A 41,014-nucleotide genomic window follows, 5' to 3' on the forward strand; every position below is an offset into this window, starting at 1 on the left:
CGGTACTATCACCGCACGGGGTGGACAATTCAGCGGCAACGGTGGCTTTGTGGAAACCTCCGGTCGAGAATTACTCAGCGTTCGAGGAAGAGTAGATACCAGTGCAGTTAATGGTCAGCCCGGTACATGGCTCCTTGACCCACGCAACGTCACCATCTCCACCTCGCCGACGAATGGTGGTAGCTTCTCCGGCGATAATCCTGATGTCTTTACCCCCACCACTGATGATGCCTTTGTTGAAAATACCGCCATTGAAGCTGCCCTCAATCTTGGCACTAGCGTCACAATCACAACAGGCGAGACTGGCACTCAAGCAGGTGATATTTCTGTGCTTGCCCCGATTACCAAAACAGCCGGTGGCGATGCTTCCCTCACCTTGCAAGCGGCAAATAACATTTTTGTTTCTAACAGCATTACTTCCCAAGCAGGCCGACTGAATATCATTCTCCATGCCGATACCGATAATAGCGGCGCAGGCGCCATTCGATTAAACTCAGTTCAACTCATTTCTAACAGTGGGGATATTATTCTCGGGGGTGGTTCTGATCCCTTCACCAGTCCAGCGATCGGTGTCAACACTGCTGGGGTTAATATCGAAAACTCTACGCTCAATGCAGATGGTGGCCATATTAGGATTCATGGCAGCAGTGCAACAACTGATGGCAAAGAAGGGGTGTTGATCCGTGGGAGTTCAATCCTCACCTCAGAGTCTGGGGAGATCACCATTCTGGGGACAGGTGGTTCTAGTGTTTATAGCGCTGTGGATGGTATCTCGGTTCAGAACTCCTTCATCAGGGCCGAGGCTGGCAATCTTACCTTAACGGGTACCGGGGGCCACAGCGCTGAAGGTTCTTCGAATGTTGGCATCGGTCTTGAAAATTCAGGAATCCAAACCACTACAGGCAATATTACCCTTACGGGTACTGGCGGTACGGGCTTTGCCTTCAGCATAGAAGGCATCCAGAGCAGATTCACCAGCATCACCAGTCAAGGTGGCAACATCACCCTCAGTGGCACAGGGGGAGAATCAAGCGCTGGGATTCGTTTCATCGCTGTTTCTGACACAGATTACCCTGCTGAAGTCAAAACGACTGGGAATGGGAACATTCTTATCGAAGGTCGCGGCACTGATGGTAATCCCGGCCTGGTCATGGAAGTCTTTAGCCCCCTCACGTTTGTTGTTCAGGATGGCGTACTGACATTGGCAGCCCAAGGGGGGATTGAAGTCTTTGGCGATCCTCGCTCTCTGCTGGATATTAATAGTACCGGGGCAGGCCGCCTTGTCTTTCAACCCATTGATGCGGATACTCCCGTCGGCATTGGTGACGCACCGGGTGACTTAATCGTTGATCAATTTCTCCTCAATCAAATTACAGGGGGATTTTCCTTGGTTACGATTGGTCACCCTAGTGGTACTGGTCTCATTGATGTTCGCCCCTTCAGCCTCAACTACCATCTCGCCCTACAAACCCCCAGCGCAAGTTCCCTAGGTATTCAGTTCAATGGCTCCGGTACGACGAATCTCAATGGTCGCAATCTTACACTCAATAGCGGTGGCGGCGTTACCCAGGGCAGCCATTCTATTTCTGGGGGGACACTCCAACTCCTCGGACAGGGGACTTTCAGCCTTAACAACACCAACAATGAGTTGCAGGCACTCTCAGGAAATGTCACTGGAAATGTGAACTTGAGTAATCAAGATACCCTAAGTATCGTTAGTTTCAACAATGGTGTCAATGGCCTCACCACTGGCATCAATACCAATGGCAATACCCTCATCCTCAGTTTAAACAGTGGGAACCTAACCCAAAGTGCACCGATTCGAGCAGGTAGCTTGGGTTTAACTTTACGAGATGGCAGAGCAATACTAACCAACCCCGATAACCAAGTGGGGATACTAGCTGCTCAGTTGAACAGTTCGAGTGATCTGCAATTTGTCAATAACGGTACCCTTACTGTTGGCAGCGTTAACCCGACAGGCATTACAGGGCGCAGCATTTTCCTGCAAACATTAACAGGCGATATTGTTCTCAATGCACCAATTTCTGCCTTTGGGACTGGGGATGCGATTATCCTTGCTGCGGAAAATAACTTTATTAACAACTATGGCTCAAATGTCTTCAGTACCCCCAATGGTCGCTGGCTAGTTTATTCCACTGACCCGAATCTCAATATCAATGGTGGCCTCACGGGTTCAGAGCAATTCAATACCACCTATCCTGAGTCTGCCCTATTTTCTGGTTCTGGTTTTCTTTATCGGGTTTCTCAAGCACCCCCCAGCCCACCGACAGAGCCACCACCTCCACCAACGGAAACACCGCCACCACTACCTCCAGAACCCCAAATTCAAGAGAATCTGGGTCGGATCTTACTTAGCGAGGAGATACAAGGCACTCAAGTGCCCCAGAATACTGCTCAAGTCGTTTACTTCCCCGGAGTTGAGATCATCCGTCAGCAAATCAGTGCCGCTTTTGATCAGGGAGACTACAACAGTGCTATCAAACTGCTTCAGCAGCTTTATTCCTTTGAGTTTAGTGAGTACTTTGATAAATTTTTGAGCACTCCTAGTCAAGAGGGACTACAGTTCCTTGACATTGATCAAATCAAAGAATTACTAGGGCGTATGGCTCAAGAAACAGGTCAAAAACCTGCCCTGAGCTATGTCTTTTGGCGACCTGAACAGTTGGATATTCTCATTATCACACCCGAAGGGGAACCCATTTATCAACCTGTTCGAGTGCCCCAAGAAGCAGTGCGCCGTGTCATTGCCGCCTTTAATCGCGAGGTGCGAGATCCAACGAAAACCAATAGCGAATCCTATCTACCCTTCGCGCAGCAGCTCTACCAATGGATGATGGGGGGTGTTGATGCTGAATTACAAGTACGAGGCATTAATACACTGGTTTTCGCCCTTGATCAGGAGTTACGGAGTGTGGCGATCGCTGCTTTGCACACGGGGTCAAATCTTATTTCCTCGGCGGTTAGTGATAGTCCTATAGGTCGTAATGGTCAGTTCCTAGTGGAACGCTATAATTTGGGTCTCATTCCCAGTATCAACTTGGTGGATACCCGCTACCAACCATTGCAAAATGCCTCTGTACTGGCAATGGGCGCTTCTGAGTTCACCAATCAAAGTCCTTTGCCAGCCGTTCCCATCGAGCTACAAACAATTACGCAACTGGTAGGCCAAGGGCAAGTATTCCTCAATGAAGCCTTTACCGTCTCGAATCTAGAAACTCAGCGTCGCCGCAGTCTCTACCCTATTCTGCATCTAGCGACCCATGCTGAATTTAATGCAGGCAAGCTGCAAAATTCCTACATTCAGTTTTGGAACAAACAGCTTTCAATGTCTCAATTACAGCAGTTGCGGTTATTCCAGCCGCCTACAGAGCTAATGACGCTGAGTGCCTGTCGCACAGCGGTGGGAGATACTAATGCAGAATTGGGGTTTGCTGGTCTATCGCTCCAAGCGGGTGTGAAAAGTTCGGTTGCCAGCCTGTGGTATGTGAGTGATGAAGGAACACTGGCCTTGATGACGGCGTTCTATGGCTGGTTGAGAACTGCTCCAATTAAGGCAGAGGCTTTACGCCAAGCTCAACTGGCAATGATCCACCAGCAGGCCAGGATTGAGGGGAATCAGCTACGGCTGCTTAACCGAGGGGAAGAGCTTTCAATTCCTTTGCCCCAAGAAGTTCAAGTTGGGGGTGGGCGTCAATTTTCCCATCCGTACTTTTGGGCAGGGTTTACGATGATTGGCAGCCCTTGGTAGCCCTAGGAAGAAGTTTTTGCTTTACCATTTGGGATTACCCATCAGCAAGAACGGGGGTACTGGGGCTGAGTTTGGCTGTTGGTGGATTGATGCTGCTGGGGAGGGTTTGCATCAGGTTTGCCATTTCAAGGGCATTGAGGGCATATTCCCAACCTTTGTTGCTTTTGATGCCAGCGCGCTCAAGGGCCTGTTGCATCGTGTCGGTGGTGAGAATGCCGTAGATAATCGGCACACCCGTTTGCATAGAGGCGGTGGCAATGCCTTTGGTGACTTCAGCAGCCACATAATCAAAGTGGGGGGTTTGGCCACGGATGACTGCCCCTAGACAAATAATGGCAGCATAGCGACGACTGGCCGCCAGTTGAGCTGCCACAAGGGGAATTTCAAAACTACCGGGAACCCAAGCATAGTCCACTTGAGAACCGTGGGGATTGGGATCAACGCCGTGACGACGCAGACAATCTTGGCAACCCTCTAGCAGTTTGGTCGTAATCAGGTCATTGAAGCGGGAAATCACAATGCCAAAGCGAGGCGTTCCCAGAACTTGATAGGTGCCTTCAAAAACAGCCATAGGTGGAGGTGCGAAATCTTACCCAAAAGAGTATAACCTGCAACGGCCTAGGGGGAGCGATCGCCCTGCTCCACGAGGAAGTCTTGGGACTGCCACTGCCGCACAATACTGGTTAACTTGGTAACAAATGGGTCAGACGCTAAATCAGGGTGAAATTCGCTAATTGTATTCCTAGGTGTCTCTGAAAGGCGAGAGGGAGCAGGTTCCGGCACACTAATGGGTAATGACTGGCAGATAATGGCTTCAAACTCACTGTTGAAGTGATAAATCGGTTGCTCACGCCGTTGCCATAGCTCTAAAATTTGCTCTACGGAAACGGCTTTATAGCGCCCCAGATAGAGGGCTTCAATGAGGGCAAGGCGAATCCAACGGGGAGGAAAATGGCGCAACCAGCGATCTAGAATGACCTCAACTGAGGAGCCATCCAAATCAAACCCATATTGACGTAGCAGGCGATCGGCAGCCTGAATGGCGGCATTGTTGCCAATATGTGCCATGCACCAATGTTGCACTCCCAAAGCTATGGTGCCTCTATGATGCCACAAGTTTTCCAAAGTCGCAGCAGTGAAGAGCGTAACCCTGATATCGTAGAAAGGCAAACCCTAATGCTACAAGTGCATCATGGTGACTGCGCCGCCTCCTGAGCTATTGATTGAAGATGCCCCGCTAACGATCGCGGGGCGGCAGTTCCGTTCACGCCTGATGACCGGTACGGGCAAGTATCGTTCCATTGCGGATCTACAGGCTAGTGTTGCCGCGAGTGGCTGTGAAATTGTTACGGTAGCTGTACGTCGCGTTCAAACCAATGCCCCCGGTCACGAAGGACTTGTGGATGCCCTTGACTGGAGTAAAATCTGGCTGCTGCCCAACACCGCTGGCTGTCAAACCGCTGAGGAGGCGATTCGGGTTGCCCGCTTAGGCCGAGAAATGGCCAAGCTCTTGGGTCAAGAGGACAACAACTTTGTCAAGCTAGAGGTGATTCCCGACCCGAAATATTTGCTGCCCGATCCTTTTGGCACGCTTACAGCCGCAGAACAACTGGTCAAAGAAGGATTTGCGGTTCTTCCCTACATCAATGCAGATCCCCTGCTGGCCAAGCGCCTTGAGGAAGTGGGCTGTGTTACTGTGATGCCTTTGGCCTCCCCCATTGGTTCGGGGCAAGGTCTGCGTAATGCCGCCAATATTCAAATCATTATTGATCAAGCCAGTGTTCCCGTTGTGGTTGATGCGGGCATTGGCACCCCCAGTGAGGCGGCCGCCGCGATGGAGTTAGGGGCAGATGCACTCTTGATTAATACCGCGATCGCCCAAGCGGGAAATGCCCCAGCAATGGCCAAAGCCATGGCACTCGCAACCACTGCTGGCCGTCTTGCCTACTTAGCGGGTCGGATTCCGGTCAAACCCTATGCCAGTGCCAGTTCACCAACGACAGGGACAATTACGACAGCACCATGATTATTGTGCTCATTCTACTGAGCCTGTTAAGTCTGACGGGTACCGCCTCTTACCTGATTGCGGGGGGGTTAACGCTACAATTTTTTGGCCAGAAAACACCTCAGCGCCTCGATCCGGCACCAGCGGTCTCCCTGCTTGTTCCTGTCTGTGGTTTGGATGCTGGCGCTTGGGAAAATTGGTCATCGCTGTGTGAGCAGGACTACGCGACCTACGAAGTGCTCTTTGGCGTCCAAGACCTGCCAGATCCCGCCTTGCCCGTTCTCAAAGAACTGTGTCAAAAGTATCCCGATCGCGCCCGCTGGTACCTTTGCAATGAGATTCGCGGCATTAACCGCAAGATGAGTAACCTCTCGCAACTCTTGCCCCATGCCCGCTACGATGTGATTGTGTTAGCCGATAGCGACGTGCGCGTCACTCGTGTCTATCTCAGGAGCATTACCGCTCCCTTGGCGGATCCAACCATTGGCGTGGTTACCTGCGGCTACATTGATCACCATCCCAAACGCTTAGGGGCTGCTTTTCTAGCCATGGGGCGCTGCATTGACTTTATCCCCAGTGTGCTGATTGCGCGTTTTCTTGATGGTGGATTGCGGTTTGCCATTGGCCCAACGGTGGTGCTGCGGCGGCAGGTGCTTGAAGACATTGGCGGCTTTGAGATTGCCCTCAACCGCATTGGTGACGACTACCGACTGGGCTATACCGCTTGGCAGGCGGGTTATCGAGTAGAGCTATCTAGGTATGTCCTTGACAACGATTGCAGTGATGAATCTTTCCTAAAGGCCGTGCAACGGGAACTGCGCTGGGCACGCACGATTCGCTCCAATCGCGGCAATCAGTATTTTGGCATGGTGTTTATCTTTGGCACCGTCTATAGTGCCCTGCTGTGGGGACTGTTTCCAACCCCATGGACTCTCAGCGTCTTTCTCGGGGTTCAGGGCATTCGCTGGTTGCAGGCCATCATCAGCATGGTCTTGATGGGCACTCCTCGGCTGCTGTTGTGGCTCTGGCTATTGCCCCTGCGGGATGTGATGAGCTTCCTCATTTGGCTGGGGGGCTGTTTTGGCAATCGCATCTATTGGCGCGGTCGCTGGTTGCGAGTCTATCGCCACGGTCAATTGCAAGAAATTGTTAAGGATTCTCAAGGGTCGTAAAGCTCGCTTGTTAGAATAGCTGCACTGTAACGCTGAATTGAGGTTTGTTTCGATGCGCTATACCACCGATGAGGGCGGTCGCCTAAACAACTTTGCCATTGAACCCAAGGTCTATCAAGCGCAGCCTTGGACACCTCAGCAAAAAGTACGGGCAGCCCTGTTGGTTGTGGGGGGATTGCTCTTAGTGGCTGGCTTGGTGGCGATCGCCGTCGGAGTGAGCTAATCTGCTTTGTCTTGGTTTTGATACGAGCGATGCCACACTGGTGGCCGGTCTCTATGATTTAGGGGCAGAACAACTGCTAGAGGTGAAAACATGGCTCTTGGGTCGAGAACTGGCCAGCCAACTTCACCCTTGCCTTGGGGAACTGATGGGTCGCTACACTTGGGGTGAACTGGGGGCGATCGCCATTGGCTGTGGGCCAGGCAGCTTTACGGGAACGCGCTTGGGGGTAGTCACTGCCCGCCTCCTAGCCCAACAACTGGGAGTTCCCCTTTTGGGTCTGTCTAGCCTTGGCACAATGGCGTGGCACTATCGTGATGAACTCATAGAACAGGATGGGGTGGTGTCGCGTCGTGCCCAGCAGGGGCATCAGTACCTTGGCATTTACCGTTACCAGGGGGGGAGTCTCAACTCTCTTTGGGGCGATCGCCTGCTGGCAGACCACGACGCAGAAACGCTTTTAGCCACTTGGCCTCACCCCTACAAACACCTGAATCCCCCCAACCCCACTGACTATGGCCACGCTCTGCTCACATGGGCAGCCCAACAGTGGCACGATACACTAAGGGCAGGGGAAAAACTCCCCCATTGGTCAAGCGTGATGCCCCTCTATGGCAAATAACTGGGAACTTGGTCGCTTTCTCGATACACTGCGCTTTTTTCAAACTTTACCCTTTGTGGGAACGCTCGAACCTCTGCGCCCTGTGCTGTTACCCCTTTTACCGGATTTCTTTAAGCCGCCCGCCTATCGGGGCAGTGGCCTTGTTGTGGTGATGGGGGCAACGGGTCGAACCGGTCAAGCAGTGGTGAAAACCCTCTTGGGTCAAGGCTATGCCGTGCGGGCAGGGGTGCGCGATCGCGCCAAGGCCGAGAGTGTGCTCCCCTCAGACCCTTCTTTAGACATTGTCGTTGCCGACGTGACTCAACCCTTGCCTACCGATCTCTTGCAGGGCAGTCGAGCGGTGATCAACTGTGTTGGGGCAAAGGTACAGCCCAACCCCAACGCGCCCCCCCCCGGCCTTGAAATTGTCGGTGCGAGTCCAGAGGCCGTTGAATTTGAGGGCATGCGGCATTTGTTGGAACGTGCCCAACCCTATTTTCAAAGTCAACCCAATACCTATCCCCTCTTTGACTATCGCTATCCCACGCCCCCCTTGAAGGAAGTTTGGGGAGCCCTCGATGATGTGGTCATGGGCGGCGTCAGTGCCAGCCAGTTTTACCTTAAGGAGCACAGTGCCCTCTTCACAGGGCTGGTTTCTACGGAAAATTCTGGGGGGTTTGTCTCGATTCGCACCCGCAACCTCACCCCAGCCCTCAATCTCCAGGGGTACACGGGCATTCAACTCCGGGTTCGCGGCGATGGCCAGCGCTATAAATTTTTCCTACGCAGTGACCCCGCTTGGGATGGCGTCGGCTACGCCATGTCCTTTGATACGGTAGCCGATCAGTGGATCACGGTCGAGTTGCCCTTTAGCCACTTTATTCCGGTGTTTCGGGCACGCACCGCCACCAATGCTCCACCCCTGAATGTGGGGCAAATTTACTCCCTGCAACTGATGCTCAGCAAATTTGAGTATGACGGTGCCCTCAACCCCCACTTCCGCCCCGGCACCCTCAGCCTTGAGATTGAGTCGATCCAAGCCTATGGGGGCTTGCCCTTGCCCCGCATAATTCAGGTGAGTTCTGCGGGGGTGACCCGTCCGCAACAAGCGGATCTTGACCTGAAGGGGCAGCCCCTGGCGGTCCAGTACAATGAGCAACTGGGGGGCATCCTCACGTGGAAACTAGCAGCAGAAAATATGCTGCGCCAAAGTGGCCTGCCCTATACGATTGTCCGTCCCTGTGGTCTGACGGATCAGCCCGGTGGTAAAGAGTTGCGCCTTGATCAGGGCGATCGCCTGACGGGTTCTCTGAGTCGTGAGGATTTAGCTGCATTTCTGGCCAGCTTGCTGAATTTGCCCGTGGCCTGCTATCGCACCGTGGAAGTGGTGGCCACAGACCAAGCCGCAGAGGCCTATCCCAATTGGGCCGCACGCCTTGCCCAACTTCCCAGCGATCGCCCCTAGGAGACAGTGCTCAATGGTACGTTTTCTCCATGTTGCCGATGTCCACCTTGGCTTCAACAAGTACCGCCAAGACAATCCCAATCGCACGTTTGACTTTTTCACCGCCTTTGACAGTGCCCTGCAAACCTACGCCATCGAGGCACAGGTGGATTTCGTCCTGATTGCCGGCGATCTGTTTGAGGAGCGGATGATTACCCCCGGCATTCTCAATCAAGCGGAATACGTCCTCGACAAGGTGCGCTCGGCGGGGATTCCAGTGCTGGCGATCGAAGGCAACCACGATAACTGTCCCTACGGTGTCAAGTCCAATTGGCTACGCTACCTCTGTGAAAAAGACTATCTCTATCTACTAGAACCTGATGAAAGTGGCCAATTACAGCCGTGGGACTCCGAGGCAGCGCGGGGTGGCTACATTGATCTCCCCTGCGGCGTGCGCGTCATTGGTTCCCAGTGGTATGGTGCCAGTGCCCCCCGTGCCATTCAACAGCTTGCTAGTCAAATTCAGGCACTGCCGCCCGCTGCTGGTGCGACGATTTTGCTCTTTCACCACGGCCTTGAGGGGCAAGTCTCCCGCTACCAAGGGGCATTGCGCTACAACGAACTCCTACCCCTACGCCAAGCGGGTGTCGATTATCTCGCCCTAGGGCATATCCATCGCCATTACGCCGTTGAGGACTGGATCTTTAATCCCGGCTCCGTTGAGGCCAATTCAATTCAGGAAAATCAGCAGCAAAATCCCCGGGGAGTGCTGCTGGTCAGTCTCGATCAGGGGTCACCCCAAGCGGAACTCAAGCGGGACTATTGGCAGCGTCCCATCCATCGCTACACCCTTACCCTCACCCCCAGTGACACCGTGAGCCATGTGGAGAGCCAACTCCAGCAACTGGTGCAGCGGCAGCGGTCAGACATGGCAGAGGCCATTGTGGAAGTCACCCTAAAAGGAGAAGTGGGGTTTGAGCGCAGCGATTTGTCTGTGCGATCGCTCCAAGGGCAACTGCAAGAAGCGGCCAATGCCTTTATCTTTCGGTTGGGGTTTGCGGCCACCCCTGTGGCCTATCAAACCTATCGTGATGCGACAGCTGAGCCACCCCCCCGTGCCCAGATCGAAGAACAGGTATTTACGGATCTGCTGGCCAGTGTTGCTGAGTATCGCGATCGCGCCGAACCCTTGGCCAAGGTTCTCATGCACATGAAGGAAGAGCTGCTGCAACCCAATGCCAACATTCCTGACCTCTACAAGTGGCTGGCAGAGCTCTCCCTAGAGAGTTAGGGCTGGGGTGGCAAGGGAAGGAGGGGTTGATTCGCCACATTGGCCAATTGAACAGCGGGAGACCGCAAGAGGGCTTGCCATTTTTGCTGGAGCTGGCCATTCTCCCGGCTGCGCCAGGCGTTGTTTAACCAGTTGATTGAGGGTGTCGTGCCAGTAAAGGCATCCGCCACATCTTTGGCTTGGATAATTCGCTAGGGGCATCGGTCGAAACCAACTGACGGTTTTGACAGCTGCCAGTGGTACAGGTGAGGGTGAGTTGCCACTGGTAATCCACACCATGTTTGAGGGAGACCTTCTTCGCCACTAAGGAGTTGGACTTGACCCACTGCGGCTAAAGCCATGGCCACTAACCCCGTTGCTCCGAGCGTCGCACCCCTCACCCATGGGTAGTTCATAGTACTTCTTGCCTGACGACACGGATAGGGCGATTCTAAGGGGCAAATTGTTTCAATGCCAGTGATGGTGATCAGTGATTTTTTGTGCGTTGGGTCAAATTCCGGGGGATGACATTTACGCTGCCAAATGGGATGTGAGAAAAGCAATCACCTGATTTAGCCCAAGGCCAGTTTTCAGATTCGTCATCACATAGGGGCGATCGCCCCGCATTTTCAAGGTGTCCCGTTTCATCACCTCTAAATCAGCCCCCACATAGGGGGCAAGATCAATTTTATTAATCACCAATAAATCTGACTTGGTAATCCCCGGTCCCCCTTTACGGGGAATTTTATCGCCGGCGGCCACATCAATCACGTAAATCGTTAAATCCACCAATTCTGGGCTAAAGGTCGCAGCCAAATTATCGCCGCCACTCTCGACAAAAACCAGATCCAAAGGTTGAAGCACCGTCTCCAATTGCTGAATGGCCGCGAGATTGAGGGAGACATCTTCCCGAATGGCGGTGTGGGGACATCCCCCCGTTTCAACGCCGAGAATTCGCTCTGGGGGAAGGGCTTGGGAACGCACCAAAAACTGGGCATCCTCTTGGGTGTAAATATCATTGGTGACGACCGCTAGGCGATAGCGATCGCGCAAAGCTTTACAAAGGGCATCCACAAGGGCAGTTTTCCCTGACCCCACAGGTCCTGCCACACCAACTCGCAATGCTGTATTCATCGGCTCAATCCTTATCAATTCGATAGCCCAACTCCGCCAAGCGCAACCGATCCTGTCGCCAGCGGGGGCGTACCTTCACAAACAGTTCTAAATAAATCTTGCCACCAATGAGGGTTTCAATTTCTTGGCGGGCAGCGGTGCCAATTTGTTTGAGCAACTGACCCCCTTGGCCGATAATAATAGCCTTTTGCGTTGGACGCTCCACATAAATCACAGCGTGGACACGAGTCAGGTTGCGATCCTGCTGCACCTGTTCAATTGTAACAGCCACCGAATGGGGGACTTCTTCGCGGGTGTGGTGCAAAATTTGTTCGCGAATTAATTCCGCCATGATGAAGCGCTCCGGCTGATCGGTGACCATTTCTGGCGGATAGTAATAGGGGCCAAGGGGCAACTGCGCTTCAATCGCCGATTGCAGCAAACCAACCCCCTCTCCCGTGAGCGCCGAGCAGGGATAGGCCGGCCAAGGGCCAAGGGTTTGATAGTCCTGTTGCCGTTGTTCTCGCTCCTCTGCTGGCAGCAGGTCAATTTTATTGATGGCTATCAGCACAGGAGATGGGGTCGTTGTCAGCAGAGCCGCCACGTAGCGATCGCCCCGACCGGGCGGACTTGCCGCATCCACCACAAAGACAATCGCATCCACCCGATTGAGAACACCCTTTGCATTGTGCACCAGCACTTCCCCAAGGCGATGGTGGGGCTTATGGATGCCGGGGGTATCCACAAAGATAAATTGCGCCGTTGCCGTTGTCAGGATGCCCCGTAAGCGGTTGCGGGTCGTTTGCGCCACGGGGGAGGTAATGGCGACTTTTTGCCCCAGCAGATGGTTAAAGAGGGTGGACTTGCCCACATTGGGACGACCCACCAAGGCGACAAAGCCAGAGCGAAAGCCCGCTGGAGCAGCAGGAATACTTGGAATCGTTTCCACTGTTACACTCTATTGGGTCGGAGGTGTTTGATTGGGGACTGTGGGTTGATTATTCGCCGGTCAGAGGGCTAGGCTCCGTACTGAGAACGGGTTTTTCGACAGGTTGGGTTGCGAGGGCAACACGGCTGCCACCCACTGATCGCAACAGATCCAAGACTTGGATGACTTCGTTGTAGCTCACCACCTGCGATGCCCGCAAAATCACCATCCCTTGCGGATTCGTTTTCAAGTACGTGGCCAAGCGTTCATAGAGTTCACTGCGGTTGACAGGGTCTTTATCCACAAAGAGTTGCCCCGCCGGATCAATGCTCACCACCAACATCTTTTGCGACTGCGCTTGACTGGTGCTTGCTTGGGGCAGATTCAAGGTAATCGCCTGCTGCCGCGTCAGACTCACCGCCGCCAAAATAAAGAACGTGAGGATACAAAAGACCACATCAATTAGGGGCAGCATTTCAATGCGGGCATTTTCATGCTCACTGGGCAAATGAATCTTCACGGCCATTCCTCAACCACGCTGCCTTAATGATAAAACTCCGAGCAAACACAGTAGGATCAAAAAGTTTCCCACCCATGCAGTTATGACCAGTGCGACGCCCCAACCCGGACAACTGATTGTGATTACTGGCCCTAGTGGTGTCGGCAAAGGGACACTCCTACGGCAACTGCGACAGCGACATCCGGAACTAGCACTTTCAGTTTCGGCCACGACCCGCCCGCCGCGCCCCACGGAGGTTGAAGGGGTGGATTACTATTTTGTCTCTGCGGAAGAGTTTAAGGGAATGATTGCTGCTGGGCAACTCTTGGAATGGGCAGAGTTTGCCGGCCACTACTACGGCACCCCACGCGATCCGTTGCTCCAACTCATTGCCCAAGGAAAAACCGTCATCCTTGAAATTGAACTGCAAGGGGCACGCCAAGTTCGCCAATCTTATCCCCAAGCGCGTCACATTTTTATTCTGCCGCCATCTTTAGCGGAACTTGAATACCGCCTGCGCAGCCGTGGCCAAGATAGTGAGGCGGCGATCGCCCGCCGTTTAGCTCAAGCGAAAACCGAAATTGCTGCTGCCCCAGAATTTGATGTTCAAATTGTCAATGATGATCTGGAAAAAAGCCTGATTGCTCTCGAAACGGCAATTTTTAGCCCTGCGCCCTAAGGCTCTGCCCGCGCAATTCCAAGGTAGAGTTCCCCCACTTTGGGGTCATTGAGTAATTCACTGCCCAATCCCTCATAGCGATCTTTGCCCATTTCCAAGACATACCCGCGATCGCTCATGGCAAGGGCTTTCCGCGCATTTTGCTCCACCAAAACAATAGCGGTGCCTTGGGCATTGATTTCCTTGATTTTGGCAAAGACATCATTGACGAGGGCTGGGGAGAGAGCAGCGGAGGGTTCATCCAAGACCATAATTTGCGGGTCTAGCATCATGGCACGTCCCATGGCCAGCATTTGCCGTTCTCCGCCCGAAAGTGTCCCTGCCCGTTGCTGTCGCCGCTCAGCCAAACGGGGAAAGGTGTCATAGACCCGTTCTTTGAGAGCCTTGAGGTTGCCGCTTTTCGTAAAGGCACCCATCTCGAGATTTTCCTCAATGGTCAAGGAGCGAAAGACATTGGCAATCTGAGGAACGTAACCGATTCCTTTTTTGACAATTTCGTTGGGGCGCAAGTAGGTAATATCTTCCCCTGCAAGGGTGATTGTGCCCAAGCGCGGCGTCAACAAACCGGCGATTGTTTTTGCCAAGGTTGATTTTCCTGCTCCATTGGGGCCAATGACCGCTACGAGCTCCCCTGCTTCGAGACGAAAATTGACGCCCCGTAAAATATCCACTTCGGGAATATAGCCAGCATAGACCTCAGTAACGTGGAGCAAACTCATGGTGCAAAGGACATCGCCAGAGAGTTGACATCTTACTAGATTAGTATAGGGATTCTGCTGTTTTGGGCAGGGAAGATTCAGGAGAGGGTGAAAGACGCCATGAAAGCAATCGCCATCACAGAATTTGGTGACCCCGATGTTTTGGTGCTGCGGGAGGTGCCCGAGCCAGAGCTACAAGCGGCCAATGAGGTGAAAATTCAAGTGCGGGCGGCCAGCGTCAACCCCATTGATACCAAGTTGCGACAGCGGGGCACGTTTTTTCCCGATCGCCAGCCAGCAATTCTCGGCTGTGATGGGGCAGGGGTGGTCGTGGCTGTGGGTGCAGCAGTGCAGCGGTTTCGGGTAGGGGATGAAGTTTATTTTTGCTATGGGGGCTTAGGCGATCGCGGCGGCTGTTATGCCGAATATACCGTTGTCCCGGAAATGGTCGTTGCCCACAAACCCAAGTCCCTCTCATTTATTCAAGCGGCTGCTTTGCCCTTGGCCGTGATTACCGCTTGGGAAGCCTTGGGCGATCGCGGTGCAGTGCCACCTTTGAATGTCCTGTCCACCGCAAAAACCGTTCTCATTCATGCCGGGGCGGGCGGGGCATCTCGCTATTCAGTTAGCCCGGCGATCGGGGGCCACTGTTGCCACGACGATTAGTTCCGCAGCCAAAGCCCGTTTTGCTGAAAGTCTCGGAGCCACCCTTGCCATTAACTACACCACCAGTGATTGGCTGCAGGCAGTCTTGGACTGGACAGGGGGCAAAGGGGTTGATTTTGCTCTTGACACCGTGGGCGGCACAACCTTTAGTGAAACCTTCACAGCGGTGCGTCCCTATGGCACCCTCGCCACCCTCTTGGAACCCGCAGCCGATACGCCGTGGAAAATTGCCCGCCAACGCAACCTCTTGATCCAACTCACACTAATGCTGACGCCCCAACTCCTGGGGTTGAGTGATGCCCTTGCCCATCAGGGCAAAATCCTTGAGCAGGTTGCCACCCTTGTGGATCGCGGCGAACTACAGGTTGTTGTCGATAAAACCTTTCCCCTCGGTGCAGCGGCGGATGCCCATCGCTATCTCAGCCAACGCTTGGTGCAGGGTAAGGTGGTACTCATCCCATAATTGGGGATTTTTTATGGTTGCTCAGCTCCCTGCGGCTCTTGTCATCGGGCTGGAACAAGCTCAAGGGGTGCCGACATTCCTCAACCAACCGCCCTGCAGTGAGGTTTATCGGGTTTGCCGCATTTTTAACGGACGCCTCAGGTATTGTGGCCGTTGGTTCACGGGGGAAGCAGTGCTGCCGGAGCCTCGAACCTATTCTGGCTGGGAGGAGGGATAGAATTCTGGTGGCATTGGTTCCGGTTGCAGGCTCACGGTTTGCTGGCGATCGCCCCGTTGAATCTCCAAAGTCACTTTCTCCCCCAACTTTGTTTGCTCGACAACGCTTTGTACCTGTTGGGGGCTGGGTTGATGGACATCGTTAATTTTGGCAATCCAATCTCCTGCTTGCAGACCGGCTTTAGCCGCCGGGGAATTGGGGGCAATGCCAACGATCAGTGTCCCTTGGGTTTGATTCAGTGTCCAGTTGGGCTGAGCTTGACGGATTTGGGCAGCCACTTCCGGCGTCAATCGCACCATGCGAATCCCCAAATAGAGGTGCTGGGCGCGACCCGTAGTAATAATCTGCTCAGCAATGCGATAGGCCGTATTAATGGGAATGGCAAAGCCAAGTCCCTGTGCTTGGGAAATCACGGCGGTATTGACGCCCACCACTTGACCAGCAGCATTCAGGAGGGGGCCCCCAGAGTTCCCGGGATTAATCGCTGCATCTGTTTGAATGAAGCTCACCCGCTTATCGGCAGCACCAATTTCATTACTGGCCCGCCCCGTTGCACTAATAATGCCGGCGGTTACGGTGTTACTTAGCCCCAAAGGGTTACCGATGGCGATCGCCCACTCACCGGGGACAAGGCTATCGGAATTGCCCAGTTGTACCGTCGGTAAATTCTCAGCCTGAATCTGCACTACCGCCACATCCGTCAGGGGATCAGCACCCACCACCTTGCCGTCATACTGGCGACCATCGGGAAGCGTGACTCGCACAGCACCCGCTCCTTCCACCACATGGGCATTGGTCATAATCTTGCCATCGGGGGTAAATATAAACCCAGAGCCTTGACCTTGGCGTACCGGCACATCTGGTATCGGAAAAGGATTGAGAAAACTATCCTCTTTACTGCGGCGCAGTCGTAGGGTATCTATGCTCACCACCGCTGGCCCTGCCTCAGCAACCACCTTGGCAATGAAATTCTCGCCTGTATTGGGTCGCTCCGTGGGAGCAAGGGGAGGCAAAGACACTCCCGTATGGGGGCTAGGGGAGCTGCGATCGGGCAAACGCAATGGACAGCCCGTCAGTGCCACAAGGGTGATCGCCATCCCAACGAGACTCAACCGCGTGCGAACCATACTTAACTCAACTCGGCATCAGATCCACTCTAGCCTTATCCTGAAAATAGTGAGTTTGTCGAACGTCTGCTGGCATGCTGACTGTGATTAGCTACCTCGAACAGCCCATGACCTTTGAGAGTTTCTTTGGGCCTGTGACCCTTCAGCCCGGTCGCAATGAAAATGTCGATGAGCGGCGCTGGCGCAACTGCAAAACCCACAACGCTGACCTGCAAGCCTTGATTAAAAAGGGACTCGTTGTTGTCGAAGAATTGGACTAAATTCTAGACTGAGAGTGCCAAGCTGCTCTCCCACCTGACCTCTTTAAAGCCCGATGAGCTACCGAATTGATCGCCAAACCTATGCAGAAACCTATGGCCCCACAGTGGGCGATCGCCTGCGACTGGCAGATACTGACCTAATCATCGAAATTGAGCGCGACTACACCCACTACGGTGATGAGGTCAAGTTTGGCGGCGGCAAAGTGATCCGCGACGGCATGGGACAGTCCCCGATTGCCAATGCTGACGGTGCTGTGGATGTGGTGATCACCAATGCCGTGATTCTCGACTGGTGGGGCGTGGTCAAGGCCGACGTCGGCATCAAAGAGGGCAAAATCTACAAAATTGGCAAAGCGGGAAACCCCTACACCCAAGAGGGGGTAGATATTATCATTGGCCCCGGCACAGAGGCGATCGCTGGCGAAGGGATGATCCTCACCGCTGGTGGGATTGACGCCCACATTCACTTTATCTGTCCACAGCAGATTGCCACTGCCATTGCCTCGGGCATTACAACCATGATTGGCGGCGGAACGGGGCCTGCCACGGGGACCAATGCCACCACCTGTACGCCGGGACCTTGGAACATCTACCGCATGCTTCAGGCTGCCGATGCCTTTCCAGTGAATTTAGGCTTTTTGGGCAAGGGCAATAGCAGCCAACCCCAAGGACTGATTGAGCAAGTGCAAGCCGGGGTTGTCGGTCTCAAACTCCACGAGGACTGGGGCACCACCCCTGCTGCCATTGACACCTGTTTGAGTGTGGCCGAAGAGTACGACATTCAGGTGGCCATCCACACCGATACCCTCAATGAATCGGGATTTGTCGAGGATACCATTGCTGCCTTCAAAAACCGCACCATTCATGCCTACCACACCGAGGGCGCCGGCGGCGGACACGCCCCAGACATCATCAAGGTCTGTGGTCAAGCCAATGTGTTGCCCTCTTCCACCAATCCCACTCGCCCCTACACCGTCAATACCCTCGATGAGCACTTGGATATGTTGATGGTGTGCCACCACCTCGACCCCAGTATTCCCGAAGATGTGGCCTTTGCCGAGTCGCGGATTCGCAGAGAAACCATTGCCGCTGAAGATATTCTCCACGACCTCGGGGCATTTAGTATTATCTCCTCGGACTCGCAAGCCATGGGACGGGTGGGGGAGAGCATTATTCGCACGTGGCAAACTGCCCACAAAATGAAAGTGCAGCGGGGACATCTTAGCGATCCCCAGCAGCCGGCAGTGGATCACGACAACTTTCGCGCCCGCCGCTATGTGGCCAAGTACACGATTAATCCTGCCATTACCCACGGCATTGCTGAGTATGTGGGATCCGTGGAGGTGGGCAAAATCGCTGATCTCTGCCTCTGGAAGCCCGCCTTCTTTGGCGTCAAGCCGGAACTGGTGATCAAGGGAGGAATGATTGCCTACGCTCAAATGGGAGACGCCAATGCCAGTATTCCCACACCGCAACCTGTACACATGCAACCCATGTTTGCCAGCTATGGGGGCTGCCGAACTGCCACATCCGTCACCTTTATGTCCCAAGCGGGCATTGCCAACAATATTCCGGCGCAATTGGGGTTGCAAAAAACGGTGTTACCGGTGCGTCACATCCGCCAACTGCGCAAAGCAGATCTCAAGCTCAATGACTACTTACCCCACATTGAGGTGGATCCCGAAACCTATGAGGTGCGGGCAGATGGCGAATTGCTCACCTGTGAACCGGCCACTGTCTTGCCCCTTGCCCAACGGTACTTTCTCTTTTAAGCCATGACGGATGCGGTGGCTGCCCTCTTTCAGCAAGGGCAACAGGCCTTTGAGCGGGGAAACTACCAACAATCGATTGCCCTTTTAGGACAGGCGGCGGCGCTGGCAGAGGGAAATGCCGTGCGCTCCGGGGAAATTAGCCTCTGGTTAGTCACGGCCTATAGTGCCGCTGGCGATCAAGGGGCAGCCGTAAGCCTCTGCCGTCAACTCCAACGACACCCAGATCATCACACGCGGCAGGAAAGTCGTCGCTTGCTGACGATTTTGGAGGCTCCCCAACTAAAACGCCGTCCGGAATGGTACAGCGAAATTCCCGATCTATCCCATGTGGGCGATCGCGCCTACACGTCCCCCTACAGCCGTTCCCCGAAAAAGCCATCGGCTGCCACCCCAAAACCCCAAGAACCACCGCCCCCTGCTACTCCTTTACCGAATGCCTTCATCTGGCTTGCCCTCACGGGCTTGAGCGTGGTCACCCTCTTGGCAGCTTGGTTGTAGTGACCTCGGGATGATATTGCCGCGCTAATTGACGGTGGGCTATTTTGATCTCCTCTAAAAATGACTAGAGGATAGTCCTCATGTCTGCAACCTTTCCTAAAAATCTCTGGACCAGTGCGGATCTGGCGCTACTACTGGACAATGGCAATTGCTACGAAATTATTGATGGAGAGTTATTGGTGACCCGTGCCCCCCACTGGCAACATCAAACCATTTGTGGAAACTTTTACAGCCAACTTCAGGCATGGTCACAAGCAACGGGTCTCGGTCGCGCCTGCAGAGGAGTCGGTGTCATTTTTAGTGACAGCAATGATGTGATTCCAGATGTCGTCTGGCTGAGTATGGAAAAATATAGGACCTTGATTGATGAGGCGGGTCACGTCCGGGGGGCACCAGACGTTGGGATTGAGGTTTTGTCTTCGGGCGCAGAACATGAACGGCGCGATCGCCCGCTTAAGCTTAAACTCTACTCTACTCAGGGTGTACTGGAATATTGGATTGCCGATTGGCGGCGCCAAACTGTGGAAGTCTTTCGCCGTGAAGCGGGACTGCTCAAACTTGCTCTCACTCTTTATCGAGAGGATACGTTGACATCTCCCCTATTGCTATTGTCCCCTAGGGCAAATTTTTGAGCTGTGAGTCTATTGGTCAGTTATTGCTGTTATTCCTGTAAAGGCTAAAGAGCGATCGAAAGTCAAATAGACGCATCAACATTAGCAAAAAGGCATCTATACCATTAGGGGCTTTTGGTTTGTGCCACCAGGTGAGACTGCCGTAGAGGAGCTGTATGAGACGTTGCTGGGCTTCATCACTCACCTCTAAAAACTGTAGGTAAACACAGCACTGCTCCTGTTCGGGACGGGTACGAACCACAACTGCGGTCACGCTAAAGTCCTGTTCCAAAAAGGTCAGGGTGCCGACGGTATCTCTTTGGGCTTCGATAAAACGCCCTGCGGTCAATAATAGGGCGGCGCCTGTCTCCGACACATCGCGGGTATAGCCCCAGTAGGTGTGATTCCCCAGTTGGAAACGACACACGGTGCAAACGGGAAAGCGATCGCTCTGACGGCGGGTGGGCTGGTCAATGGAGGACAAAACGGCAATCAAGGCAATAAAGGTGTTGTAAAGCGTCCAAGCCAACATCACCTCTAACCCCGCCCGTTCATACTCCATCGGTGGCCAGATATGGAGCCAGTAGCCCCCATAGCGGATAAAGACTCCTACCCCCACCGCAATCACAAACGCCGCCAGCGGCCATGTATAGCGCAAATTCAACCGCTTCCGATTGGAGAGGGTGCCCTTGTTAGTCACAATGCTGCCAATTTTGCCGAAGGGATTGCGGAGGATTTTAATCAGTTGCACCATCCCCGGAAAGGCAAAGGTCACCTCATAGACTTCACCCCAGACAGAAAAATACCGCCCTTCTGTCGCCCAGCTAAAGGTGGCGATCGTCAGCAATGTATAGGGCAGCGCATAAAAGAGATACTCACCAAAGGTGGCCACCGTCAGGGAAATGCCGGTCATCAGGCTCAAAAAAGGACCGACGAGAAAGCACGTGCGGATAAAGGGATTAATGTTGTGCAATAGCAGCGAGAGGTGGCAACTGCGCTGAAACCACGACAGTTTTGACCAAATGGGGAGATCATCACCACAGAAATAGATTTGCATATTCCCCTGTAGCCAGCGCAGCCGTTGCTCCAGATGATCTTGGAAGTTCCGAGGAGACTCCCCCATGCTGAGGATTTCATTTAGGTAAACGAGGCGATAGCCAGCGATCTGCATTCTGGTTCCCGTTTGGAAATCCTCGACCACACAGCGAGTGTAGTATCCACCCACGGCTTCTAGGTCACGGCGGCGCACCACATAGGAGGTACCGCAGCAAATAATGGCGTTGCCAAAGTCCCGCCCCGGCTGAATAAAGCCAAAAAAGTACGCCATATCGCCGGGCATCATAAACTCAATGCCAAGGTTTTGGGAGTGGTAGTCAGGGTTAAAGAAGTGCTGGGGGGTTTGCACCATGGATACGTGATCATCTTGAAAGAAGCCCACGGTGCGGGTGAGGAAGTTCTGAAAGGGAATAAAGTCGGCATCAAAAACGGCAATCAGTTCACCAGTGGTGTATTTCAGGGCATGGTTGAGGTTGCCTGCTTTGCGGTGCTCATTGGTGGGACGGGTGAGATAGTTAACCCCCAGATGCTCACAGAGATCCGCAATTTCTGATCGCCGGCCATCGTCAAGGACATAGATACTTTTATTCCTGTAGTTGATCGCCTGACAGGCGACAATCGTCCGCCGCAAAATATAGGGGGGTTCATTGTAGGTGGGAATGAAAATATCCACACTGGGGCAGTATTCACCACTGAGAACTGCCTGCTGATAGTAATTTGCCTGTCGCGATCGCCATGCGGTCGTCAGCCATGCCGTCTGATAGAAGTAAAGCAAATAGGTGAAAAAGTAGAGCACCTCAAGACCATAGAAGCCAATGCTGGCAGTAAAGCTCAACCAGTGGGCATCATTGAGGGTCACCCAGCCCCGCCACACCAGATAGCGGCAGCCGAAAAGAATCACAATGAAGCGAATTATCAATCGGCTGACATTGTTGCTGGGAATAAAATTGAGGGCGATCGCCACCATCCCCGCCAGAACCACGGGCCACCATAGACTTAGGTCATCCGCCGGCAGTTGCAAGAAATCGGGTAGTGGCCGTAGCTGATCCGGATTCACCAGATCAATGGGAAAGAGCGTCGGTCGCCACACCGTCGCCAACAGCACACCAAAGAGGAATAGGAGGCTGAAAACAAAAAGACCCCAAACCCACGGTGAAACCAGTTGCGGGGGTGAAGTGGGCTTGGGTGGCTCATGGGTCATCAGCTAGATCCCCTGGGGGAGGGAATTTAGGCCATCGTTGGCATTTGCAGGCGGGCAAAAATCATGCGGCCTGCCGAGGTTTGCAGGGCACTGGTCACAACCACCGACAACTGATCGCCAATGTGATCCACCCCCTCTTCGACAACCACCATCGTACCATCCTCTAGGTAGCCCACCCCTTGCGCCGGTTCTTTCCCTTCCTTGAGAATTTTCAACTCCAGCGTATCGCCGGGGAGATAAATGGGACGGAGAGCTTGCGCTACCTCGTTGACGTTAAAGACATCTACTTTTTGGAAGCGGGCAACTTTGTTCAGGTTCAAATCATTGGTGACAAGGGTGCCGTTGATTTCTTGGCACAGCCGTACCAGTTTAGCATCCACCGTTGTTAACTCTGGATAGTCTGCCGAGTGAATGACAATGCGATCGCCCAAAGTGGCTTGGAGACGATTGAGAACATCGAGCCCCCGCCGACCGCGAATCCGTTTTTGCTCATTCCCCGCATCGGCAATCAGTTGCAGCTCCTGAAGCACAAACTGGGGCACAATGATTTGCCCTTCGAGTACCCCAAGATTCAACAGTGCCTCAATGCGGCCATCAATGATGCAACTGGTATCCAGCACCTTTGCACGGGCAGGTTTGAGCATTCCCTCGGCCAAGAGGCTACTGGCAACGGCATTGGGGTTAATTAACCGCAGCAGGGCAGGTCCGTGACTATCGGCCAAGGTGGTTCCTGAATAGGCAAAGACAATGCTGGTGAGAACAGCAATCAGGGGTTTAATAAACGAAAAATCTTTGGGAATGGGCAACAGAAAGATCGGTGCCAGCATCAAGTTGGCCAAGAGCAACCCCACCACAAGACCCACCGCTCGCGACAAGAGCGTTTCTGGGGGCAATTGGCGGATACTACGCTCAAGACGATGGTAAAGCGACTGCAACAACAAGCCAAGGGCAATGCCAACGATGGCGCCAAAGCCAGCCATGACCCACTGCAACCCCCGCACATTGGCCACTTGAGCAAGAACCGTTTCTGGGAGTAGGTCAATGCTGTTGAAGCCAACGGCAATTCCCATCACAACGATAATGAGGAGTAAGATGGTATCGAGCATTGGTTCGCTCCTGTCGCGCTGGACATCTCCATAGGCCATTACCTTAGGATTATACTTTTTTCTCTTTTGCTGCGGTGTTGGACTGTTGCATATCGAGATGACGACTAATGCGGGTACCGGCTCGGATGCCCTCAGCTTCGGCTTGAGGACCCAGAAATGCCCGTGCCATCATGCCACCGAGGGTGGCCAACAGCGTTTCCTTGGTAAAGGTCTGACTGGTTTTCACCCACCACTCCAGAAAAAGATTCAGAGATGGGGGAGGAGGTTCCTCAGGGGATGGCTCCGCCAACTGTCGCCCGAGATCTTCCCCCAGTTGCGAACCAACCATATTGCCCACCACCCGCCCGACGGTTTCCCCCACAGGCCCCAAGAGCACTTGTCCCGCTAGGCCGCCAGCAATTTCACCGGCAGCCCCGCCAATTTGGTCACCGCTGCGAATCTCTAGGGCTTTCGCAACCCGTTCCGGAGTTTCCTCAAGGGCAGTAAAGTGCAGTTGAGTGATTTGCTCAGTGGCTTCCATCCCCAATCGCGCACCGATGACACCGCCAACAAAGGTGCCCACTTGCACCCCCATGACCGCACCCGCAGGCCCCATAAACAGGCCACCCGCTGTTCCCCCCAGCATGCCACCAAGAATATCGCCCACGTAGCCGCCCATGAGAAATCCGCCCATGGAGGTGAGTTTGTTGCCCACCTCTTCGGGTTCGAGATCAAAGGCGCGGGTGAGGTTTTGCAAGCCCTTATTGCCTTGGCCAATGATCTGGACATCCCCCCAAAATTGAATCGCAGCCAGCAGTTGTAGGGGCGTGATTTGCTCGAGGTGATACTCAATGGTCATTGAGGCGGCAAGGGGGTTAACCTGAACCGATTTAATCCCTTGGAGGGTTTTCAGATAGGCACTCAGGGAATCCCGAAAGGCGGCATCTGTTTTTAGTTCTTGAATCCGCAATCGCAGGCGATCGCCCGTGAGGTGCATGACTTCGGCAATCGGCGCAGTTTCGGCAGTGGCCACGGGAAACTCACCCAATAGGCTCTAGTTGCTGTTTTAGCACGCACACCCAAGCAAGGAGAAATATCTGTCAAAATGTTAAGGGAATTGCACACAGAGTTAAGGACCATGACAGCCACGGTAAAGGTCGAACATCTCAAGAAATCCTACGGTGCCATTACAGCGGTGGCCGATGTCTCCTTTAGCGCCTATCAAGGGGAAATTTTTGGGGTGCTGGGACCGAATGGCTCAGGGAAAACGACAACGCTGCGCTGTCTGTGTACCCTCTCGCGACCGGAGGCGGGGGTGTTGGAAGTCTGTGGTCTTTCGGTACTCCACCAACCCCATTTAGTGCGCCAAAAATTAGGCTATGTGGCTCAAGAGGTGGCGCTTGATAAAATCCTCACGGGTCAGGAATTTCTGGAATTGCAGGCGGCGCTGTACCACATTCCCCGTGCCCTGATTCCAGAGCGCATTGAAGCAGTGCTGGCACGGTTGGATTTATTGGAATGGCGCGATCGCCAGTGTGGTACCTACTCTGGTGGCATTCGCAAACGCTTTGATCTCGCGGCGGGACTACTGCATCAACCCCAAGTTCTTGTCTTGGATGAACCCACCGTAGGCCTCGACATTGAAAGTCGCCAAGTAATTTGGGAGGTGCTGCGGGATCTGAAGGCTCAGGGACTGACGATTATCTTGACCAGCCACTACCTTGAGGAAGTGGATCTCCTCAGCGATCGCTTGGTGATTCTCGATCAGGGGCGGGTGATTGCCAGTGGTTCGCCAGAGGAACTCAAGGCCAATCTTGGTGGCGATCGCGTCACGTTGCGGGTGCGGGAATTTACACCGCGTCAAGAGGCACAAATGGCACAGGCCCTTCTCAGTCAATTGGACTGCGTGAAATCGGCGCTGATTAATGCCAACCAAGGTAACTCCTTGAATCTGGTGGTTACAGATGCCACCGTGGCGATCGCAGCCATTAAAACGGCGCTAGAGCAAGCAGGACTCCCCCTCTTTAGCTTGGCGCAGTCACGACCTAGTCTAGATGATGTCTATTTAGCCGCCACGGGTCAAACCCTCTTGGATGCTGACTTAGCAGCAGCAGCGCAGCGGGACAGCAAACAGTTGAAAAAAGAGGCCATGCAACGCTAATGGGGCAGCCAATTGTTTGGGTTCATGGGGATTGTCTCGACCCCAAGGCGCCAATCTTTGACCGCTACCCTAACGCGCCGGCTATTTTTGTCTGGGATGTAGCGTTACTTAAGGAGTGGCAAATTCGTCTGAAGCGGCTGGTCTTTCTCTATGAGTGCCTGCTGGATCTCCCCGTGGAAATGTACCGTGGTGAGGTAGCCCCCTTGGTGAATGCCTTTGTTGAGGTACACGGGGGCGATCGCGTGGTGACAATGGCCAGTCCTAGTCCTCGCTTTCGCGCCATTTGTCAGCAATTGGCCTATCCAGTGGAGATCCTAGAGCCAGAACCCTTTGTCACGTTACCTGCCAATGCCGATTTAAGGCGATTCTTTCGTTATTGGAAGTTGGCGAAACCCTGCTTGGGACTATAAAAGATGCTGGCGATCGCCCGATCCCTTGAGAAGATGCCTTGGCAGCCGCGATTCTCCCTGTTGGATCGCTATATCCTGCGGGAGATGATTCGCCCCTTTGTCTTTGGTTTTGGTATTTTTACGGCGATCGCTGCCGTTATTGGTACGGTGTTCTACCTGATTCGCAATATGGTGGAGCACAACCTTGGCATCCTCAGTGCCATTCAAGTTTTTTTTCTGCGTTTGCCCACCTTTGCGGTCTTGGGCATTCCCATGGCGATGCTCTTTGGTTCGCTCCTTGCCTATAGTCAGCTCTCCCGCCGCAGTGAACTGATTGCTTGCAAAAGCTGTGGGGTGAGTCCGCTGCGTCTGGTGCGACCGGCGCTCTTAGCGGGGTTCTGTGCCTTGCTCTTCACCTTTGCCCTCAATGAACTGGTGGCTCCCCCCATGGCCTACCGCGCCATCAAGACCTTGGAAGTGGCGATTCAACGCCCCCAGCCCAGCTTTCAGACCCGCAATATCTTCTACCGTCGTTTTGCTGGCGGGCAGCTTCAGCAACTCTTTTTTGCCCATCGTTTTGATGGCGAGGTCATGGGTCAAGTGACGGTGTTGAACTTTGAGCAGGGACAATTGCGGGAGATCATTACGGCGCAGGAAGCCCAGTGGCAAGGTTCGACGTGGCTGTTTCGGCAGGGCACCTACCACTACCTAACGCGCGATCGTGACTATGACGTGGCCGAGACCTTCTCAGAACGAACGTTTGCCTACCCCCGTACCCCCCTTGATTTAGCAAGGGAAACGCGAGCACCAGAGTTTATGACCAGTCGCGAAATCTATCAGTACTTGCAAGTTTTGGCGGAAAGTGGCGATGCCAAACGTCTGCGGCAGTGGCGGGTGCAGTTACAGGAAAAGCTCTCCCTTCCCTTTTTGTGCCTGAGTTTTGCCGTTGTCGGTGCCGTTTTGGGCATCAGTTCTCCTCGCCAAGAACAGGGGCGTGCCTTTGGTCTCAGTGTGGCGATTATTTTTGGCTATTACGTTGGTGCCTTTATTTTCACCGCCTTTGGCGAGGGGGGAGCAGTCTCACCCATCGTGGCCAGTTGGTTACCGAAGGTTGTCGTCAGCGCGATCGCCCTTGGGATGCTCTACCACGCCAATCATCATTAGTAGGGAATCTGCCAATAGCGACAGGCCGCATGGGCAAGGGTCATCACACCCACGGGAATGGCCTGTTCATCGACATCAAACTCCGGGTGATGCAGGGGATAGTTGGGGCGATCGCGAAAGCCCACGCCAAGGCGGAACATGGCACCGGGGGCGTGCTCTAGGTAAAGGGCAAAATCCTCTGCCCCAAGGGACGGTTCGGGCAAAATATGCACATGGGGGGCACCCACCACATCAGTCGCCGCCTCCGCCAGCAGTTGCGATAGATAGGGTGTATTTTCTACCCCCGGTACGCCCCGCCGATAGTGGAGTTTGTAACGGGCACCGTAGGCATGGCAGACATTGGCAACAATTTGCTCAATCCACGTCGGGAGTGTGGCACGGGTTTCCGGATGGAGCGATCGCACCGTTCCCTGAAGCGTCACCTGATCGGCAATCACATTGGCAGCCCGTCCCCCTTGAATTTTGCCAAAGGTGACCACCACGGGGCGCAGGGGATTCTGAGTGCGGCTAATGGCCTGTTGCAAAGCACTGATCACTTGAGCGGCAATCCAAATCGCATCCACCGCTTCATGGGGGCGGGCACCATGACCCGATTCTCCCAAAATCGTTAACTCAATGTCATCGGCAGCCGCCGTCAACGCACCATAGCGCACCGCTACTTCCCCCGCGGGAATGGTTGGAAACACATGGAGCGACAAAATGGCACTCACCTCTTTCATCGCGCCATCGGCAATCATCCAACTCGCCCCTTGGGCAATTTCTTCCGCAGGCTGAAAAATAAACCGCACGCGGCCAGGGAACTCCTCCTTGAGAGCCGCCAACACCATTGCCGTGCCCAGACCCACTGTGGTGTGCACATCGTGACCGCAGGCGTGCATCACCCCGCTATGTTTTGAGCTAAACTCCAGTCCGGTCCGCTCCTGGATTGGCAGGGCATCCATATCGGTACGAATGGCCAAGAGCCCCTTTTTCTTGGGATTCCCCTCCAGTTCAGCAATCACCCCCACTTTCCCCACATCCTGCTGCACGGTTAAGCCTGCCGAGGAAAGCACCCCCGCCACATAGGCAGCGGTTTGATGTTCTTGGCCACTCAATTCGGGGTAGCGGTGCAGATGGCGACGAATTTCAATGAGACGGGGGGTGAGGGTTTGGGTAACTTGGCGAATCCGAGCAAGCATAGCAAAGCTGTGGCGATATTTTTGTATCCTATCGAATCTCAGGAATTGCCGGTTACCCACTTTTGATAGGGGTGCTCCGCTAAGTAGGCATTAGTATAGCGGGGGTCGTCAGTCACTTCAAGGCCGATCCAAGGGGGTAGAGTCAGGGGATAGTCAGCACGGGGCAATTCAATTTCTGCCAAAATCAGGCCCGCACAGGCTCCAGTAAATTCATCCACTTCCCAACACAGATCACCCGCTGGGATACGATAGCGGTTTTTCTTGATGATCGGTTGTAGGCACAATTCCGCGAGGAGTTCCCTTGCATCAGCAACGGGGATAGTATACTCATACTCACGACGCTGACCACCGCTGGCTTTGCCCTTGATTGTGATCCATGCCTTGTCACCCGCAAGACGCACGCGCACCGTGCGCTCAGGAACCGTGGACAGGTAGCCTTGGGCAAATTGGGACACACTCGTGGCTAGCGATCGCCATTCCTCGCCCCTGACAAGGAACTTGCGCTCAATTTCGATGCCCATTGCCTAGACCGCTGTGGTAAAGGAACCGTGGAGACCGTAGGGAATGTGGTGTTTCAGGCGCAATCGTGCCACTGGTCCAGCGCCAATGGCTGCCGCATCAAAGATGAGTAACTGCGACTTGTGGCAACTGGCATCATACACCACCTGCAAGAGCCAGCCATCCTCTTCCCCTTGGGCACCCTGCCAGAGAAAGTCACCCCTTTGCAGACCCCGAGGGACAAAAATGGGTTCACTGGCAAAGCCACGCGGCGCCGCCGACCAAAATTGTTCCTCACCCGTCTGGCGATCGCACCGCCACAGTGCCTGTAAAGGCGCATTGGTTTTCGGATCATGCCCCGCCGCCAAATAGGTGTAGCGATAGGGTTGCCCCACCTTGGCCGGATGCACCACGGGAAATTCACAGGGGCGATCGCTCACCACTTGCCAATCCACAGCCTTAGTTTTGGGGTTCAATTGAATCCGCCACAGCAGGCTTGAGGGCAGCGCCGCAAAATTCACCTCCCGAAAATCCGTGCCCGGTTCTAAATTGGGAAAGTGGCTGTAGGCAATGGACTCCACATGAATTTCATCCCCAGCTTCGTAGGCATTGGCATGGTGAAAGACAAAACAGGCGGGCATCGTCAACATCTGGGGAGTCCCACCCCGACGAGGCAGCAGCCAAACCCGTGTCGGTTCCTGCGCATTGAATTGAATGCACTGGGCGGCGCCCCGCAGTCCGAGCAGATAGGGCAGGGGATTTAACTGCACCGGATTCTGAAAAACAATGGCGTAGTTGGGGGTAAGGGCAAAGTCATGGATAAAGGCAAACCCTGGAATCTGAAATACGGGTTGCGAGACACACTGACCACTGGCATCAAATTCATAGAGCGTAATGCGGGTGCTGAGGCCAGGCTTGACACCAAAATTCACTAGCCGCTGCATCCGGGGATCAAAGCGGGGATGCGCTGCAAAGGCATCACTTTCCTTGAGGAGACCTTCTAGGTTATCAAGGCCAATGGTTTCTAGAGTCACAGGGTCAAGGCGGTGGGGCAGACTCGCTTCCCAGAGCGCCAGTAATTTGCCCCCCCAATAGATCACATGGGTATTGGCAATGTTTTTGACCCGGGTATCTAGGAAATTGGCCAGCCACCCACCCGGTTTTTGGGTGCCAAAGACACCGCGATAGAGAAGGCGATTGGCCTTTTCCTCCTCCAAAAATCCAGCGGTACGCACGTAGCGATTGCGAAAATGCACCCGCCCATTCTCAAAGCGAAAGGCACAGATCATGCCGTCGCCATCAAAGGGATGGGCTAAGGGCACTCCTCCGCGCTCCAACAGTCCAGGGCCATTGCGGTAGAGCGTTCCCACCAAATCCGTGGGCACCGTACCTTCAACATCATCAATCCAATAGTCATACTCTTGGGTGAGGGATTCTGTCCCCCCCCGCCAATCCGCCATCGTGTAGGGGCGATCTAAAACTCCAGTCATGAGACACTTGGCTCCAACTCAACAGTGACAGGGGATTGAGAGGCGGGCAGCGGCACCTGCTGCGGCAACCAATTCAACAGCGGTAGGGGCAATAGCGTACTCAGGTTGGTAATGAGCACCAGCAACCACAGGCGATCGAAGTTATGCTCGGTAATCCCCAGCCAGTGGGTCAGCAGTGCCCCCAACTCATGGGAGACCAGATTGGCAAGGTTGCTAATGGACATCAGCAGCGCAAAGAGGGTGGCTTCAATCCCCGGTGGACACAGCCGCGCCGCTAATACCAGTACCGGCATAAAGGCAATTTGCCCCATGACTGCCAAAATGAGGCTATCCCCCAAGCTAAACCACTGGTCACTAATGCCCCATTGGCGATTCAGGTGGGTGACCAAAATCAAGCTAGAGAGTCCTAAAAGGGCTGAGAGAATCGTGCTCCAGAAAAAAATGGTACGAATGGGCAGCGTTTTCAAGTAGCGCTGGAAAATCCACACCCCCAGGAGGGAGGCGATGCTAGTGACAAGGCGCACCCGCCCCAAAAACTCCGCTTCAAAGCCCAATTCATTCGTTGTGAAGAAAAAGAAGGCTGATTCCGAGCCGGGGGTCGCCTGCCAGAGGAAGAGGAAAGCCACCGGCAACCAAATCCGTTTTTGCATCATTGCTTGACGCACACGGTTGATGTGCTCCCAAGTCTGACGCAGTTGCGGCCGAGCCGTAACCCGTGCTTCGGCGATCGCCCACGCAACCCCCGACACCAAGAGGGGAAACACCGCCGTAATTTGAAACACTGTACGCGGACTAAACCACTGCAACAGTTGGCCACTAAAGTAAGCGGTGAGGATGCCCCCCAAGGCAGTAGCTGCCCAGCTTAGGGATTGCAGCGTTCCCATTTCAGTCGCCGATTCTTGGCGTGCCCGTTCAACCACCAGTGAATCGACAATCACATCACTGAGGGCGATCGCGATCGAGGCTGCTAGAATCGCTGCCGTTGCCTGCCAAGGGGCAGCCACCCACGTCCCCAAGCTCAACCACGCCCCACAGCCCAAGAAGCCCGACAGGACAAGATAGGAACGGCGACGAAATCCCAAAAGCGGCAGGCTATCAGAAATGAGGCCAAACACCGGCTTAATTACCCAAGGCAGCGCAGCCACACCCATCAATGCCGCCACTTCCGCCGGCGACAGCCCCAACTCATCCTTAAAGAAAAAGCTAATGGCCAGCCGTGCTAAGCCCAAAACCCCTTGGACAAAATACACCAGCAAAATGGCTAAGAGTTCGCCACTGGGTTCTTGCCCAAAAAGAAGCGTCTCCTTGAGCCACTGAAACCAGCGTTGAGGTTGCGAAGGTTGAACTAACATTACCAAATGTTAAGCAACAGCATTGCCTCCATCATATCCAGACACGCTGAAAATTGCTAACACGGGTGCTCTTCACTGGCTCACAGACTAGCAGGAGACACTCATGGCGGTTATTTAGCGACCTCCAGTTGATCGAGGCGCAGCCAAACTGTAGGGGTGGGCACTGGAAATTTAATCTGCGCATAGTCACCGCGAATCTCCACCACTTCACCGCGTCCCTCGAAAAGATAGGGGGGATAACGATGATCGCTGGCCAAGGCCTCAACACTGTTGGCCAATTTTTCAGCAACGACCTTTACCAAATCTCCTTTTTTAATGGCCATAGGAAACCCTAACGCTGATCAGCCCACATTCTATCCTAAGGAGAATCGCCAAGGGCTTTAAGTCTCTTGATGAATCAAATTGCCAAACCTTAACCAAGGGAAAACGCCACCTCAGTCCCTGAGTGCAATTCATCGGGGACTGCCAGAAGAGTAGCCCTTAGAAAGGGAGTAACAAAAAGAACAGGGGTCTGAACCAAAACGAAGTTCTTTAGCGATACACTGCGCTTAAGCATCACACTACCTGAGGGAAACCTTGCATGGACTGTATTCCAGTGATTCTATCGGGGGGAGCCGGAAGTCGCCTTTGGCCATTATCGCGCCAAGCCCATCCCAAGCAGTTTATGCGCTTAAGTGCCGAAGGGCAGAGTCTGCTACAACAAACGTGGCAACGCTTGCAGGGTTTACCCCAAGTGCAGCTGCCAGTGGTGGTGGCCAATGAAGCCCATCGCTTTCTTGTAGCAGAACAATTTCAAGAACTAGGGGTGACGCCAACGCGGATTTTGCTCGAACCCTTGGGGCGCAATACGGCTCCTGCCATTACTCTTGCTGCGCTCTACATCACAGAAGTCCTCGCCACCGATGCCATTCTTTTGGTGCTACCAGCGGATCATTTGATTCAGGATGTTGCCGCCTTTCAGCAGGGGCTACAACGGGCACTTGCACCCGCCGCCAAGGACTGGTTAGTAACCTTTGGCATTACGCCCACCTCCCCCCATACAGGCTATGGCTACATTCGGCGGGGGGAAGCTCTCAGTGATGCCCACACCTATCGGGTGGCAGAGTTTGTGGAAAAACCCGATTTGGCAACGGCAGAGGCCTATCTGGCGGATGGCCATTACCTTTGGAATAGCGGTATGTTTCTCTTCCGCGCCCAGAGCTTCTTAGCAGAATTGGCACAGCAGCAGCCAGACATTTTGCACCACTGCCGCTTGGCACTGCGGGAGGGGCAGGAGGATTTGGACTTTATCCGCTTGGCCAAAGAACCCTTGAGTCAGTGTCCCAGTCTATCGGTGGACTATGGGGTGATGGAAAAGACGCAAAAGGCAGCGGTAGTTCCCCTAGAGTGCGGCTGGACTGATGTGGGGTCTTGGTCGAGTCTCTGGGAGGTGACACCCAAGGATGAATTTGGCAACAGTTGCCGTGGCGATGTCCTCATCTGTGGCAGCAAGGATTGCTTTGTCCATAGTCAAAACCGCTTGGTTGCCCTACTGGGGGTGGAAAACCTCATTGTTGTAGAAACTGCCGATGCCGTTCTCATTGCCCATCAGGAGGCGGCACAACAGGTGAAACAAGTGGTGGAGCAACTGCAAGCCCAAAAGCGCAGTGAGGCCTACAATCATCGCGTGGTCTATCGCCCTTGGGGACACTACGACTCCATTGACACGGGTCATCGCTTTCAAGTGAAGCGGATTACGGTCAAGCCAGGGGCGAGTCTTTCGCTCCAACAACACCATCACCGCGCGGAACATTGGATTGTCGTCAGTGGCACAGCGGAGGTTACCTGCAATGGCAAGACGTTTCTGCTGACCGAGAATGAGTCTACTTATATCCCTGTGGGCGCTGTGCATCGCTTGGCCAATCCGGGGAAAATTCCCCTTGAAATGATCGAGGTGCAGTCGGGATCCTACCTTGGCGAGGATGATATTGTCCGCTTTGAGGATCGCTATGGTCGGGAGATAAAGCGATAACCGCTGGGCAAACCCTTAGACCGCTAGCCAAGCGATCGCCACCCCCAGGGCGGAACCAACAATAACCTGAATGGGGGTGTGCCCCAATAACTCCTTGAGGCGGGCTTCTGCCAATTCGTGCCCATCTTGGAAAAATTCATCAACAATTTGATTGAGAATGCGGGCTTGTTTGCCGGCTGCTTGACGCACCCCGGCCGCATCGTACATGACAATACAGGCAAAGACAATGGCGATCGCAAACTCAATGCTGTCCCAGCCCCGCTGCAGCCCCACCCCAGTCGCCAGAGCAGTAACGAGGGCAGAATGGGAACTGGGCATCCCCCCCGTTTCCACCAGAACGCGGAAATTGAGCTTGCGGTGTTTGGCAATGTCAATCAGTAACTTGAGCATTTGGGCGATCGCGCTGGCGGCGAAAGCGACCCAGAGGACATGGTTAGCCAGTAGCTCACGAAGACCGTCCATCATGGTTACGGACAAGGACAAACTCTGCGCCCATCCTAACCCACTTCGGAATCGTTAATGACTGCGGCTGGCAATGTAGTCGGCGATCGCCTGCAAAGGAACGGCGGCTGCCCCATATACAGCCAACTCTGCCTTCGCCTCTGCCACCAAGCGTTCAGCCTCTTGGCGGGATTTTTCCAGACCCCACAGGCGCGGGTACGTCATTTTTTGGGCAGCCACATCTTTACCAACGCTTTTACCAAGGACATCCCGGGTCGAAGTAATATCCAAAATATCATCCACAATCTGGAACGCCAAGCCAATATTTGCCGCATAGCGGGACAGGCGAGCCACGTCAGATTCATTCGCCCCCATCAGCAATGCCCCAGAAACCACAGAGGCCTCCAGTAGTGCCCCCGTTTTGTGGGAGTGGATAAAATGTAGCGTTTCTAGACCAATGTTCGGCTGCCCTTCACACTCCAAGTCCACCACTTGACCGCCCACCAAGCCCGTTGCTGCCACGGCATGCCCCAACCGCGCCACAATTTTCAGCAGATACTCTGCGGGCACGTTTTTCGTTTGTTCCACCACGTATTCAAAGGCATAGGCCAGTAAGCCATCCCCCGCCAGAATGGCAATATCTTCGCCATAGACTTTGTGATTTGTGGGTTTGCCGCGACGGTAGTCATCATTGTCCATAGCCGGCAGATCATCGTGGATCAGCGACATGGTGTGGATCATCTCTAGGGCACAGGCGGTGGGCATGGCCATTTCCACGGTGCCCCCCATCAGTTCACAGGTGGCCAAGCAGAGAATCGGGCGCAGCCGCTTGCCCCCCGCCATCAGTGAATAGCGCATTGCATCGTAAATTTTCTCTGGGTAGGCGACGGGGATCGAGGCTTCGAGAGCAGCTTCCACAAGGGCTTGGCGTTCTTTGAGGTAGGTTTTGAGATCAAATGTGCCGGTGGAATGAACTTGGGGGGGATCAGCGGAAATCATGATCAACTCCTCAGCGTGCGGGTGGCATCGAGGTCAACGACAGCAGGGGCTTGTGCCAATTGTGACGGCGACAATAGCTCCATACAGTATTGTGCAACAACATGGCAACGGTCATCGGACCAACACCCCCCGGAACAGGGGTAATATAACTGGCCACAGCACAGGCAGCCTCGTAGTCCACATCGCCCCAAAGACCTGATTTACCGTCGGGGCGTTGAATGCGATTAATCCCGACATCAATGACCACTGCTCCCGGCCGAATCATGTCAGCAGTAATCCGCCGGGGCTGTCCCATCGCTGTGACTAAAATCTCGGCACTACGGGTGACACTGGCAAGATCACGGCTGCGCGAGTGGGCGATCGTCACCGTTGCATTGGCGGTGAGTAACATCAGCGCGAGGGGCTTACCGACCAAAATACTGCGACCCACGACCACTGCCGAGCGACCTGCAATATCAATACCATAGGCGGCCAAAAGCTGCATCACCCCAGCAGGCGTACAACTGCGCAGTCCCGGTTCATCGCGCACTAGCCGACCCAGATTGTCGGGATGCAGGCCATCCACATCTTTATCGGGACGAATGGCGTATAGCAGGGGACGGGGATCGAGGTGGGGCGGTAGGGGCAATTGCAGCAGAATGCCATCCACCCGTTCGTCCTGATTGAGCTCAGTAATTCTGGCCAATAAATCCGCTTCTGTAATGGTGGCCGGCAAATGGGCACCAAAGGATTGAATCCCGACGCGGCCACAGGCCTGTTCTTTGGCGCGGACATACACTGCACTGGCAGGATCATCGCCAACCCGCAACACGGCCAACCCGGGCGATCGCCCCCACTGGGCGTGAAACGTCCGCACATGATCAGCCAACTGGCGTTCAATGGACTGGGCTAAGGATTTGCCATCAAGGCAGGCAGCGGAGTTTGCAACCAAAGGACACCTTAAAATTGCTCAATCACGAAAGTCTAGGGTTGAGTTGCCGAATGGGTTTCCATCGGTTGGCAACAACATCGAACTAGTTTACCCCAAATGGCGATCACGGGCGCCAGCGTTGATCAAGTTCTTTACTCAGTTGTACCAAGGACTTACCGCTCGCTAGGGGCGATCGTCCGAAGGGGAGGGTCGCTCCACTTGAATTTTGGCAATGGCAGGGGTGGTACACAGGTACGTCAGCACATCCTCCGCACTCATCAGGCGCTTGAGCACCACTTGACCAATGGTTGAGACAGGGTCAGGATGGGTGGGCTTTACTTCCACCATCAGAACCATCTCCTCCACTTGGTACAGCCAGAGCTTTTCCTCCCCCTCTAGGATGTAGAGGCAGGTACGGGTGATCACGGGCGATCGCCGCCACACTTGCTCATTCCAGAGGCCTTGGGGTTCCCACACGCGGCCAATCTGCCACCCCTCCGTGAGGAAAAAGTATTTCATGCCACGGGCGGCGATTCATTCCCTTGGGCACTGGAGGTCTCCTCGGGTTCCATGGAATTAAAACAAGCTGCCGCTATCAGCAAAAAAGGCGTTCCTGGCACTATGGGTAAAATGAAGCCGACAACCCCAATAATCCCAAAAATTACACCAAGAACCATACGTGCTGTATTACGGATGCTTTTAGTCACAGGCCTTCCTTTCGAGTTCCAATAGGCGAGGATGATTCACCTCTAACGTAGCCTGAACCTTGCCTTTTCACAAGTTGCTGGTGCTAAGCTTTATCGAGAATCGCATCCCGCAAATCCATGCCGTCCATTTCTGCTTTGTAGAGGTTTGCGCCCCTAAAGTTGGCACGGCGGGCATTGGCCTTCGACATCTTGGCCGCAATGAGAACCGCATCTTCAAAGTTCACCTCAATGAGACTGGCACTTTCGAGAATCGCTTCTTGCAAAATTGCGCTCTTGAGATCGGCCAAGTGCAGGTTGGCCTGAAAGAGATTGGCACGGGTGAGGTTGGCATAGGCAAGGGTCGCTTCCACTAAACTCACTCGCCGCAGTAACGTGCCCACCAAGTTGGCTTGGCGCAGATCGGCCATAGCCATATTTGACTTGTAGAGATCAGCACCCGCTAAGGTCGCCCGCTGCAAACAGGCGCCCTGCAAATCCGCCTCAATCAGGTCACTCATGTAGAGGTTTGCTCCTGCCATGTAGGCATCCTTGAGCAAAGCGTTGCGCAGATCAGCCCCCGCTAAATTTGCCTGATCGAGATTGGCATTGGTGAGGTTGTACAGCTCCAAATTGGCGCCAGTGAGATCGGCTTGTCCCAGATCAGGGCGAATATCACTGTTTTGCTCCCGCCATTGATTCCAAGCGGTAACCCCCTGCTTGAGCAGCTGAAGATGCTGGGGATTGGTCACGGCAGTTATCCTTGGGTACTCGGCTCAGGGTTTTGATAACCGTAAAAATCAATGCGATAGTCAACAATTTTCACGCCAGTTTTTGCTTCAATCTCAGCAATGAGAGAGGGGGGTAGCTCAACGTGAACGTCAATAATTTTCTGGCTATCGAGACAATTGACATGGCTGTGGCTATCACTGATATTGCCGTAAAGGCGCCCATCGGCACGCTCAACGCACTCAATAATACCATGCTCTGAAAGTGCTTCGAGATTTTGGTACACCGAGGTATGGCCGATGTCTTTGCCTGCTTGATTCAGGCGATCGTAGATCTGCCGCGCTGAGAGGTGATCCTTGACATCCCAGAGCAGTTCGAGAATAGCACGCCGCTGCCGACTAAGGCGCAATCCTAGGCGCTGACAGCGATCGATCGCATCCTCCAGGGAACGAATGGGGGGTAGGGGACTGGGAGCAGGAGACGTGAACACGGCGCTATCCTAACAAAAATAAAATTTAAACAGCAGATTTTGCTTAACTAAGTAGCGTGTTGCAGTTAAATCACAGTTTTAGGGTTACCCATTTGCTAACCTGTAGTCACTATGATAATCAATCCTTTGGCTATAATCAAATTTGCTCCCTGTCAAGGCTGTTAGCCGCTGTTTGAGACAGCAAATAAAACCCCAGAAAGGCAAACATCATGGCAGCGATCGCCTTGACCACTTTCACCGGAATCAGTGTAGCAATCCCACTGCCCAAAAGCACACCGAAAAACGTTGTACACACCAAGCCAGAGGCCACGCCTAGAAAGACAGCAGTAGCGGAGCGGGCATTACTCCCTAAAGTAATCGCCACCAGTTGACTCTTGTCCCCCAGTTCTGACAGGAAAACAATCGCAAAACTCACGGCAAAGGATTGCCAGTCCATCCAATTTCTCCAAAGATGTTGCTGCTATAGGGCAGATTAACGGTATGGGCAGTTGCGGTCAACGATCACTGGTGGCTCAGTGTAGCAGGCTCAGCTTAAATAAGTTACAATTCTTAACATCAATTCTGCTAATAGTCGTAGCCCTGTTAAAAATAGCGGAGGTGCTCATGTTCAATACCACTACTGATGGATCGAGCGCGATCGCGGCGGACACCACCTCCTTGAGCAGTCTGGCACAGGCTTGGGCAAAGCGCTATATTACCAACCTCAACACCACCGCCCTTGCGGAGGATGATCCAGCGGTGGTGGCCCCTCGACTCTTGGCCGAATTGCGGAATGCTAGTGTCAAGGCTTGGCAGCGCACCGAAGGCTTCTTGGCCGGAGAGATGATTCGTCATGGGATTCCAGCGGAACTGGTGGATCCTTGGAGCATTTCCAAAGACATCCATGACATTTATCAGCGCACCCTCAAACTCTACGAAGCCGGCAAGGGCACCCAGCAAATGACCGCCAAGGTGGCCAGTGCCATCAGTGAGATTCGCAGCCGCTACACCGCCGTCGATCCCCGGGTGATTGGCTTTGTCAGTATGCAGTTTCACCACACGGGGGTATTACTGCTAGAAGTGGCACCAACGAGCCAACGTCCCATCCTCAGTAGCTTCTTCAAGGTCATTGATGATCACCTCTACATGCCCTTGCACCGTGCCTATAACGCAGCAGCCAACTACGACTACAATGATCCGGCCTTGGCTTTAGTGCGTCATCTATTGCCCCAGAGCACGGCGATCGCCACCGCGATTTGTGATCGTGTTGCCGCACTCAACCCCCAGCACCGCTGTTTTAGTGGCTCTTTGACCCAAGCCAGTGTGCGTGTTTCCAGTATTCGCGATGTCGAGATGTTCCAAGTCTACCTCTGGGTGTGTCTTTTGGAGCAAAGCCTTGAGGCGCTGCAACGGGAACTCTTTCCCCTGTGTTTGATGCTCTATCCTTCCCTGAATGTGACATGGGAGCTGGTGTTTCAAATGGTGCACCTTTTGGGTAAGGAAATACAAACCCGTGCCGCTGGCTATGATACAAGTGTTTTTACTCCCTACTATCTATCTCTCCGAGAAATGTTTGATCCCAAGATTTTTCAAGGACTCCTATGATTCCCAATTTGCAGCAGGTTTCTCTCTCCCCCATCGCCATTGCGGGGTCTGGTCTGTGGGCGATCGCCCTCTACTGGGGCTTTTATCCCACGGGCCAAGCCTTAATGCAGCATTTAGTGACCTGGCTAGGGGGTGAAGCAAACCAAAGTGCCGAATTCTGGGCAGGGATGGTGGGACTCATTCCCTTTATTCTTGTGGGGACGGGTTGCTTTATCCTCTGTAGTTTGGGCTTGGGGCAAAGCTGGGCCTTGAGTTTAGGCCTGATGGCAACCATCGGTGGGGCAATCTACGAACTTGGCCGGCGGGATGGCCAGCAATCTTAAGTTGGGTTGCGAGGGAGAATCCGCTAACATTTAGTTAATCTTTTGATTGCTCTCTAGTGTTTCCTGTCTAGGAAGCGCCATTCATTGCTCTTGAGAAGACTCGCCGGTGATTCAATGAAAGCGTCTGCGGATGCCAGTTCTATCCAAGAAACGACACCGCCGCTCAGTTTGCTCCTGTTTGTTGCCAATCGTCCGGGCGATGAAGAGGAAACCGCTGCTATTCAAGCCCACATTCAGCAACTGCCCTCGAACTTTGGCTTTGAGTTAAAAGTGGTGCCCATTGGTGAGCAACCCTACCTCCTAGAGGAGTACAAGCTGGTTGCCACACCTGCCTTGATTAAAGTCCGTCCTGAACCGCGTCAAACCCTCGCCGGTCGCAAGCTGCTGCAAAAGGTGGACTATTGGTGGCCGCGCTGGCAGCGGGAAGTCGCCCTGGGCCTACAGGCAGATATGCAAAAATCGGCAGCGGAGCAGTCGGATTGCTCGATAGAACTCAGCCGCCTCAAGGATGAGCTGTTTCAACTGCGCCAAGAGCGCGATCGCTTGGCTGAACAACTGCAATTCAAAGATCGGATTATTGGCTTGCTGGCCCATGAGTTGCGTAACCCCCTCACTGCCGTTGGGATTGCCCTTGAAACCCTAGAATCTAACCTTCAGGAAGAGAGTAGTCAGAGTAGTCAGCAACTCCATATTGAGGACATCCAACGCCTGTTTCACCATGCCCGCAGTCAAACCCAGATGATGGGACAACTGATTACGGATTTACTCTTAGCGGCGCGCGGGCCACAGGACAAGCTGCAAATTATGGCACGGCAACTGGATCTGCGACAACTGTGCCAAGAAACGGTTGAGGATGTGCGTCTAAATTTTGAACGTAAAAAGCAGCACTTTACCACTGATATTCCTTTAGATTTACCGTTGGTCTATGGCGATGGCGATCGCATTCGCCAGGTGCTTGTCAATCTGCTGGATAATGCCTGTAAATACACTCCCGAAGGGGGCAAGATTCACCTCAGTGCCTTTCACCGCACGACTCAAAAAGTGCAAGTTACCGTCTGTGACAGCGGCCCCGGTATTCCCATTGAGCAGCAGGAAAAGATTTTTGGCGAGACGGTTCGCCTTGATCGCGATCGCACCATTGAAGGCTATGGCATTGGCCTTGCCCTTTGCCGCCAAATTATTCGTATGCACTACGGCCAGATTTGGGTGGACTCCCAACCGGGAAAAGGCAGTTGCTTTCACTTCACACTGCCCGTTT

The 41,014-nt window shown here is 53.8% G+C and carries 43 protein-coding genes and 1 pseudogene; 21 read left to right on the plus strand and 23 right to left on the minus strand.

What is annotated here, in order from left to right; genetic code table 11:
* Window positions 1–3,769 (plus strand): CHAT domain-containing protein (locus IGQ15_RS09280; protein ID WP_297051097.1); only part of this gene is annotated, 3,769 nt, incomplete at its 5' end.
* A 34-nt stretch (window positions 3,770–3,803) separates the two neighbouring features.
* Here IGQ15_RS09280 and ribH read toward each other — a convergent pair.
* Window positions 3,804–4,340, minus strand: coding sequence for a 6,7-dimethyl-8-ribityllumazine synthase (gene ribH, locus IGQ15_RS09285; RefSeq protein ID WP_297051099.1), 537 nt, complete (start codon window positions 4,338–4,340; stop codon window positions 3,804–3,806).
* A 47-nt stretch (window positions 4,341–4,387) separates the two neighbouring features.
* Window positions 4,388–4,837, minus strand: coding sequence for a hypothetical protein (locus tag IGQ15_RS09290; protein WP_297051101.1), 450 nt, complete (start codon window positions 4,835–4,837; stop codon window positions 4,388–4,390).
* 124 nt (window positions 4,838–4,961) lie between these two features.
* On the opposite strand from IGQ15_RS09290, the gene IGQ15_RS09295 reads away from it, so the two are divergent.
* The 6 genes from IGQ15_RS09295 to IGQ15_RS09320 are packed head-to-tail and all read left to right on the plus strand — an operon-like array spanning window position 4,962 to window position 10,502.
* Window positions 4,962–5,795, plus strand: coding sequence for a thiazole synthase (locus tag IGQ15_RS09295; RefSeq protein WP_297051103.1), 834 nt, complete (start codon window positions 4,962–4,964; stop codon window positions 5,793–5,795).
* On the plus strand, window positions 5,792–6,946 hold the full coding sequence (locus tag IGQ15_RS09300) for a glycosyltransferase (protein WP_297051105.1): 1,155 nt from the start codon (window positions 5,792–5,794) through the stop codon (window positions 6,944–6,946). The genes IGQ15_RS09295 and IGQ15_RS09300 overlap by 4 nt, the downstream gene beginning before the upstream one ends.
* A gap of 52 nt (window positions 6,947–6,998) precedes the next feature.
* A complete protein-coding gene (locus IGQ15_RS09305) occupies window positions 6,999–7,169 on the plus strand; it encodes a ssl1498 family light-harvesting-like protein (protein WP_297051106.1) in 171 nt (56 codons plus the stop codon).
* Between the two features lies 1 nt (window position 7,170).
* Window positions 7,171–7,788: a tRNA (adenosine(37)-N6)-threonylcarbamoyltransferase complex dimerization subunit type 1 TsaB gene (gene tsaB / locus IGQ15_RS09310; RefSeq protein ID WP_297051171.1), complete on the plus strand. Its 618-nt coding sequence runs from the start codon at window positions 7,171–7,173 to the stop codon at window positions 7,786–7,788.
* On the plus strand, window positions 7,778–9,232 hold the full coding sequence (locus IGQ15_RS09315) for a CIA30 family protein (protein WP_297051108.1): 1,455 nt from the start codon (window positions 7,778–7,780) through the stop codon (window positions 9,230–9,232). Before tsaB ends, IGQ15_RS09315 begins: the two co-directional genes overlap by 11 nt.
* A 13-nt stretch (window positions 9,233–9,245) precedes the next feature.
* Entirely contained in the window at window positions 9,246–10,502 is a 1,257-nt protein-coding gene (locus IGQ15_RS09320) for a DNA repair exonuclease (protein ID WP_297051110.1), read from the plus strand.
* A gap of 510 nt (window positions 10,503–11,012) precedes the next feature.
* On the opposite strand, the gene ureG is transcribed toward IGQ15_RS09320, so the two are convergent.
* Genes ureG through IGQ15_RS09335 form a run of 3 tightly spaced genes read right to left on the minus strand, consistent with a single transcriptional unit; the run spans window position 11,013 to window position 13,042 of the window.
* Window positions 11,013–11,615, minus strand: a complete 603-nt coding sequence (gene ureG, locus IGQ15_RS09325) for an urease accessory protein UreG (protein ID WP_297051112.1) — start codon at window positions 11,613–11,615, stop codon at window positions 11,013–11,015.
* Window positions 11,616–11,619: 4 nt separating this feature from the next.
* Window positions 11,620–12,543 carry a GTPase Era gene (gene era, locus IGQ15_RS09330; protein ID WP_297051114.1) on the minus strand — a complete coding sequence of 308 codons (924 nt, stop codon included), beginning with the start codon at window positions 12,541–12,543 and terminating at the stop codon, window positions 11,620–11,622.
* A gap of 49 nt (window positions 12,544–12,592) precedes the next feature.
* Window positions 12,593–13,042 (minus strand): biopolymer transporter ExbD, encoded by a 450-nt coding sequence (locus IGQ15_RS09335; protein WP_297051115.1) that lies wholly within the window; start codon window positions 13,040–13,042, stop codon window positions 12,593–12,595.
* An 82-nt stretch (window positions 13,043–13,124) separates the two neighbouring features.
* On the opposite strand from IGQ15_RS09335, the gene gmk reads away from it, so the two are divergent.
* Window positions 13,125–13,700 (plus strand): guanylate kinase, encoded by a 576-nt coding sequence (gmk, locus tag IGQ15_RS09340; protein ID WP_297051116.1) that lies wholly within the window; start codon window positions 13,125–13,127, stop codon window positions 13,698–13,700.
* Here the strand turns inward: gmk and IGQ15_RS09345 are convergent.
* Window positions 13,697–14,419 (minus strand): ABC transporter ATP-binding protein, encoded by a 723-nt coding sequence (locus IGQ15_RS09345; protein WP_297051118.1) that lies wholly within the window; start codon window positions 14,417–14,419, stop codon window positions 13,697–13,699. The two genes, gmk and IGQ15_RS09345, sit on opposite strands and share 4 nt — an antisense overlap.
* 99 nt (window positions 14,420–14,518) lie before the next feature.
* Here IGQ15_RS09345 and IGQ15_RS09350 point away from each other — a divergent pair.
* Window positions 14,519–15,527, plus strand: a pseudogene (locus IGQ15_RS09350) (zinc-dependent alcohol dehydrogenase family protein).
* Window positions 15,528–15,540: 13 nt separating this feature from the next.
* Entirely contained in the window at window positions 15,541–15,744 is a 204-nt protein-coding gene (locus IGQ15_RS09355; protein WP_297051120.1) for a hypothetical protein, read from the plus strand.
* Here the strand turns inward: IGQ15_RS09355 and IGQ15_RS09360 are convergent.
* Window positions 15,720–16,871 carry a trypsin-like peptidase domain-containing protein gene (locus IGQ15_RS09360; RefSeq protein ID WP_297051122.1) on the minus strand — a complete coding sequence of 384 codons (1,152 nt, stop codon included), beginning with the start codon at window positions 16,869–16,871 and terminating at the stop codon, window positions 15,720–15,722. The two genes, IGQ15_RS09355 and IGQ15_RS09360, sit on opposite strands and share 25 nt — an antisense overlap.
* A gap of 74 nt (window positions 16,872–16,945) precedes the next feature.
* On the opposite strand from IGQ15_RS09360, the gene IGQ15_RS09365 reads away from it, so the two are divergent.
* The 4 genes from IGQ15_RS09365 to IGQ15_RS09380 all read left to right on the plus strand — a co-directional run bounded on the left by IGQ15_RS09365 (window position 16,946) and on the right by IGQ15_RS09380 (window position 20,033).
* A complete protein-coding gene (locus IGQ15_RS09365) occupies window positions 16,946–17,131 on the plus strand; it encodes a hypothetical protein (RefSeq protein ID WP_297051123.1) in 186 nt (61 codons plus the stop codon).
* Window positions 17,132–17,184: 53 nt separating this feature from the next.
* Window positions 17,185–18,903 (plus strand): urease subunit alpha, encoded by a 1,719-nt coding sequence (gene ureC, locus IGQ15_RS09370; RefSeq protein WP_297051125.1) that lies wholly within the window; start codon window positions 17,185–17,187, stop codon window positions 18,901–18,903.
* Between the two features lie 3 nt (window positions 18,904–18,906).
* Window positions 18,907–19,401 (plus strand): hypothetical protein, encoded by a 495-nt coding sequence (locus IGQ15_RS09375; protein WP_297051127.1) that lies wholly within the window; start codon window positions 18,907–18,909, stop codon window positions 19,399–19,401.
* Window positions 19,402–19,481: 80 nt separating this feature from the next.
* Window positions 19,482–20,033 carry a Uma2 family endonuclease gene (locus tag IGQ15_RS09380; RefSeq protein ID WP_297051128.1) on the plus strand — a complete coding sequence of 184 codons (552 nt, stop codon included), beginning with the start codon at window positions 19,482–19,484 and terminating at the stop codon, window positions 20,031–20,033.
* Window positions 20,034–20,049: 16 nt separating this feature from the next.
* Here IGQ15_RS09380 and IGQ15_RS09385 read toward each other — a convergent pair whose 3' ends face one another.
* From IGQ15_RS09385 to IGQ15_RS09395, 3 genes are read right to left on the minus strand one after another with little or no spacing between them, the layout of a single operon-like run.
* Window positions 20,050–22,269, minus strand: coding sequence for a glycosyltransferase (locus tag IGQ15_RS09385; protein WP_297051130.1), 2,220 nt, complete (start codon window positions 22,267–22,269; stop codon window positions 20,050–20,052).
* Window positions 22,270–22,295: 26 nt separating this feature from the next.
* Complete coding sequence (locus tag IGQ15_RS09390) at window positions 22,296–23,375, minus strand: PIN/TRAM domain-containing protein (RefSeq protein WP_297051132.1); 1,080 nt, start codon at window positions 23,373–23,375, stop codon at window positions 22,296–22,298.
* Between the two features lie 49 nt (window positions 23,376–23,424).
* Window positions 23,425–24,387: an HMA2 domain-containing protein gene (locus IGQ15_RS09395; RefSeq protein ID WP_297051134.1), complete on the minus strand. Its 963-nt coding sequence runs from the start codon at window positions 24,385–24,387 to the stop codon at window positions 23,425–23,427.
* 105 nt (window positions 24,388–24,492) lie between these two features.
* Between IGQ15_RS09395 and IGQ15_RS09400 the strand changes: the two genes are divergently transcribed.
* From IGQ15_RS09400 to IGQ15_RS09410, 3 genes are read left to right on the plus strand one after another with little or no spacing between them, the layout of a single operon-like run.
* A complete protein-coding gene (locus IGQ15_RS09400) occupies window positions 24,493–25,515 on the plus strand; it encodes an ATP-binding cassette domain-containing protein (protein ID WP_297051136.1) in 1,023 nt (340 codons plus the stop codon).
* Entirely contained in the window at window positions 25,515–25,925 is a 411-nt protein-coding gene (locus IGQ15_RS09405; RefSeq protein WP_297051138.1) for a hypothetical protein, read from the plus strand. Before IGQ15_RS09400 ends, IGQ15_RS09405 begins: the two co-directional genes overlap by 1 nt.
* A gap of 3 nt (window positions 25,926–25,928) precedes the next feature.
* On the plus strand, window positions 25,929–27,068 hold the full coding sequence (locus IGQ15_RS09410; protein ID WP_297051140.1) for an LptF/LptG family permease: 1,140 nt from the start codon (window positions 25,929–25,931) through the stop codon (window positions 27,066–27,068).
* Here IGQ15_RS09410 and IGQ15_RS09415 read toward each other — a convergent pair.
* The 5 genes from IGQ15_RS09415 to ndhO all read right to left on the minus strand — a co-directional run bounded on the left by IGQ15_RS09415 (window position 27,065) and on the right by ndhO (window position 31,909).
* Window positions 27,065–28,246 (minus strand): M20 family metallopeptidase, encoded by a 1,182-nt coding sequence (locus tag IGQ15_RS09415; protein ID WP_297051142.1) that lies wholly within the window; start codon window positions 28,244–28,246, stop codon window positions 27,065–27,067. The two genes, IGQ15_RS09410 and IGQ15_RS09415, sit on opposite strands and share 4 nt — an antisense overlap.
* A 38-nt stretch (window positions 28,247–28,284) precedes the next feature.
* The gene (locus IGQ15_RS09420; protein ID WP_297051144.1) at window positions 28,285–28,767 is read right to left on the minus strand and encodes a CYTH domain-containing protein; all 483 of its coding nucleotides are present in this window, start codon (window positions 28,765–28,767) and stop codon (window positions 28,285–28,287) included.
* 3 nt (window positions 28,768–28,770) lie between these two features.
* Window positions 28,771–30,234, minus strand: coding sequence for a carotenoid oxygenase family protein (locus IGQ15_RS09425; RefSeq protein WP_297051146.1), 1,464 nt, complete (start codon window positions 30,232–30,234; stop codon window positions 28,771–28,773).
* Window positions 30,231–31,586: a folate/biopterin family MFS transporter gene (locus tag IGQ15_RS09430; RefSeq protein ID WP_297051147.1), complete on the minus strand. Its 1,356-nt coding sequence runs from the start codon at window positions 31,584–31,586 to the stop codon at window positions 30,231–30,233. Before IGQ15_RS09430 ends, IGQ15_RS09425 begins: the two co-directional genes overlap by 4 nt.
* A gap of 110 nt (window positions 31,587–31,696) precedes the next feature.
* Entirely contained in the window at window positions 31,697–31,909 is a 213-nt protein-coding gene (gene ndhO / locus IGQ15_RS09435) for a photosynthetic/respiratory NAD(P)H-quinone oxidoreductase subunit O (protein WP_181494778.1), read from the minus strand.
* Between the two features lie 257 nt (window positions 31,910–32,166).
* Here ndhO and IGQ15_RS09440 point away from each other — a divergent pair, with 257 nt between their 5' ends.
* The gene (locus IGQ15_RS09440) at window positions 32,167–33,597 is read left to right on the plus strand and encodes a mannose-1-phosphate guanylyltransferase/mannose-6-phosphate isomerase (protein ID WP_297051149.1); all 1,431 of its coding nucleotides are present in this window, start codon (window positions 32,167–32,169) and stop codon (window positions 33,595–33,597) included.
* 15 nt (window positions 33,598–33,612) lie between these two features.
* On the opposite strand, the gene IGQ15_RS09445 is transcribed toward IGQ15_RS09440, so the two are convergent.
* From IGQ15_RS09445 to IGQ15_RS09480, 8 genes are all read right to left on the minus strand, one after another.
* Window positions 33,613–34,059 (minus strand): divergent PAP2 family protein, encoded by a 447-nt coding sequence (locus IGQ15_RS09445; RefSeq protein ID WP_363315836.1) that lies wholly within the window; start codon window positions 34,057–34,059, stop codon window positions 33,613–33,615.
* A gap of 54 nt (window positions 34,060–34,113) precedes the next feature.
* Window positions 34,114–35,037: a geranylgeranyl diphosphate synthase CrtE gene (crtE, locus tag IGQ15_RS09450; protein WP_297051151.1), complete on the minus strand. Its 924-nt coding sequence runs from the start codon at window positions 35,035–35,037 to the stop codon at window positions 34,114–34,116.
* 10 nt (window positions 35,038–35,047) lie between these two features.
* On the minus strand, window positions 35,048–35,968 hold the full coding sequence (folD, locus tag IGQ15_RS09455) for a bifunctional methylenetetrahydrofolate dehydrogenase/methenyltetrahydrofolate cyclohydrolase FolD (protein ID WP_297051154.1): 921 nt from the start codon (window positions 35,966–35,968) through the stop codon (window positions 35,048–35,050).
* A gap of 162 nt (window positions 35,969–36,130) precedes the next feature.
* Window positions 36,131–36,466 (minus strand): hypothetical protein, encoded by a 336-nt coding sequence (locus IGQ15_RS09460; protein ID WP_297051157.1) that lies wholly within the window; start codon window positions 36,464–36,466, stop codon window positions 36,131–36,133.
* Complete coding sequence (locus IGQ15_RS09465; RefSeq protein WP_297051174.1) at window positions 36,463–36,624, minus strand: DUF454 family protein; 162 nt, start codon at window positions 36,622–36,624, stop codon at window positions 36,463–36,465. Before IGQ15_RS09465 ends, IGQ15_RS09460 begins: the two co-directional genes overlap by 4 nt.
* Window positions 36,625–36,737: 113 nt before the next feature.
* Complete coding sequence (locus IGQ15_RS09470; protein WP_297051159.1) at window positions 36,738–37,382, minus strand: pentapeptide repeat-containing protein; 645 nt, start codon at window positions 37,380–37,382, stop codon at window positions 36,738–36,740.
* Window positions 37,383–37,387: 5 nt separating this feature from the next.
* A complete protein-coding gene (locus tag IGQ15_RS09475; protein ID WP_297051161.1) occupies window positions 37,388–37,849 on the minus strand; it encodes a Fur family transcriptional regulator in 462 nt (153 codons plus the stop codon).
* Window positions 37,850–37,985: 136 nt separating this feature from the next.
* Window positions 37,986–38,285 (minus strand): TMEM165/GDT1 family protein, encoded by a 300-nt coding sequence (locus IGQ15_RS09480; RefSeq protein WP_297051163.1) that lies wholly within the window; start codon window positions 38,283–38,285, stop codon window positions 37,986–37,988.
* A 167-nt stretch (window positions 38,286–38,452) separates the two neighbouring features.
* Here IGQ15_RS09480 and IGQ15_RS09485 point away from each other — a divergent pair, with 167 nt between their 5' ends.
* The 3 genes from IGQ15_RS09485 to IGQ15_RS09495 all read left to right on the plus strand — a co-directional run.
* Window positions 38,453–39,433, plus strand: coding sequence for a hypothetical protein (locus IGQ15_RS09485; protein ID WP_297051165.1), 981 nt, complete (start codon window positions 38,453–38,455; stop codon window positions 39,431–39,433).
* Window positions 39,430–39,756 (plus strand): hypothetical protein, encoded by a 327-nt coding sequence (locus IGQ15_RS09490; protein WP_297051168.1) that lies wholly within the window; start codon window positions 39,430–39,432, stop codon window positions 39,754–39,756. The genes IGQ15_RS09485 and IGQ15_RS09490 overlap by 4 nt, the downstream gene beginning before the upstream one ends.
* A gap of 114 nt (window positions 39,757–39,870) precedes the next feature.
* Window positions 39,871–41,014 (plus strand): histidine kinase (locus tag IGQ15_RS09495; RefSeq protein ID WP_297051170.1); only part of this gene is annotated, 1,144 nt, incomplete at its 3' end.

This window comes from Thermosynechococcus sp. M98_K2018_005, assembly GCF_015295825.1.
Taxonomy (GTDB): Bacteria; Cyanobacteriota; Cyanobacteriia; order Thermosynechococcales; family Thermosynechococcaceae; genus Thermosynechococcus.

Excerpts from the sequence above, each read along its gene's own strand:
- IGQ15_RS09460 (WP_297051157.1), bottom strand. The coding sequence starts at position 36,466 with ATGAAATACTTTTTCCTCACGGAGGGGTGGCAGATTGGCCGCGTGTGG.
- IGQ15_RS09490 (WP_297051168.1), top strand. The coding sequence starts at position 39,430 with ATGATTCCCAATTTGCAGCAGGTTTCTCTCTCCCCCATCGCCATTGCG.
- IGQ15_RS09420 (WP_297051144.1), bottom strand. The coding sequence starts at position 28,767 with ATGGGCATCGAAATTGAGCGCAAGTTCCTTGTCAGGGGCGAGGAATGG.
- IGQ15_RS09465 (WP_297051174.1), bottom strand. The coding sequence starts at position 36,624 with ATGGTTCTTGGTGTAATTTTTGGGATTATTGGGGTTGTCGGCTTCATT.
- ribH (WP_297051099.1), bottom strand. The coding sequence starts at position 4,340 with ATGGCTGTTTTTGAAGGCACCTATCAAGTTCTGGGAACGCCTCGCTTT.
- ndhO (WP_181494778.1), bottom strand. The coding sequence starts at position 31,909 with ATGGCCATTAAAAAAGGAGATTTGGTAAAGGTCGTTGCTGAAAAATTG.
- IGQ15_RS09375 (WP_297051127.1), top strand. The coding sequence starts at position 18,907 with ATGACGGATGCGGTGGCTGCCCTCTTTCAGCAAGGGCAACAGGCCTTT.
- IGQ15_RS09300 (WP_297051105.1), top strand. The coding sequence starts at position 5,792 with ATGATTATTGTGCTCATTCTACTGAGCCTGTTAAGTCTGACGGGTACC.
- IGQ15_RS09485 (WP_297051165.1), top strand. The coding sequence starts at position 38,453 with ATGTTCAATACCACTACTGATGGATCGAGCGCGATCGCGGCGGACACC.
- IGQ15_RS09400 (WP_297051136.1), top strand. The coding sequence starts at position 24,493 with ATGACAGCCACGGTAAAGGTCGAACATCTCAAGAAATCCTACGGTGCC.
- IGQ15_RS09295 (WP_297051103.1), top strand. The coding sequence starts at position 4,962 with ATGGTGACTGCGCCGCCTCCTGAGCTATTGATTGAAGATGCCCCGCTA.
- IGQ15_RS09405 (WP_297051138.1), top strand. The coding sequence starts at position 25,515 with ATGGGGCAGCCAATTGTTTGGGTTCATGGGGATTGTCTCGACCCCAAG.
- ureC (WP_297051125.1), top strand. The coding sequence starts at position 17,185 with ATGAGCTACCGAATTGATCGCCAAACCTATGCAGAAACCTATGGCCCC.
- gmk (WP_297051116.1), top strand. The coding sequence starts at position 13,125 with ATGACCAGTGCGACGCCCCAACCCGGACAACTGATTGTGATTACTGGC.
- IGQ15_RS09440 (WP_297051149.1), top strand. The coding sequence starts at position 32,167 with ATGGACTGTATTCCAGTGATTCTATCGGGGGGAGCCGGAAGTCGCCTT.
- IGQ15_RS09410 (WP_297051140.1), top strand. The coding sequence starts at position 25,929 with ATGCTGGCGATCGCCCGATCCCTTGAGAAGATGCCTTGGCAGCCGCGA.
- IGQ15_RS09345 (WP_297051118.1), bottom strand. The coding sequence starts at position 14,419 with ATGAGTTTGCTCCACGTTACTGAGGTCTATGCTGGCTATATTCCCGAA.
- IGQ15_RS09305 (WP_297051106.1), top strand. The coding sequence starts at position 6,999 with ATGCGCTATACCACCGATGAGGGCGGTCGCCTAAACAACTTTGCCATT.
- IGQ15_RS09385 (WP_297051130.1), bottom strand. The coding sequence starts at position 22,269 with ATGACCCATGAGCCACCCAAGCCCACTTCACCCCCGCAACTGGTTTCA.
- IGQ15_RS09360 (WP_297051122.1), bottom strand. The coding sequence starts at position 16,871 with ATGGTTCGCACGCGGTTGAGTCTCGTTGGGATGGCGATCACCCTTGTG.
- IGQ15_RS09415 (WP_297051142.1), bottom strand. The coding sequence starts at position 28,246 with ATGCTTGCTCGGATTCGCCAAGTTACCCAAACCCTCACCCCCCGTCTC.
- IGQ15_RS09320 (WP_297051110.1), top strand. The coding sequence starts at position 9,246 with ATGGTACGTTTTCTCCATGTTGCCGATGTCCACCTTGGCTTCAACAAG.
- ureG (WP_297051112.1), bottom strand. The coding sequence starts at position 11,615 with ATGAATACAGCATTGCGAGTTGGTGTGGCAGGACCTGTGGGGTCAGGG.
- IGQ15_RS09425 (WP_297051146.1), bottom strand. The coding sequence starts at position 30,234 with ATGACTGGAGTTTTAGATCGCCCCTACACGATGGCGGATTGGCGGGGG.
- IGQ15_RS09380 (WP_297051128.1), top strand. The coding sequence starts at position 19,482 with ATGTCTGCAACCTTTCCTAAAAATCTCTGGACCAGTGCGGATCTGGCG.
- IGQ15_RS09365 (WP_297051123.1), top strand. The coding sequence starts at position 16,946 with ATGCTGACTGTGATTAGCTACCTCGAACAGCCCATGACCTTTGAGAGT.
- IGQ15_RS09355 (WP_297051120.1), top strand. The coding sequence starts at position 15,541 with ATGGTTGCTCAGCTCCCTGCGGCTCTTGTCATCGGGCTGGAACAAGCT.
- IGQ15_RS09480 (WP_297051163.1), bottom strand. The coding sequence starts at position 38,285 with ATGGACTGGCAATCCTTTGCCGTGAGTTTTGCGATTGTTTTCCTGTCA.
- IGQ15_RS09445 (WP_363315836.1), bottom strand. The coding sequence starts at position 34,059 with ATGGACGGTCTTCGTGAGCTACTGGCTAACCATGTCCTCTGGGTCGCT.
- IGQ15_RS09290 (WP_297051101.1), bottom strand. The coding sequence starts at position 4,837 with ATGGCACATATTGGCAACAATGCCGCCATTCAGGCTGCCGATCGCCTG.
- IGQ15_RS09315 (WP_297051108.1), top strand. The coding sequence starts at position 7,778 with ATGGCAAATAACTGGGAACTTGGTCGCTTTCTCGATACACTGCGCTTT.
- IGQ15_RS09430 (WP_297051147.1), bottom strand. The coding sequence starts at position 31,586 with ATGTTAGTTCAACCTTCGCAACCTCAACGCTGGTTTCAGTGGCTCAAG.
- IGQ15_RS09390 (WP_297051132.1), bottom strand. The coding sequence starts at position 23,375 with ATGCTCGATACCATCTTACTCCTCATTATCGTTGTGATGGGAATTGCC.
- crtE (WP_297051151.1), bottom strand. The coding sequence starts at position 35,037 with ATGATTTCCGCTGATCCCCCCCAAGTTCATTCCACCGGCACATTTGAT.